A 55877-nucleotide genomic window follows, 5' to 3' on the forward strand; every position below is an offset into this window, starting at 1 on the left:
GCTTCAAGCATTGGTATCAATAATGGTAGTTTTGGTGCTAAAGCAAACTATCCCGATTGTTTTTTATTTACGTTTTGTATAGGATTTGTCCCCATTATTGATTGTTTGTATCGATCAATTTGATCTTAACGATCTGCTAAATCCATTAATTGTTCATTGAACTCGCTCCTTTATTCGCTTGTTTTATGCCGAATATAGGTCTCTCACTACATTTATGGGATTTTAAAATAAAATGTTCTTCAATAAAATCAATAAGAAAGTCGTGTTTTTCTCTTTGTTACTGTGTGTTGGTACACAGCAAGCAGTAGCTGCACAGGATCAGAATACACATGCAAACATGGAAGTTACTCTGGAAGTGCTTAAGTCTTGTTCATTTACTGCGGACAAAATGGATTTTGGTCAGCATAAATCCGATGAAGGCAACAGCCTTCAAGCTTCCAGTAACCTAAATATTGTCTGTACCAAAAATACCCCGTTCAGTATCACGACTGCGAGCAGCGATCTGTCAATGGAGCCAGTCAGTGGTGAGGGTGAGAAGGTAAACTTTGAACTCTATACCGACAATAACAACAGTTCACCTGTCAGCAACAGCGCTGCGCTGTCTGGGACCGGTACTGGTGAAGCACAGACCCTGACTCTCTGGGGTAAAGTCCCCGCAACAGAATTAGCAAAAGCTTCAGCTGGTAAGTATCACGGGAATGTTACCCTGAACATGCTCTACTAATCCTTCATCGCTGATTTTTTATCCGGTTTTCCGGGATATGCCGATGACACTTATTATTAAGGCGTCGCCCTTAGTCTGCATACGGCGCTTTTTTATGGATAACACACACGGTCATGAACAATACGATGAAGTGCCTTTACGGGCTCTTGACGCTTGTCGCTTCTGTTTCTTCCTTTTCTTTATTTGCTGCCAGTCTTCAGGTCACGCCCGTTAACCTGTTTTTTGAAAAAAATGAAAACGCGAAAGCTGTTTACCTGAGTAACTCCGGTTCACATGACGTGCGGGCGCAGCTCCGGCTGTACCTCTGGGAGCAGGAAAACGGTAAGGATGTCCTGACCGACGCACGCGACCTTGTTGCCAGTCCACCAATGACACAAATCCCTCCGAGCAAAACACAGATGGTGCGAATGCTGATGGTCCAAACACCCCCCGGCAGCAGGGAAAGAAGCTGGCGTCTAATTGTTGATGAGTTACCTCCGGCCATTGATTCCACTGCATCCTCAGACAATCAGGTTAATTTCCTTTTACGGTATTCCGTTCCCGTCTTTGCTGGCGGGGATACCTCACCAGATATCAGCAGGATCCATGTCCGGCTGGAAGGGAATCGGTTGTGGGTCAGAAACGATAATCCCGTTCATATCAAACTGAGTAACGTCAGGCTGCTGAAAGGAAAACAGACGGTAACAGTAACTGCAGGCCTGATGGGTTATGTGCTGAGCGGAAAACAGATGGTATGGCCCGTTGGGGCGGCTAGTCCGGGCATGCAAAAGGTGGAGTTTTCGCTGAATGACAGTCCGGCTCTTAAAAGCCTTCCGCTCCAGTCACCTTAGTTTGTGTCTGTTGTTCATTTCCTGTATCAACCGCACCGATGCGGCGTCGGTCCTGCCTGAAGGAGCACTACCCCAATATCTGGCTGTCAGTGTTAACCAGCAGGCGATCCCGGGATTTGTGGAAATGTGGCAGGATGGTAATGATTTCTGGCTTAAAGTGGAGGACGCCCGAAAGCTTCAGATTGATATTTCAGATCTGGAACAGAAGGAAGGGCTTGTCCGTCTGCGTACTGGAGATTACCTGAAACTGGAATATGACGCGCTGAATCAGTCGTTACTTCTGCTCGTATCTGGTGATGAGCTGACAGGCAAAACTGTACTGGACGGAACGTCACAAAACCCTCTTCAGAATGATGCCCTGACGCCATCAGTGAGTGGCCTGACTCTGAATTACAGCCTGTATGGTCAGAAAGGCTCCGGATATGAAACACTTAGCGCTTTAACCGAATTACGATCAACAGGCGGTGAGTTCGGGGTGTTCAGCAGCGGGTTGAATTCCCGGTTATTTAACTCAGAAGGTCGCTCTTCCGTTGATACGGAGCGGCTTGATACCCGCTGGACATACAGCAACCCTGAAAAACGAATCAGCGTTATCGCTGGTGACGGTTATACCGATGCGCTGTCGTGGGGACGGCGCGTCCGTTACGGGGGGCTAACCATCACGCGGGATTATTCGTTACAACCTTCTGTTAATACAGGCTCCCGCTCAGTGCTGACGGACAGTGTGACCTTACCTTCGACGGTTGATCTGTATGTCAACGGGATTAAAAACAGCAGCCAGCAGGTCTCTCCCGGCCAGTTCGCGTTGAGTACCACCCCGACATTTACGGGCGGGGGGATGGCTGAAGTGGTGATCACTGATATCAATGGTCGGAAACGGATGGTCAGTCTTGATGTTTATGGTACAAAGAACATGCTGGCTGGCGGGTATCATACAGAGTCGTTCAGCCTGGGATGGTTGAGGGAGAACTATGCAGAGACCTCTTTTGACTACAACAGCCATCTGCTTCTCAGCGGGGCGTGGCGTTATGGCGTCAACAATAATCTGACGTTGGAGGCGCATACACAAATGGCTCAGGGACGGTTGATGCTGGGGGGCGCAGGGCTGTCATGGCTGACATCACCGTGGACAGGCATTATCAGTCTGAATGCTGCTGGCAGTCAGTACGAAGGGGCCCACGGGCAGCAGTCTGGTTTTGGCTGGCAGTGGAATCGCGGGGGTGTGGGATTCTCCGTCAGCCATCAGCAGTACAGCGGAAATTATTGCGATCTGGCGTGTCTTGCCGGTAGTCAGCAGCAAAAAAAGAGTGACAGTATATGGCTGACAACCGGCACAGACAGTGCCGGTAATTTCGGCCTCGGTGTGGTGGAGCAGCAGTATCCCTCAACAGGGCGTTCCCGTTACGGCAGTATATCATGGACGAAGGAGCTTGATGGTGGTCTGACCCTGTCAGTCTCTGCATCCAGAATGATCTCCGGGGATGAGCGACAAACCCTGTTCTATTCCGGTCTGAGTATCCCTCTGGGTACTCGCTACCGGGTATCCCTTCAGGCTGACAGGCAAAACGGAACCACAGGCACACAATGGCAGTTAACATCACTGGCCGATCGTACACAACCAGACTGGGGCTGGCAGATTTCCAGTCAGCAGGGGAAAAGTAATCTCTTCCATGCGGAGGTAAACCGGACTGCAATGACCCATGAATGGCAGGCAGGAACGGATGTTCAGAGGGGAGAGAAGGGTTTCTACGCCTCACTGGACGGTACGCTTGGCTGGCTGGGAAATCATTTATATGCCATGCGCAATGTGCCGGATGCGTTTGCTGTTGTGGACACCAACGGTGTGCCGGATATTCCGGTTAAGTTGCATAACAACCCCGCAGGGCGAACAGATGAGCAGGGTTATCTGCTGCTGACGGACCTGAATGGGTGGCTGCCTAACCAGATTGCGATAGATCCCTTGTCTCTTCCGGGTGATTACCGGGCACCGGAGACGGTAGCGACGGTTGTTCCCCGTGCTGGGAGTGGTGTCAGTGCGCATTTTAATGTCTATCGTGCCCGTGCTGTAGTGTTGAAACTGAAAAATACGTCCGGGGCAGATATTGAGGTCGGAAGTGCTGTTACCGTGTTGACGAAAGATGGAACCTCGGTTGCATCGCACCCGGCAGGAAATATTGTGGGGTATAACGGGGATGTGTATCTGGAGAGCCCTCCGGAAGGTGGACAGGTTGAGGTCCATACGCCATCAGGTCAGTGTGTGGCAGATATTCCGGATATGTCAAGTCACACAAAAACGATTGAACAGGCAGAGGTGGTATGTCATTAGTCAACAGAGCATCGTCAGTCTATATCATTCTGGTCGTGACTATGATGTCATGTCTGAGTCTGTCATCATTCTCTGCCCGGGCAGATAATACCTGCTGGGCTTCAGGGCAGGGGGTGTTTTCGTTTGGCACGGTCAGTGCCGGGGCAAGCGCAACAACCAGTATGAATGTGACGGCAACGTGTCAGGGAAGCTACGGAAAGTCAGTCTGGTTCCGGGTCTGTTTACAACCCGCTACTGAAATACTGACCATGAGCACAAATACCTCCCCAGCCTACAGCTTTAATTTTCAGGTGTTCACCGCATCAGATATGACGCGGGCGCTGGATACGAGCAATGCGGCAGAACTGACGATGATAGCAGGAGATAATGAATCGGTTTCAGGTCAGTTCCGATTGGTGGGAAGGACAATGTCAGGACAGACGGGACTGCCGGCACAGGAATACTTTAATTATTACGTTCCCCTCACCATGAAATGGACGAGTGCAGAGCGGGAGGAGATGCTCCCGGCCTGTCAGGTGGGAACGGTGGTGGCGCCTTACCCGGCCAGTGCCACGGCGACGGTGAAGAATACCTGTGCCATCAGCGGCGTATCGGTACTGAATTTTGGCGCTCTTATGGGGGGGCAGACCCCACAACTGAGGGGAACCGCACAAAATAGTATCTCCATACAGTGTCCGGTTGGTACTGCGTATTCGGTAGGGCTGGGTGATGGTCAGCATTTTAACGGCTCGCAACGGCAACTTTGTTCAGTTGAAGGTGAATGTGTGACTTACGGAATCTGGAAGGATGCTGCGGCAACGAAAGCATGGGGCAACGTTCCGGGAGCAACAGCACTGGATGTCTCATCGTCATCAGGTGAAATCAGCCGTTACGTCGTATATGGGGTATTACCAGCGCAGTCATGGCCTTCTCCGGGAACTTATACCGATACGGTTATTATCACGCTCCGGTACTGATAAAAGTACTGCAGTGCAAGACCATAAGTTCAGTCTGTGGACCTTTCTTCGCAGATAATCTCTGCGGTGGTACGAAGTATGAGTCAGATGGACCGGAAAGAACCAAAAATTAAAACTACTTTTCTCCAGCAGTGCGAGAGCGTTAGAAATTCCGTGTCATTCCAGTAATATATAATCAAAAAGGAATGACAAATGTTCCAGCCATTTGATTTCGACAAAGCCCTGAAAGCGCTACAGTCCGGTCAGTCCCTGACCGGCAAAGATGGCATCTTAACGCCGTTAATCAAACAGTTAACTGAAGCAGCCTTGTCCGCCGAACTTGACTCCCATCTAGCTTCAGATGTGCAAGCCAACCGTAAAAACGGCTCCGGTAAAAAACCATTAAAGCCCCGACCTGCAGCTTCGAACTGACGACTCCGCGCGATCGTAATGGCTCTTTTGAGCCTCAACTGGTGAAGAAGCACCAGACCACGCTGTCGGACGAGATTGAGCAGAAGATTATCTGCCGCCTGTTTACTCTCGGTATGAGCTACGCCGATACCTCTATTAAGTAACCAGATTTACAGATGGTTAGATCAAGTTGAAGATTGTGAACGCATATCACATTTTTTCGTTTATTCATTGCGCAATTGCAATGTTTTTGATCTATAAATGTAATATCGATCTATTATAGTGATTAATATTATAAAATTAATTTTTTTAATTTATATGCAGTGATATAAGCAGAGTTAGCAGCATCCTGAGTTCAGAAGGTCATCAGTAGCACTGGGATTTTCGTTGATATGAGGAGTGCAAGCCTATGTTTTTGTTTAATAACGGAAATGTAAGGACAGCCTGTTTGGCTATGCTATTCGTTCTGTTGCCTCTAGATGTGTTGGCTGCAAGTGTTTCGTCTTCTACTGCAGTGGTGGGGGTCTCACTGGAGATTCATAAATCTTGTTCAAGCCAGACAGAGAAGAAAGGAGGAAGTTCAAGTGGGGTGTTGAGTGTGTATTGCTCAGATACCGCATCCTATCGGGTTAGTCGAGAAAACAGCGATATCATTTATCATCCAGTTGCTCTGAAAGGAAACACGGAGGTATATGTCTTACATATGAATAAATCAATTATAAGTCGATCTGAAAGACATGTTATCTACTTTTAAAAGGTAATGGTCACAACTTATTGATAGTGTTTTATGTTCAGATAATGCCCGATGACTTTGTCATGCAGCTCCACCGATTTTGAGAACGACAGCGACTTCCGTCCCAGCCTTGCCAGATGCTGCCTCAGATTCAGGTTACGCCGCTCAATTCGCTGCGTATATCGCTTACTGATAACGTGCAGTTTTCCCTTCAGGCGGGATTCATACAGCGGCCAGCCATCCGTCATCCATATCACCACGCCATAGTGCGTTCACCGAATACGTGCGCAACAACTGTCTTCCGGAGCCTGTCATACGCGTAAAACAGCCAGCGCTGGCGTGATTTAGCCCCGACGTAGCCCCCACTGCTCGTCCATTTCCGCGCAGACGATGACGTCACTGCCCGGCTGTATGCGCGAGGTTACCGACTGCGGCCTGAGTTTTTTAAGTGACGTAAAATCGTGTTGAGGCCAACGCCCATAATGCGGGCAGTTGCCCGGCATCCAACGCCATTCATGGCCATATCAATGATTTTCTGGTGCGTACCGGGTTGAGAAGCGGTGTAAGTGAACTGCAGTTGCCATGTTTTACGGCAGTGAGAGCAGAGATAGCGCTGATGTCCGGCGGTGCTTTTGCCGTTACGCACCACCCCGTCAGTAGCTGAACAGGAGGGACAGCTGATAGAAACAGAAGCCACTGGAGCACCTCAAAAACACCATCATACACTAAATCAGTAAGTTGGCAGCATCACCCCCGTAATCATCAGTGCCGCTCAATGTGGCAGTTACTGAAAAAGGTCCGCCATTTTATGGAAACCGCCAGCCCATTCCCCGGAGGAAAACATGGTCAGGCAAAAGTGTAGCGGTATTAGGCGCAGCTATTTAGTTAATTTCGTTGCGTTTAAATTCTGCACTATTATCTGCTATTCATCTTGCTTCAGGCTAAAAAAGGTTGGGTAGGTGTAAGATTTACCACTGAACTTTAAATATGCTATCTCTGACCCTAATAGATTTTGATGCTTGTCGTGAGTTCAACTCCTCAGCATCAGCACAATCGATGATTTTAACGCTGAAAAACGATACGACTTTGCTCATAGTGTTTCTTTGGTCCCTTTATTGAACCCTAAATTAAAAACCATAACAAAATAACGATAAAAATCAATTTATTATAAGTACAATTACAGGGACCCCAGCCTTTTGATAGGACTGCAACCGGACAGCGGCAATAAAAACAGCCACTTACGGACACTGACCAGACAGCAGGCAGACCGAGAAAAGACAAAAATATGCACATGAAATTCACGTGCACTCTAAAAGAACCCCAGATCTCACGGTCTGGGGTTTTTCTATTTGTAAATAAGGGTAACAAAAAAACACATACCTTTCCTCTCCGTACTCTTCTTGACACTGTTTATTTTTACAGTGAAAATACTGTGTGCAACCACAGTGCTTTCCGCAGTCTTTTATGTTCGTTGAACTGGTTTATGACAAACGAAACGTAGAGGGACTTGAAAGGGCCAGAGATATCATTCTGGCGGAGCTGACGAAGCGAGCGCACTATATTTTCCTTATGCCGAAGTGAAGGTGGAGCCGATGCAGGCGAACGGCTCAAATAGCGATGCCAGCAAGAGTGATCAGGAAAAACTGAATCGCATGTTGGAAGATATGTTTGAAGAGGCCGATATGGGGCTGGCTGCGGGTTAAATCCTGAAAGCCCCAGAGAGTTATGTTGAATGCTAGAGACCGCATCCTATCGGAAGTGGTTGCTGTAATTGTTCTCTTCTGTATAGGTCATATTGCGTTATCATATCAAGTGTAACGACTACGGGATCGTACCTTCCATTAAGTATAAGTCGTACAACTACACATGTCGGCATGAATAAAAATAGTGGGGCTTAAATATGGGTGTTAAGCAAGATGATGAAGGCAAGTATGTTACCAGTGACAGGCCTTTTACACAGTATGATCATAAATGGCAGGCAGACAATGCAGAGAGCTGGCAAAGTGCATGTGATGCCAGCAAATCAGTTAGTCAGCCGAGCCAGTCTTACCAGACGCCACAGTTTACAGCAGTTGGCGGTCAATCTGGGTTAAGCACTCTTTTTGGCTATGCCACGATAATATTAATATTCTGGGCTATTCTTAATTTTTTTATTCTCATACCCGGCATGAGGGCAAGCTTTTTATTACAAAGCGCGGGGGGCTTTTTTGCAATACCTGGGGCATGTATAGGGGTTATACTTAGAGTTGTCCATTTAATACTTTTCGCCCCTTATGTTTTTATATACCCTTGGAGTGATGGTGACATTGCCAGACAATTTTGTTATCAGATGGGTGTGATTGCCGTAACTTCAATTCCAGCCCTAATCCTGTGGAAAAAAATTAAGAAATCCATACTTTATTTTACAGGAGCACTTGCGATATTATCCTATATCTCCGTAGGTTTGTTGGCACTTAACAATGACTTATGGGCTTCTTTTAAAGTTTATCCATTTTTAAACTAGCCCGGCAATTTCATGCCGTTCAGCTTACCCGATTCCCGCCCGTTGTGCGGGAATCTTTGTAGAAACCAGACACGCCCACGATGTAACTGACGACAATATCACCGTCCTCGGGATGGAGGCTGAAATCAATGAGAAGATATGAACCATCGAGGATACCGGCATTGATCATTGAATCTCCTGCGACGCGAAATGTATATGTCGATGAGAGGTGGGGAATAAGATGCGACACAGATCGATGCCGCTCTCGATATGGCACTGTTGCAAAGTTAGCGATGAGGCAGCCTTTTGTCTTATTCAAAGGCCTTACATTTCAAAAACTCTGCTTACCAGGCGCATTTCGCCCAGGGGATCACCATAATAAAATGCTGAGGCCTGGCCTTTGCGTAGTGCACGCATCACCTCAATACCTTTGATGGTGGCGTAAGCCGTCTTCATGGATTTAAATCCCAGCGTGGCGCCGATTATCCGTTTCAGTTTGCCATGATCGCATTCAATCACGTTGTTCCGGTACTTAATCTGTCGGTGTTCAACGTCAGACGGGCACCGGCCTTCGCGTTTGAGCAGAGCAAGCGCGCGACCATAGGCGGGCGCTTTATCCGTGTTGATGAATCGCGGGATCTGCCACTTCTTCACGTTGTTGAGGATTTTACCCAGAAACCGGTATGCAGCTTTGCTGTTACGACGGGAGGAGAGATAAAAATCGACAGTGCGGCCCCGGCTGTCGACGGCCCGGTACAGATACGCCCAGCGGCCATTGACCTTCACGTAGGTTTCATCCATGTGCCACGGGCAAAGATCGGAAGGGTTACGCCAGTACCAGCGCAGCCGTTTTTCCATTTCAGGCGCATAACGCTGAACCCAGCGGTAAATCGTGGAGTGATCGACATTCACTCCGCGTTCAGCCAGCATCTCCTGCAGCTCACGGTAACTGATGCCGTATTTGCAGTACCAGCGTACGGCCCACAGAATGATGTCACGCTGAAAATGCCGGCCTTTGAATGGGTTCATGTGCAGCTCCATCAGCAAAAGGGGATGATAAGTTTATCACCACCGACTATTTGCAACAGTGCCAGAAAACGCTCACCATAAGTCTCAACGGAAGCCTTAAGCTCCTGAATTATTTTAAAGGCATGCTCCCTTGCGTTATTAATGGAAAATTCAGGGTAACTTCCTACGGAAACGTAAACATTCTTTCCGCGAATACTTTTGCGGACAATAAACTTAATGCGTCCGGATGAGTGGAATATAGCCTTAAGCCCGGTACATTTTGTATCGCTGGCTTCGATAGTCCGGCCAGTTTGTATTGCACGGGTTTTACACTCATCAAAAAAAGCTTTAGTGAATGCCTCTCTTTGATTCTTTGGGCTGCGATGTCGGGCCATTGGTTCAACACAGCAATCATCAACGTCAACGCTGGTTTTGATGTTTTGCGCTGACTTACAAAAGCGACCATCCACAGAATCAACATCATTCTGTTTCATTGTCAGCGTTATTAGGTTTAAAGAACTATCGGGTTTCATAATGCATACATCTCGCTCAATTAATACAAATTAAGGGTATTGAGTTAGATGCTGGCCAGCACATGAAGCGAATAGTATTGGCAGAAATACTGAAGTGCAAATCACCGACTCTGACATTTTGGTGAGAAAAGCACGCGTTAAAGAGGCCTGTTTGCCCCCTTAATCTCCTGAAAGTGCCACTCCCCCACTTTCAGGCCTGAACGTCGTTTCTCCCCATAAATAATATCGATTATGGGGTGCTGCTTGTTTTTTGAACTATTTAAGGCGTTTTGTGATTGAGAAAATAAGTAAGAAAATCAATAGCAATTGTGCGCAAGCGTTCTCTCATTTTCAGTTAAAACAGCTCATGCTAATTTTCTTACAAAATGCTGCAAATCGGAAAAAAACGGGATTTAACGCCAGCCCACCACTAAATTTAAGGACATAATCCAAAATAAGCAAACAACGTAAAAAAAATGTAACTAAAAGTCATTTGAAAACATATTATCAATATGAATCAATTACTTATGGAGATAATCATGTTTAAACTCACGACCCCCACCAGTCTTCCCCTTCTCAACCTGCCCGCCTCCGCACTGGCGTCCCTCAGCAATGAAATTCTTGGACCCGTCGATGATATCGACCTGTTTACCGCCTTCTGGAACGAAACGGGAACCCTGCTCTGGCATCTCAACCACGATGACACACTCCCCGAAGACCCGCTGCTGGCAGTGGCACTGGCTAACCCGGAATACGTCACCGCACTTGATGATGGCTGGTATCTGCTTCTCGGTATCGTCTGTGATAACGGACAGGGTATCTATCTGGTATTCAGGCCAGTGACCAATGGCGATGGCGCGTTTTCGTCCATGATAAAGGTAGCGTAGCAAAAACTTTTTACGACCTTCTCTTCTGCTGACCAGACACTTGAGGCCGGAAATCTCGGTGTCGCTGTATTCGGCATCGGTACTGCGTGCATCGGATGTGTTAGGGGGCAGGGATTTAATGAGCTGATTAGTAAAACGGAAGCGTTTGGGGGTGGACATATAACCTCCTGTGACTGGTGTAAAGAACGTCAGGGTTGACCCATCCCCGGCACGGCGCTGTTAATGTCTGAGTTGATTTTCTTGTGTGGCGAACGGAATGCTGGTGCCACATGGGATGAATGAAGACGGGAAATGCAGAAAGAGCAGGCTTTACGGTCTGCTTCTGGTCTTAAGGAGAAAGATTGCCGTTGGGGAAGAGTTCACAGAAATAATATGTGCTTCAGCCGGGTACAATTACATGCCATAAGGACCCGTAGCATTGCCTGTTCGTTGTACTTAGTGTTTTCAGGATAGAATACATGAACATGACACCATGATAGTCATGGCAACATTTGGTACTATTTCCTTACTTTTATAAGGGAAGAGGATTTTTTGATTGGTCCTGGGACTAACAATAGCGGTAGGTGTTCTTGTTGTTTTATTCGTGATTATGACTACGATGCATATTTTATTGAAGAAAAAACATGCAATCGATCTTTTACGTTATAGCAAGATTGTTGATCTTGAAGAAGAAGCACGAAAAATGAAAAAGGCTATGGATGATGAAGAAAAGTCCAGCCGCAATGCTATTGATAAAGAAGTGAAAGACAAGCGTACTGAGATAGATAAAGAGGTTAAAGATAAATATGCAGATATACAGAGGCGTGAAAAAATAGCGAGAGAGCTCATTGCTTCTCAAGAACAAGAGCTAACCGACTTAAAAAAATCGTATAATGAGAAACGCCAGCTCCTGTTGGATCTCTCTGCAAAATTAGCAGAAGTTAGTGATTCTGTTGATATGATTGATTATGGTATGTATAAACCGCGTTTCGACTATCATGATTCCAAAGCTTTCCAGGAAGCCATTAGTTACAATAAAGAAAGGCAGAAAAGTCTAATTCGACAAGATGCTGCTTGTGACTTTAATACCAGCTGGGAGGTGAATGGTAGTAAGTCGGAAGGTAAAAAAAATGATCAAGCGGTATGTGAAATTGCTAGTCAGAGCATTCAATAGCGAGTGTGACGCCGCAATAGGAAAAATAAAGGCAGGAAATGTTGAACAACTAAAAAAACGTATTGAAAGTGCTTTTGATGCACTCAATAAATTTGGACAATCAATGAATATAAGTATCACTTATGATTATCTGAATTTACGGCTGGAAGAATTACTGCTTTGCCACGAAAAAGAACTTAAAATTCAGGATGAGAAAGATATTCTTCGAGAAGAACGTGAATTGCAACGAGAAGAAGAGAAAGCGCAGCGTGAATATGAGAAAGCTATTCGCGATGAGCAAAAGGCAGAGAAAGACTTCCAGAAGGCAATGGAAAGAGCAAGAAAAGAGCTTGAAAAGGCAAATGCTGAAGAAAAATCCCGTATCGAAGCCAAAATTGCTGATCTCGAACTTCAGGTTGAAGAGGCAAGGGCCTTGTCTGAACGCGCTAAATCTCAGGCTCAGTTAACCCGAAGCGGCCATGTCTATGTAATTTCTAATATTGGAGCGTTTGGAGAGAATGTCTATAAAATTGGTTTAACAAGACGACTTGAACCTGAAGAACGTGTTAATGAACTGGGTTCTGCATCAGTGCCATTTAAATTTGATATCCATGCTTTAATTTACTCTGATGATGCTCCAGCACTTGAAACTAGCTTGCATAATGAATTTTCTTCGCACCGAATAAATATGGTTAACAATCGAAAGGAATTCTTTAAGATTAAACTATCAGATATTGAGGGTAAGGTTAAATCACTTGGTTTTGATGCGTCATTTACAGAGTATGCACTTGCTCCTGAATATCGTAGTACACTCTCTATTTTGAATGAAAAAGACAAAGCAAAATCAATTGCAGATACAGTAGAGGATAAGGTTGGAGAATTGTTCCCGGAAATGGCTTAAAGGATTTTTAAATTCATATTAAAGGCTAGGCAAACCCGTTTCGGCGAGTTTGTCTAGGTAATTTAGTTTATGCGGTTATATATAGCATTTATATAATAACTCTGATTAAATCTGATGATTTCAAGTCTCATCGAGCCAGCAGCTGCATCGCGCTCACGTTATTTCTTCTTTTGAATGTAAGCATCCAGTTTAACCAAACCATTCGCTTATATAGAATATCCAGAGAACGGTTCAAGTATGATCTAAGGTCAATGTCGGCTCATCGCTCAGAGTGGACACTCAAATTTAGCAGTCCAATATGTTTAACTCAATTATCCTTCTACTGGTAAATCAGCCTACTATGACGTGGAAAGCGGGGGATTTTGCTGATGCGAAGAATCATAAGGGGAAAAACAGGAATATTACAGGTGGAGTAGATGGTGGAAACACCCGACTGACAAGGGGAGTTGATGACGCTGAGTTTTTCCCCCTTACCTGAAGAGGAGTCTCCCCGGTCTTCCCCCGGGGGGAGGGACAGGTAATTTGTTGTTAAATAAAGTAAATCATGGAATCCCCCATTTCCCCCGTATTCTCTGCTTCATTATGAATAATCTTAGAGAAAGGAACCGTAGAGGACCGTAGAAAGACCGTAGCAGTGGGGTAAGGAAGAGGCACATCAGAGGGTGTTGAGGTGTCTAAAAGTAACGAACATCTGCGAAAATGGCGAGAAATCCAGCAAAAAAATAACGTGTTGCAACGACCAGAAATCTACCGTAGCCAAGAAAGGAAAAAGCCCCGCTTTGCAGCGAGGCCTTATGAATATTGGTGCCCGGACTCGGAATCGAACCAAGGACACGGGGATTTTCAATCCCCTGCTCTACCGACTGAGCTATCCGGGCAACGGGGCGCATTAAACCCGATCTGCCCGTTGCCGTCAACGAAAAATGTTGTTTTCGTTACAGACTGCGCAATCTCTCGCCATTTCGCCGCATCCTTAAGCGAAAAAGTGCGTCCAGAGCGCGGAGAGCGGCATGGCGAGCAGCAGCGCGGGCAGCATATTCACCACGGCAAACATTTTGATCCCGCAGATGCGCAACCCGGTCGCCAGCAGCAGCAGGCCGCCGACGGCGGTAAAGTCTGCCATCATCGCCGGCGTGGTCAGCGGGAGAATCAACGTGGCGCAGGTGGCGAGCGCGAGCTGAATCAGTAGCATCGGCACGCAAATCGCGGCAACGGCAATGCCGAGCGTGGTGGCGAAAATGGTGGCGGTGAAGAAATCAAGAAACGCTTTCGCAATCAATATGCTCGGGTCGCCCGTCATCCCTTCCTGCATCGAACCGAAAATCCCGGTGCCGCTGGCGCAGAACAGAATGATGATGGCAACGTAGTTTTGAATAAACGACTCGTGCGTGCCGTGCTTCGCCTTGCCCGGCCGGGCGATCAGGTTTTTGGCTTTACCTACCGCGCTATTGATGCCTTTTTCCAGATAGCAAAACTCGCCAATCAGCGCGCCGAGCAGGGTGGCCAGCACCATCACGGGCAGGTTGGCGCATTTGATAACCAAAAGGATGCCGATACCTAACGATGCCAGGCCGAATATAGAGGGCATGGATGAGCGAATACGCTCCGGCAGCCGCTGACTCAACACTGCGCCCAGTACGCCGCCCAGTAATACGGCTCCGGCGTTAATAAATGGCCCGATAACCACGGTGAACTCCTGTTATTTACTCATTGATATTGCATTATTATGGCACGTCAAGGCTGCGCGGGGCTTAGCTTTGGGTGGTTTCGTGCATACTGATTCCTTCTTGCACCTCAAAATAAAAGGTGACATTATTGCGCGAATTTTCTCCTCCCTGTCTCACCGTTCGGTGAGGGTAACTGCGTCTATGAAAACCATGAAAATTGCCGTCAGCCGCGAGCTGCTCTCCATTGTCTCTACGCACCGCGAAAAGGTGACGCTGGACAGCACTGATTTTACCGATGTGGCGGCAGTCGTCATCACAATAGCCGAAAGTCGCAGCGGTATTCTTACGTTGCTAAAGCGTACGGGCTTTCATTTGCCGGTGTTTATTTTCTCTCAGGATCCAGCGGATGTGCCTGACGGTGCCACCGCGGTTATCTCGGGCAAAGCTCAGGAGTTCCTCGAACTGGAGAGCGCCGCCTGCCGTTACGAAGAGGATCTGCTGCCGCCTTTTTTCGACACCCTGAGCCAGTATGTGGAGATGGGCAACAGCACCTTCGCCTGTCCGGGCCACCAGCACGGGGCATTTTTCAAAAAACACCCGGCAGGGCGACAGTTCTATGATTTCTTTGGTGAGAACGTGTTTCGCGCCGACATGTGCAATGCCGACGTTAAGCTGGGCGATCTGCTGATCCACGAAGGCTCCGCCAAGCACGCGCAAAAGTTCGCGGCGAAAGTGTTCAACGCGGACAAAACCTACTTTGTGCTGAACGGCACGTCGGCGGCCAACAAGGTGGTGACCAACGCGCTGCTGACGCGCGGCGACCTGGTGCTGTTCGACCGCAACAACCATAAATCTAACCACCACGGGGCGCTGATCCAGGCAGGCGCCACCCCGGTTTATCTTGAAGCGGCGCGTAACCCGTTTGGCTTTATCGGCGGGATCGACGAGCACTGCTTTGACGATGCGTATCTGCGCGAACTGATCCGCGAGGTGGCGCCGGAAAAGACCGACGAGGCGCGACCGTTCCGCCTGGCGATCATTCAGCTTGGCACCTACGACGGGACGATCTACAACGCCCGCCAGGTGATCGACAAGATCGGCCATCTGTGTGACTACATCCTCTTTGACTCCGCCTGGGTGGGCTACGAGCAGTTTATCCCGATGATGGCGGAAACGTCCCCGCTCTTGCTGGAGCTGAACGAGAACGATCCGGGTATTTTCGTGACCCAGTCGGTGCACAAACAGCAGGCCGGGTTCTCGCAAACCTCGCAGATCCATAAAAAGGATAATCACATCCGCGGCCAGGCGCGTTTCTGCCCGCACAAGCGGCTGAACAACGCGTTTATGCTGCACGCCTCCACCAGCCCGTTTTATCCGCTGTTCGCGGCGCTGGACGTGAACGCCAAGATCCACGAAGGGGAGAGCGGACGCAGGCTGTGGGCGGAGTGCGTCGAGCTGGGCATTGAGGCGCGTAAGGCAATCATTGCCAACTGTCATATGATCAAACCGTTTATCCCACCAGTGGTGGCGGGGCGGCCGTGGCAGGATCATCCGACGCACGCCATTGCCAGCGAGCTTCGCTTCTTCAGCTTCGAGCCGGGGGCCAAATGGCACGGGTTTGAGGGCTATGCCCGCGAGCAGTATTTTGTCGACCCGTGCAAGCTGCTGCTGACCACGCCGGGCATCGATGCTGAAACGGGGGAGTACACGGATTTCGGCATCCCGGCGACGATTCTGGCGCACTACCTGCGCGAAAACGGCATCGTGCCGGAGAAATGTGACCTCAATTCGATCCTGTTCCTGCTGACGCCTGCCGAAAGTAGTGAGAAGCTGGCGCAGCTGGTGGCGATGCTGGGGCAGTTTGAGCAGCATATTGAAGACGATACGCCGCTGGCCGACGTGCTGCCGACCATCTACCAGAAATACCCGGTACGCTATCGTGATTATACGATTCGCCAGCTGTGTCAGGAGATGCACGATCTCTACGTCAGCTTTAACGTGAAGGATTTACAGAAGGCGATGTTCCGTCAGGAGAGTCTGCCTGCCGTGGTGATGAACCCGCAGGATGCCAACCAGGAGTACATTCGCGGGAACGTCGAACTGGTGCGTATTCGTGACGCCGAAGGACGCATTGCCGCCGAAGGTGCGCTGCCATACCCGCCGGGCGTGCTGTGCGTGGTGCCCGGGGAAGTCTGGGGTGGAGCAGTACAGCGCTATTTCCTGGCGCTGGAAGAGGGCATTAATATGCTGCCGGGCTTCTCGCCGGAATTGCAGGGCGTGTACAGTGAAAAGGATGCCGACGGGATTAAGCGGCTGTATGGGTATGTGTTGAAGTAGTGTGGGTCGTTGCCCCTCACCCCGGCCCTCTCCCCTCCGGGGAGAGGGTTAGGGTGAGGGGGAGAATTACATCAAACCGCACTACGCTTGTACATCCTCCTCGGATGCCCAATCTTGCCGTACAGCATCTCCACCGTCAGAAAACCCGCCTCTACGCAGTGTTCCAGATAGCGCCGGGTGGTGGTTTTACTCAATCCCGTTTCGCTCACCACTTCATCCACGGTGAAGCAGTGCGTCGCCTTGTCGTTGAACAGCGTCTGCACCCGCGCCAGCGTATTCTCCTCAATGCCTTTGCTGCCGTTATCCTGGCGGTAATTTTTTGCCTGCAGTAGATAAAGGGAATCTACGTTCTGCTGGTCGACAATCTTCCAGACCCGCTGCTGTTCGGCAAACTGCACGAACCGCTCCAGCGACTGGCTGAGCCGCTTCCAGGAGACCGGCTTGAGGATATAGTCAAACGCACCGTTACGGATCGCCTGGCTGCAGGTGTCCATATCGCTGGCGGCGGTGATGAAAATCACCGAGCAGTTGGCGCGGGTCAGCATCGGGTTGCTGATAAGGGTGATGCCTTTGCCGTCCGGCAGATAGTTGTCCAGCAGCATCAGCTGCGGCTGTTTACTCTCAAGCTGAACCTGCGCGTCAGCCAGCGACGAGGCAATCCCGACCAGCCGCAGGCGCGGATGTTTGCTTATCAGCTCCGCGTGCAGCTGTGCCAGTTCGTTCTCGTCTTCAACAATCAGTACGTCGATAAGTTCATGTTGCATAGTCGGTATCTTCCAGTTGCCGGACGGTTCCTGAGGCCGGGATAAACAGTGAGAAAATGGCTCCGTGCGGCGTGTTATCGGCAACTTCTATTGTGCCGCCAGCCTGCGTAACGTAGCTTTCGATCAGATACAGGCCGATCCCGTGATCGCCGCGCGTTTTGGTGGTGATGCCGCGTTCAAAGATCCGGTCACGGATCGCCGGTGTAATGCCAACGCCCTGGTCGGCCACCTCAATAATCAGCTCCTGTTCGCTGAGTTTTATCAGCACTTCTACCGGCGCATGGGGAAGCGGTGACCGCTGTGTCGCTTCGATGGCGTTATCCAGCAGGTTGCCAATTATTGAAATCAGCTCTTGCTCCCCCAGCGCCAGGAACGGTTTGTCCAGCCGACAGGCCGGGTCGAAACTCAGCTCGACGCCTTTCTCCCGCGCGCGGGCGGCTTTCCCGAGCAGCAGGCCGCACAGGGTCGGGGAGCTGAAGCGGGAGGAGATAAAGTCCAGCAGCTCCTGAGCATGCTCCGACTGCGCCTGAATGTAGCGAATGGCCTCTTCATAGCGGCCCATATGCAGCAGGCCAGACAGCGTCGTCATCCGGTTCAACTGCTCGTGGCGCATGATGCGCAGGTTATCGACATAGCGCTTAACCTGGCTGAGCTGAGCGCTGAGCGAGTCGATCTCGTTGCGATCGCGGAAGGTGATCACCCAGCCCTGGAGCGAATTTTCCAGCATGATCCGCACCCGGCTGGCAATTACGGTGAGGTCGTTAAAGCGGCAGATCTCATCGTGGGTATCTTTCGCCAGCATGGTCTGGGGAGTGAAGAACGGCACCGGATCGATCACCTGGCTTATCAGCTGCCCCCGAAGTTCGCGAGCAGGCTGGCTTAATCCCAATAATTTACGCGCCGCCTGGTTGATCACCTCAATGCGCAGATCGTCGTCGATGGCGATCACCCCTTCGTAGATGGACTCCATCATCGCCTTCTGCTGGCGCACCAGCAGGCCGATCTCGCGCGGTTCCAGAGAGAAGATCTGCTTCTTAATACTGCGGGTGAAGAACCAGGAGAAGATAAACAGGGCGATCAGCAGCAGCACGGCGGCAATCAGGATATTGACCACTTTACTGACGGTAATGGTGTCCAGGTAGCTGGTGAGATAGCCCACTGAAACAATGCCAACCACCTGCCCGGCATCGTTGAAAATGGGCGCTTTGCTGCGCAGCGAAATGCCTAAGCCGCCCTTGCGGATAGTGGTGGTACTTTTTCCGTGCAGGACCTCTTCGTTATCTCCCCCGACCAGCGTCGTGCCCACCCTGTCGGCAAAGACGGAGTGAAAAAGATGCCGTCCCGTATTATCGCCAATGACAATAAAGCTGGCGTCGCTGTGCGCGGCCATTTTCTGCATAAAATCGTGAATGGCGTTGATATCTTTTTGTTCAACTTCAGTGCGCAATGACGGAATAAGCGCAATCTCTTCCGCCTGTATTTTGGCGCGCGCGCTCATTTCCTGATATAGCTGTTTTCCGACATCGGCATAATAATATCCGCCCAGCAGCGCAAAAAGCACTGAGAAAAAGGCAACCAGCGAAATAAACAGCTTAATCTGGAAAGAGACTTTCATAACTATCACGCAAAGTAGCGGCAAAGATCGTCAATATATCATCTTTTTTCATGCGGATGTCCGCTTTGCGGGAAACTTGTGATCCCTTGCACAGCAGGGGCTGTAAATGATTTGTCCTGAAGGCTTGCGTACTTCATGCCGCTAAGTTAAATGTTATTTGCTTGTTCAATTCAGAAAAGAAACCATAAAAACCACGATAATAAATAAGGCGTAAATCACATTAAATAAAAGAAACCATTAAAACCATAGCTGCCATTAAAACTTCGCTTTTAATATGCCATCCCTCACATAAAGTAAGCCTTTGTGACTCTAAGCTGAACGCACAAAATAACTAAGGGGCTTATTATGAGCACAACTGACGATTCTTTCTCTGTTACCCACGACCCGATTGAAATTCAGCGGCCTTCGCTCAAAGAGCGCTGGTGGCATATTATGGATACCTGGAAAATCGGGATTATTCCTCTGCCGCTGTTCGTACTGGCGGGCGCGCTGATTGCGATTGATTGCCTGGGCGGAAAACTGCCGAGCGATATCGTGGTGATGGTGGCCACGCTGGCCTTCTTCGGCTTTGCCTGCGGCGAGTTTGGCAAACGCCTGCCGGTTGTCGGCAAGCTCGGCGCGGCGGCGATTTGCGCCACCTTTATCCCTTCCGCGCTGGTCTATTATGGACTGCTGCCGGACGTGGTGGTCGAGTCCACCACTAAGTTCTACAAATCCACCAACATTCTCTACCTCTATATCTGCTGCATTATCGTCGGCAGCATCATGAGCATGAACCGCACGGTGCTGATTCAGGGCTTCCTGCGCATCTTCTTCCCGATGCTGTGCGGTGAAATCGTCGGCATGCTGGTGGGGATGGGCGTCGGCCTGGCGCTGGGTCTTGAGCCGTTCCAGATCTTCTTCTTTATCATTCTGCCGATCATGGCGGGCGGCGTCGGGGAAGGGGCAATTCCGCTTTCCATCGGCTATGCCACCCTGCTGCACATGGATCAGGGCGTGGCGCTCGGCCGCGTGCTGCCGATGGTGATGCTCGGCGGTCTGACGGCAATCATCATCTCCGGCTGCCTGAACCAGATTGGTAAACGCTACCCGCACCTGACCGGTGAAGGCCAGCTGATGCCTAACCGCGCGAATGCCGATGCCACCGTCTCTCAGCCTGCGTTTTCCGGTAAAGCGGACGTCACCACCATCGCCTCCGGCGCGCTGCTGGCGGTGCTGCTCTACATGCTGGGCATGCTCGGCCACAAGCTGATTGGCCTGCCTGCCCCGGTCGGCATGCTGTTTATGGCGGTGCTGGTGAAGCTCTGCAACGGCGCCTCTCCGCGCCTGCTGGAAGGCTCGCAGGTAGTGTACAAATTCTTCCAGACCTCCGTGACCTACCCGATTCTCTTCGCCGTTGGCGTGGCCATCACCCCGTGGCATGAACTCGTGGCGGCGTTCACCGTCAGTAACCTGCTGGTGATCGTCAGCACCGTCTCCGCGCTGGTGGCGACCGGCTTCTTCGTCGGCAAAAAGATTGGTATGCACCCGATTGACGTCGCCATCGTCTCCTGCTGCCAGAGCGGGCAGGGCGGTACCGGCGACGTGGCGATCCTGACCGCAGGCAACCGCATGAGCCTGATGCCGTTCGCCCAGATTGCAACCCGAATCGGCGGGGCGATTAACGTCTCTATTTCACTGCTGATTCTGGGCAACTTCCTCGTTTAAGTATTCAGGAAAGAACAATGAAACTCGCAAGCTTTTTATACCAGGGAAAACGCAGCTACGGCATCGTCCAGGCCGACGGCGTAATTGATTTAGGCCGCCGTCTGGGCGACCGCTACGGCGACCTCAAGGCGTTGCTGCAGGGCAACGGGCTGGCGCTGGCCACCCGTTACCTGAACGACGCGGTGGACGTGCCGATGAGCGCCATCACCTTCTTACCGGTGATTGTACAGCCGGAAAAAATCCTCTGCGTGGGCATGAACTATGCCGACAAGCGCAAGGAGTTTGACCAGCACAACCCGGCCCCGACGCTGTTTGTCCGCTTCCCGGATTCACAGACTGGCCACAACGAGCCGGTGCTGAAGCCGCGCCATTCCAGCGAATTCGACTACGAAGGCGAGCTGGCGGTGATCATCGGCAAAGGCGGGGAGAACATCAGCCGCGACGATGCCCTGCGCCACGTGGCGGGTTACAGCTGTTACATGGATGGCTCCGCCCGCGACTGGCAGCACACCTGGTTCACCGCCGGGAAAAACTGGCGCCAGACCGGCGCGTTCGGCCCGTGGATGGCGACGGCGGATGAAATTCCTGACCCGCACCAGCTGGCGATCCGCACCTGGCTGAACGGCCGCATGGTGCAGGAAGACAACACCAGCAGCATGATCCATAAGGTCGCGGAGCTGATCGAGTACATCAGCACCTTCACCCGCTTAAGCCCGGGCGACGTGATCATCACCGGATCCCCGGGCGGCGTGGGTAAAAAGCGTAACCCGCCGCTGTTTATGAAAGAGGGGGATCGCATTGAGGTGGAGATCGAGCATATCGGTCATCTGAGCAACGTGATTGTGGAAGCGCCAGCCGTCGGGCTTGCGGCAGCACACTGAGAAAGGCGGCATGAACAGTCAACCCATCGATTTTCGCCACACGCTGGTGGCGAAACATCCGGAACGCTTAAGCCAGATCCGCTACCTGCTGGCAGACAGCGGCCTCGGCCTGGACAACGACATCACGCTGTTTGTCGAAGCCTGGTCCGGTGCGCAGCTGGTGGGTTGCGCAGGGCTTGCCGCCAACGTCATCAAGTGCGTGGCGGTCAACGAGCAGCTTCGCGGCGAGAACCTCAGCGCGCGGCTGCTGGCGGAGGTAGAAAATGCGGCGCTGGAGCGCGGCCATTTTCACCTCTTCCTCTGCACCCGGCCGTGCAACCGGGAGCGCTTTGCCCGCAGCGGCTTCTGGCCGATTGCCCAGAGCGGCAACAACGCGGTGCTGATGGAAAACACCCCGCAGGGGATCGAGCGCTACTGCCGCTCCCTGCGCGCGAAGCAAAAGTGCGGGGAGAACATTGGTGCGATAGTGATGAACGCCAATCCGTTCACCCTTGGACACCGCCATCTGGTGGAGCAGGCGGCGCAGCGGTGCGATGCCCTTCATCTGTTCGTGGTGCGTGAAGACGCGTCCTTCTTCCCGTTCAGCGCGCGTCTTGAGATGGTGCGCGCGGGCGTGGCGCATCTGCCGAACGTGGTGGTGCATGAAGGCTCGCAGTACATCATCTCCCGCGCCACCTTTCCGGCCTACTTCCTGAAGGAGACCGGGAAAGTGCAGCATGCGTGGAGCGAGATCGACGTGCTGATCTTCCGGGACTTCATTGCCCCGGCACTCGGCATCACGCACCGCTTCATCGGCTCGGAGCCGTTCTGCGACATCACACGCCAGTACAACCAGACGCTGCACGACCTGCTGGCCTCGCATATCGAGGTGGTGGAAATGCCGCGCATCAAGGCCACCGGCAACGCCATATCCGCGTCGGAAGTGCGCCGCTTACTGAAGACACAGCAGTTTTCCCGGATCAGGGAAATTGTCCCGGACTCCACCTTCGCGCACCTCGAAACGCATTACCGTGCGAGTGCGGAAGTCGCATAACTATCAGGAATTTATCATGAAAATTGTAAGGGAGGCGCTGGCCGGAACGCAGGAGTCCAGCGACCTGATGGTGAAAATCGCCCCCGCTCACAATGAGCTGGAGATTGTCATCCACAGTGAAGTGATTAAGCAGTTTGGCGAGCAGATTCGCCAGGTGGTCAACGACACGCTGCGCGCCATGAACGTGCACCAGGGACTTATCATTATTGAAGACAAAGGCGCGCTGGACTGTGTGATCCGCGCCCGCCTGCAGAGCGCGCTTCTGCGCGCTGCCGATGAACAGGCCATTAACTGGGGGGCGCTGAAATGAGCAAACTCCGCCGCAGTATGTTGTTCCTGCCGGGCGCCAACGCCGCCATGCTTTCAACCGCGTTTATCTACCGTCCAGACTCCATCATGTTTGACCTTGAGGACGCCGTCGCCCTGCGCGAGAAGGATACCGCGCGCATGCTGGTGTTCCACGCGCTGCAGCATCCGATGTATCAGGATATCGAAACCGTGGTGCGCATTAACCCGCTCAGCACGCCGTTTGGCCTGCTGGATCTGGAAGCCGCCGTGCGCGCGGGCGTGGATGTGATCCGCCTGCCGAAAACCGACACCCCCGACGACATCTACGAGCTGGAAGGCCACCTTGAGCGTATCGAGCAGGCGTGCGGCCGGGAGGTCGGCTCCACCCGCGTGATGGCGGCGATTGAGTCGGCCATCGGCGTCATCAACGCCGTGGCGATTGCCCGCAGCTCTGTGCGCCTCATCGGCATTGCGCTGGCCGCCTTTGACTACGTGATGGACATGCAGACCGAGCGCGGCGACGGCACCGAGCTGTTCTACGCCCGCTGCGCCGTGCTACACGCCGCCCGCGCGGCGGGCATCGACGCCTTCGACGTGGTGTGGTCAGACGTTAACGACGAGGCCGGGTTCCTGCGCGAGGTCGATCTGATCCGCAAGATGGGCTTCAACGGCAAATCGCTGATTAACCCGCGCCAGATTGACCTGCTGCACAACGCCTACGCCCCGACGCAGGATGAGGTGGATCACGCCAAAAGGGTCATTGAAGCGGCAGAAGAGGGTGAGCGCAACGGCCTGGGCGTGGTGTCGCTCAACGGCAAAATGGTGGATGCACCGATTATTAACCACGCGCAGGTGGTGCTGGAGCGCGCGGCGGCCTCCGGCGTGCGTCGGTAAGGATGACAGAATGAATCAGACAGAACTTCTCCACGTGAATTTTCCCCATCTGCGGGACCTGAAGCCCTTTGATACCGCCCACAGCGCCACGCCGTGGCTGGCGGACAGCGAAGCGAAGCACAGCCGCAAACTGTGCGCTTCTATTGAAGAAGCGGTTAAGCGCTGCGGCCTGCAGGACGGGATGACCATCTCCTTCCATCATGCGTTTCGCGAAGGCGACCGGGTGATCAACACCGTCGTGGCGCTGCTGGCGCGGATGGGCTTCAAAAATCTGACCCTGGCCTCCAGCTCGCTGATGACCTGCAACGACGCGCTGATCGAGCATATTGAAAGCGGCGTCATCACCCGGATTTACACCTCGGGCATGCGCGGCAGGCTGGCGGACGCCATCTCCCACGGGCTGATGGACGAGCCGGTGCAAATTCACTCCCACGGCGGGCGCGTGAAGCTGCTCCAGGACGGCGAGCTGAATATCGACGTGGCGTTTCTCGGCGTGCCGTGCAGCGATGAGTTTGGCAACGCCAACGGCACGCACGGCAAATCGTGCTGCGGTTCCCTGGGTTACGCGATGGTGGACGCGCACTTTGCCCGCAAGGTGGTGCTGCTGACCGAAGAGCTGGTGCCGTTCCCCAATATGCCCGCCAGCCTGGTGCAGGACCAGGTGGACTATATCGTGCAGGTTGAAAGCGTGGGCGACCCGGCGAAAATAAGCGTCGGCGCGGCGCGCGTCACCAGCAACCCGCGCGAGCTGATGATTGCCCGCTATGCGGCGGACGTGATTGAACACTCCGGCTACTTCAAACCGGGTTTCTCGATGCAGACCGGCTCCGGCGCGGCGGCCACCGCCTGTACCCGCTTTATGGAAGAGAAGATGGAGCGCAGCGGCGTGACGGCGCGCTTTGCGCTCGGCGGCATCACCGGCAGCCTGGTGGATCTGCACGAGAAAGGGCTCATCGAAAAGCTGCTCGACACCCAGTGCTTTGACGGTCAGGCGGCGGCCTCTCTGGCGCGCAACCCGAACCACGTGGAGATCTCCACCAACGTCTATGCCAACCCCGGCAGCAAGGCGGCAAGCTGCGACCAGCTCGACGTGGTGATCCTCAGCGCGCTGGAAATCGACATCGATTTCAACGTTAACGTCATTACCGGCTCCGATGGGGTGATGCGCGGCGCGTCCGGCGGGCACTGCGACGTGGCCGCCGCGGCGAACCTGACCATCGTCGTTGCGCCGCTGCTGCGCAGCCGCATTCCAACGGTGGTGAAACGCGTTACCACGCGCCTTACGCCGGGCGAAAGCATCGACGTGCTGGTCACCGACCACGGCATTGCGGTCAACCCGGCGCGCCCGGAGATCCGCGAGCGGCTGCAGGATGCCGGGCTAAAGGTTGTGGACATCAACGCGCTTTACGAGCGGGCAATTTCCTTGACCGGCGTACCGAAACCGATTGAATTTACCGACAAAATCGTCGGGGTGATCCGCTACCGCGACGGCAGCGTGATCGACACTGTTCGACAGGTAAAGGAGTGAATATGACCATTGCGACACCCGTGCGGGTGGGTGTCAGCCTGGACGCGCTGCTGGCGGCGAAAGAGCGCCGAGCAGCGCGCCAGGCTGACATGCTCACGCACTATCAACAACCGGTGATCTCCCTCACGCTGGTCACGCCCGGGGAAATTAAGGACAGCCTGCGCTATCGCAATACCATGGGCGTGGCGCTGCAGATGTGCGACCAGCTGCTGTGGGAAAAACGCTGGCAGGTGCTGGACCGTCAGGTGCTGTGGCTGCCCACCGGTCCAGAGGCCATCTGGTGCGTAGCCCATCCTGCGGCGGAAATCAAAGCGCACTGTGCGGATCTGGAGCAGACGCACCCGCTCGGCAGACTGTGGGATTTGGACGTCATCTGTCCGCAGCACGGCCACGTCGGGCGCGAGTCGCTGGGGGCGAATCTCAGGCGCTGCCTGATCTGCGACGAGCCCGCCCACGCCTGTTCGCGTTCGCGCAATCATCCCGTTGAGCAGGTGGTTTCCCGCGTGGAGAAGATGATCGATGACTGGTTTGCTCGCGACTAAACCGCGTCCGATTGATGTGCCCGCGCTTGCCGAAGCGGCGCTGTGGCAGGAGCTGGAGCTGACGCCCAAGCCGGGGCTGGTGGACACGCTTAACAGCGGTTCCCATCGCGATATGGACCACGCGCTGTTTGTCCGCAGCATCGCGGCGATTACGCCCTGGTTTTCGCGCTTTGCCGAGTTAGGCAACGCGCATGCGGATAAACCTGTTGGCGAGCAGCTACGGATTATCCGCCCGATGGGGATGGCCTGCGAGCAGGCGATGTACGCCGCGACGAACGGCGTGAACACGCACAAGGGCGGGATTTTTGCTCTGGGTTTACTGTGCTTCGCCGCCGGGCGTGTGAAAAACGTCTCGGCAGACAGTCTCTGCTGTGAAGTGAGTAACATCTGCCGCGGGCTGGTGTCGCGGGAGCTGGCCGCGCGCAGCGGGCAGGCAACGGCGGGCGAGCGGCAGTTTCAGCTGTACGGTCTCACTGGCGCGCGCGGCGAGGCGGAGAGCGGCTTCGCGACGGTGCGTAAGGCGCTGGCGCAGTGGAACGGGCATTCGCTTCACGGCCTGCTGTTGCGCCTGATGGCGGTCAATCAGGACAGTAATCTGGTGTCGCGCGGCGGCATTGAAGGGCTGCGCTACGTTCAGGACTACGCGCGGGAGCTGCTGGCTAACGGCTGGGATCGCGAGGCGTTGCTTAAGATGGATAAGGCATTGATTGAACGCAACCTGAGCCCGGGCGGCAGCGCGGATTTGCTGTCGGTGGGGTGGGTGCTGTCTGGAATAAAATAGCCGGGTGGCGCTAACGCTTACCCGGCCTGCTCTCGTGCTTTTGTAGGCCCGGTAAGGCGAAGCCGCCACCGGGCACAACAATTAATGCGCTATCGGCTGCGTACCGTGCGCGGTGCGAACATGCTTGTACTTGAACAGTACGATAAACGCGAAGAACAGCACCAGCGAGTATGCGGCGAAGATCAGCCACACCGGCTGCCAGTTGGTGATGCCGTTGGTGGTGTACATCTCAACCACTTTACCGCTCACCACGCCGCCCAGGATACAGCCGAAGCCGTTGGTCATCATCAGGAACATACCCTGCGCGCTGGCGCGGATTTCAGGCTTCACCTCTTTTTCTACAAACACCGAACCGGAGATGTTGAAGAAGTCGAAGGCGCAGCCGTAAACAATCATCGACAGCACCAGCAGCACGGTGCCGAACGCGCTCGGGTCGCCGTAGGCGAACAGGCCGAAGCGCAGCATCCAGGCGGCGATACTGATCAGCATGACGTTCTTGATACCGTAGCGGCTCAGGAAGAACGGGATGGTCAGGATGAACAGCGTCTCGGAGATCTGCGAGATGGACATCATCACCGACGCGTGCTCAACGATAAAGCTGCCGGCAAACAGCGGATCGTTATCGAAGCTGTGCAGGAAGGTGTTGCCGAACATGTTGGTGATTTGCAGTTCCGCGCCCAGCAGCATGGAGAAGATAAAGAAGATCGCCATGCGCTTGTTTTTGAACAGCGCGAACGCGTCCAGGCCGAGCATGGTGCTCCAGCTCTGGTTTTTCTGCTGGTTAGACACCGGAATGGTTGGCAGCGTCAGGGTGAACAGCGCCAGCAGTACGGAGAGCGCCGCGCCGATGTACAGCTGCATATGGCTCAGTTCGAAGCCCGCGAAGCTCACGCCCCACATCGCCATGATAAAGCCGATGGTGCCCCAGATGCGGATAGGCGGGAAATCGGTGACGATATCCAGTCCGGCAGATTTCAGGCGGTAGTAGGAGATGGTGTTGATCAGCCCAAGCGTTGGCATATAGGCCAGCGAGTTAAGCAGGATCACCATAAACATCGCCCCCGGCGTGGTCACTTCGGCCGCCATAAACAGCGTCCCCGCACCCACCAGATGGCAAAGCATGTACAGCCATTTCGCGCTTAACCACTTATCCGCCACGATACCGAGCAGCGTTGGCATAAAGACAGCCGCAATACCCAGCGAGCTGTAGACGGCACCGATTGACGCACCATCGAACTTGAGCGTCACAAACATATAGGAGCCGAGTGTAGTCAGCCAGCTACCCCACAGGCAGAACTGCAGAAACGACAATATTTTAAGCTGCAGCTTAAGGTTCATGTTACTTTCCTCACAAGTGAGCGGGAGATATGTTGTTTTTGGAACATTCAGGGTTGTTATTTGATGCAATTCTATCAGTTGGCAACGATATGTTTTGTTACCTCCCGCAAAAAAATGCAATCCACATTAATTTGCAGTTTGGATTGTGATGCAAATAACATTTTCGTATGGGTGGGGTGAGTGAGTGCGGCCTGATGCCCTCACCCTGACCCTCTCCCACGGGGAGAGGGAAAGCAGAACACCTTCTCCTTACAGGAGAAGGTGTGTTGATTATCGACGACGATAGTTTTTCTGCGCCGTATTCACCTTATACAGGTACCGGCGGGATTCCGCAGACGGGTGGCGGGTGGTGAGGGTTGAGTAGACATCCCCCGGCGCCATGCTGTTGATGATGTTCGCTGCCTGCACTTTGTCACTCGAGAACACGCGCAGCACGCTGCCCGCGCCGCCGTTATAGGCAGTGATTACCGCGTAGCGGCGTGAGGTCGGGTTATCAATCCCACCGAGATAGACATTGTTCAGCATCGCCAGATAGGCGGTACCGGTATCAATGTTGCTCTGCGGGTCGAACAGGTAGCTGCGGCTCGGCGTGCCGGATTTCCCCTGTGAGCGGAACACGTCCTTACCGGCGCTGTGCTGGACAACCTGCATCAGCCCCAGCGCGTCAGAACGGCTAACCGCGTACGGGTTAAACGAGGATTCGGTCTGCATAATCGCCAGGATCAGCGACTCATCCACGCCATACTTACGCGAGGCCTGACGCACCATGCCGAGGTACTTATGCGCACGCTTGTCGAGGTGGTTCGGCACAAGGTTAATGGTGACGCTGTAGATAATTTTCAGGCCATTAGAGCGGCTTTTCAGGCGCGTCTGCAGCAGGTAGTCGGCAAATTTCGTGGCGCGACCTTCCCAGCGGATCGGCTGTCCGGTCTGGTCGACAACCTGACCGTACAGGAACGGCTCTTTTGAGATGGTGATGTCGTCCGCATCGGAGTAGAGATCGATAGATCCCGGATCGTCACCCATCAGCAAGGTTTTGATAATCGCCTGACGCAGTCGTGCCGCAGGGTCGGTGCCTGCGATGGTCTCAATGGTGATCGTACCCTCATCAAAGTTGATGTGGCTACGGGTCAGATAGGCGTCGGTGTACTTAACGTAGTCCTTCGGTCCGGCAATAAGAACTTCGTTAAATCCCCATATGTTCTCGATGTTGTGGGCAAACTGCCCCATCAAAATGTCAAAACCGTTGGTGTCCTTAACCCAGGCTTCGTTGTAATCATCGCCTTTTTTGGAAGAACAAGAGACCAGCAACGGCGCAACAAGGGCTAGCGCTAAAAGTTTTTTCATCATTCCGGGAGTGCGTGTTGTGTTTGCTTTAACGGCGGGGTTTCCCCCGCACGCTGTTATTTTTCCGGCGGCGTATAGCCTTCGATGTGCACGTCTTTACCTTCGAACAGGAAGCTCACCATCTCCTGCTCCAGCAGCTTGCGGTGTTCCGGGTTCATCATGCTGAGTTTTTTCTCGTTGATCAGCATGGTCTGCTTTTTCTGCCACTGTCCCCAGGCTTCTTTGGAGATCTCGTTGTAGATACGCTTACCCAGCTCGCCCGGATAAAGCTGGAAATCCTGGCCTTCAGCGTCGCGCTGCAGGAAAGTACAAAAAATGGTTCTGGCCATACTCATTCCTCTTTGTGTTGCCGATGCTAAACCATTGCACCGACACGTAATTGCTGTAACAGGCGCTCCACGGGAGCCGCCAGCCCGACTGATGGCGGTTGCGCTAAGTTATACCAGAGAGCGGTGCCTTCATCCATGCACGAGGTGAATGAGGACACGGGAAGCCACATCGGCACAATATCCAGGTGGAAATGGCTGAAGGTGTGGCGGAACGCGTTGAGTTGCGTCAGGGTATCTGCCGCTATGCCGCGCTGTTCAAGCCATTCCCGAAGCGAGGCTTCATCTTCAAACTGTGGGAAGCAGTATAGACCACCCCACAGGCCGCTCGGCGGACGCTGGGCAAGGAACACCTCGTCGCCGTGCTGCATCAGCAGCATATAGCCGGTACGCTCCGGCAGTGTCTGTTTGGGTTTTTTACCCGGATACTGCGCCCACGAATGGTTGGCATACGCCACGCAGAGGTTGTTAACCGGGCAGAGTTCGCATTTCGGTTTGGAACGCGTGCAGACCATCGCGCCGAGATCCATCATCGCCTGGTTGAAACGCTCGACGCCTTTCGCCGGGGTGACCGCTTCACTTATTTCCCAAAGACGTTTCTCAACGTCCTTCTTCCCCGGCCAGCCGTCGACGGCATAGCAGCGCGCGAGCACGCGCTTCACGTTGCCGTCGAGGATCGGGAAATGTTTGCCCAAAGAAAGGGAGAGAATGGCGCCTGCGGTTGAACGCCCGACGCCGGGTAAGTCCGCCACTTCGTCAAAGGTTTCCGGGAATTTACCGTTGTGGCGCGTCGCGACCTGCTGTGCAGCCTTGTGGAGGTTACGCGCACGGGCGTAGTAGCCGAGACCGGTCCACAGGTGCAGCACCTCATCTAACGGCGCGTTGGCCAGATCGGTCACCGTCGGGAACCGCGCCATAAAACGCTCAAAGTAAGGGATCACCGTGGCGACCTGCGTTTGTTGCAACATCACCTCGGAGAGCCATACTTTGTACGGCGTTTTTTCAATTTGCCAGGGCAGGGTTTTACGCCCGTATTTGTCGTACCAGTCCAGCACCTGGGCTGAAAATTGAGAGGCTTGCATGGTCATCGATTCGCATAATCAGGGACGCAGATTGCAGCACAGCGTCAATCTGCTGTAAACCGGATCTTTCCCATGCTTGCATAGAAGCCTTAACTTTGGATAATGCCCGTTTCCCGAACACTCTCACAAGCAGACAACTCTTTTATGAAAAACGACGTCATTTCACCGGAATTTGATGAAAACGGCCGCCCGCTGCGCCGTATTCGCAGCTTTGTCCGCCGTCAGGGCCGCCTGACAAAAGGGCAGCAACACGCGCTGGACAACTACTGGCCGGTGATGGGCGTTGAGTTTAGCGAGCAGCCTCTGGACTTTACTGAGCTGTTTGGCCGTGACGCGCCCGTCACGCTGGAGATCGGTTTTGGTATGGGCACCTCGCTGGTGACCATGGCAAAAGCCCGCCCGGAGCAGAACTTCCTCGGCATTGAAGTGCACTCGCCGGGCGTGGGGGCCTGTCTCGCAACGGCTCATGAAGAGGGCGTTGAGAACCTGCGCGTGATGTGTCACGACGCGGTGGAAGTGCTGCACAAAATGATTCCTGACAATTCTTTGAACATGGTTCAGCTCTTTTTCCCTGACCCGTGGCACAAAGCACGTCATAATAAACGCCGTATCGTTCAGGCGCCGTTTGCCGAGCTGGTGAAAAGTAAGCTGAAGCTGGGCGGCGTCTTCCACATGGCGACCGACTGGGAACCGTATGCGGAACATATGCTGGAAGTGATGTCGTCGCTGGACGGGTACAAAAACCAGTCTGCGAGCAACGACTATGTACCGCGTCCGGAATCGCGTCCGGTAACGAAATTTGAACAGCGTGGCCATCGTCTTGGTCACGGTGTATGGGACTTAATGTTCGAGAGGGTGAAATAATGGCAAAGAATCGTAGCCGTCGTCTGCGTAAAAAGATGCACATCGAAGAATTCCAGGAAGTGGGCTTCTCCGTCGCGTGGCGTTTCCCGGAAGGCACCAGTGTAGAACAGATCGATCAGGACGTGGATGCGTTCATCAACGAGGTGATCGAGCCAAACAAGCTGGCCTTCGACGGTAGCGGCTACCTGGCATGGGAAGGTCTGATCTGCACCCAGGAAGTCGGTAAGTGCACCGAAGAACATCAGGCGCTGGTTCGCAAATGGCTTGAGGACCACAAGCTGGAAGATGTCCGCGTCAGCGAACTTTTCGACGTTTGGTGGGACTAATAAAGCAGTAAGCGGGCCAGCATTAGCTGGCCCATTTTGTCTGAGGGAGTGTTAAAGATGCGCAAAACGTTGCTGGCTGTTGCCTTGATGGCAACCGGATTCACCGCCCATGCGGATTATCAATGTAGCGTCACCCCGCGTGATGACGTGGTGTTAAGCCCGCAAACCGTGCAGGTCAAAGGCGAGAACGGCAATCTGGTGATTACGCCGGAAGGGAACGTCACCTTTAACGGTAAACCACAGAACCTGACCGCCGCCCAGCGCGAGCAGGCGAAAGACTATCAGGCCGATTTGCGTACCGCGCTGCCGTGGATTAACGACGGCGCGCTGACGCGTGTCGAAAAGAGCCGCGTCGCGCTGGATAAGATCATCACTAAAGAGGTGGGTGAGAGCAGCAACATGCGCACCCGCCTGACCAGGCTCGACAAACAGCTTAAAGAGCAGATGAACCGCATTATCGAGACCCGCTCCGACGGCCTGACGTTCCACTACAAGGCGATTGATCAGGTTCGTGCTGACGGACAGCAGCTGGTGAATCAGGCGATGGGCGGTATTCTGCAGGACAGCATCAACGAGATGGGGGCCAAAGCCGTGCTGAAAGGCGGCGGTAACCCGCTGCAGGGCGTGCTGGGCAGTCTGGGCGGCCTGCAGACCTCCATTCAGAACGAGTGGAAGAACCAGGAAGATGATTTCCAGCAGTTCGGCAAAGACGTGTGTAAACGCGTGGTGTCGCTGGAAGATAGCCGGAAGGCGCTGGTGGGGACGCTGAAGTAAGTTCTCTGCGCGCTGGGCCCCTCACCCCAGCCCTCTCCCCAGGGGAGAGGGTGTAATTGTTCCCTCTCCCTGTGGGAGAGGGTTAGGGTGAGGGCATCAAGCAGCGCAGTCGTTGCCTGATAGCCATTAACACCTCCTCCTCGTTTGTCCTGAATTCGTTATTCCAGAACCGTAGTATTTCCCAGCCGTTCGCATTCAAAAATTCAGTACGACGTGAATCATAGGTTTCGTTATTCTGATGTTGGCCACCGTCCAGCTCGATAATCAGCTTTGCCTTAAAACAGGCAAAATCCACGATATATGCACCAATCGGCATCTGGCGGCGAAACTTATAGCCAAAGAAGCGGCGTCCCCTGAGTAAATACCAGAGGCGTAACTCTTCGGGCGTCATTTGTTTACGGAGTTGTTTTGTTTTTTCCATCCTCACACTCTGCCAGCCTTTCCCTCAGCCGGCAGAACGGGATGCAAAATCCTGAATCAGGCTTCAGGAATCTTCGGCGAGGAACAGCTCAAGAAGGGAGTTTAAGAACAGTTTGCCGTGCTCGGTGATCTGCCAGTACTCATCACATTCCGTGAGATACCCCTGCGCCAGCGCCTCGTCAATCTGCGGACGAATCACCGATTCCGCCAGGCCGGTGTACAGCGCAAACTCCGCGCGCGGCGCGGCTTCCAGCAGACGGAAGCGGTTCATAAAGAACTCAAACGGCTTATCTGCCGCCTCAACGTCGTGCTGACGCTCCAGGTAGCGGCCTTCCATATACCCGCGCGGGTGCCGGGTTTTGGCCGTGCGAAGGATACGCCCGTCCGGGAAGGTCACTTTGCCGTGCGCGCCGCAGCCGATGCCCAGATAGTCGCCAAAGCGCCAGTAGTTCAGGTTGTGCTGGCACTGGTAGCCTGGCTTCGCATAGGCCGAAGTTTCATACTGCTGATAGCCCGCGGCAGTTAACAGCTGATGGCCCTGCTCGAAGATATCCCACAGCGCGTCGTCGTCCGGCAGCACCGGCGGGCGCGAGCCGAACAGGGTGTTGGGCTCAATGGTGAGCTGGTACCACGACAGGTGCGGCGGGTTCAGCGCAATCGCCTGGCGCAGATCGTCCAGCGCCTCTTCCAGCGACTGGTCCGGTAGGCCGTGCATCAAATCCAGGTTAAAGCTGCGCAGCCCAAGCCCCGTTGCCAGGTTCGCCGCCCGCTTCGCCTCTTCCGGGCCGTGAATGCGCCCCAGTCGTTTCAGCTTCGGCTCGCTAAAGCTCTGCACGCCGATGGAGATACGGTTCACGCCCGCACGCTGATAGTCGACAAAACGGTCGGCTTCAACGGTGCCGGGGTTGGCTTCCATTGTAATTTCAGCATCCGCCGCCAGGTTCAGGCGCGCACGCACGCCGTCCAGCAGCGTTTGCATCGCCGGGCCGGACAGCAGGCTCGGCGTACCGCCACCAATGAAAATGGTCTTAACTTCACGTCCCTGTGCGTAAGGTGCATCGGCGTCCAGGTCGGCCAGCAGATGCGCAACGTAGTCATCGTGCGGCACTTCGCCCTTTAGTGCGTGCGAGTTGAAATCGCAGTACGGGCATTTCTGCACGCACCACGGGATGTGAATATACAGACTCAGAGGCGGCAAATTAGCCATTACGCAGTGCTTCCAGTAACAGTTTCAGCGCGCGTCCACGGTGGGATATCGCGCTTTTCTCTTCGCGGGTCAGTTCCGCAGCGGTTTTGCCCTCGGTCGGGACAAAGAAAATCGGATCGTAGCCAAAGCCGCCGTTGCCCGCCGCTTCACGGGTAATTACGCCCGGCCAGCTGCCGTGGCAGACGATCGGCGTCGGGTCTTCCGCGTGACGCATATAAACCAGCACGCAGTGGAACTGCGCGGTGCGCTGTTCATCCGGTACATCTTTCAGAGCGACAAGCAGCTTTTCCAGATTCTGCTGGTCGGTAGCGTCCACGCCGGAGTAGCGCGCGGAGTAAATCCCCGGCGCACCGCCGAGAAAATCCACGGCCAGGCCGGAGTCATCGGCAATCGCTGGCAGGCCGGTAATCTGCGCAGCGTGGCGCGCTTTCAGGATCGCGTTTTCGATAAACGTCAGCCCCGTCTCTTCGGCGGACTCCACGCCAAGATCGGTCTGAGCCACCACGTCCAGCCCAAAATCATTTAATAGCGAGGCCAGCTCGCGCACTTTACCGGCGTTACCGGTCGCGAGAACAACTTTCTGCATGGTTTAGTCCTGTTCTGTCAGAGCCGCGACTTCCGTCGGGATAGATTGCGGATTAAGGATTTTTACCTGTTTATGCCGCCCAAGTTCACCTTTTTCAATAATGACCTGGCTTTTGGCGACGCGAAACTGTTTTGCCAGATATTTGGTCAGATGCGCGTTCGCCTGACCATCGACCGGCGGGGCGGTGATGGCGACTTTTAGCTCGTCGCCATGCAGCCCAACAATACTGTCACGGCTGGCTTTCGGCTGAATATACAGCCGTAAAACCAGCCCGTCGGCGCAGATGCTTACTGCACTCATAGCGCCATCCACAGCCCCGGCAGCAGCATATCGCCCGTAGACTGTAACAGCTCAGCGATCCCCATGTTGACCACATAAAGCAGCAGCACCAGGATCATCGGGGAGAAGTCGATGCCGCCCATGGACGGAAGCAGGTTACGGATCGGACGCAGCAGCGGCTCGGCCAGCTGAATCAAGGCGTACTCCACCGGGCTACGTCCCTGGCTCACCCAGCTCATGATCGCCATAACCAGCAGCACCCAGAAGATCAGCAAACCGACGGTTTTGATCAGAATCAGGATGGCGGCAATCCAGATAATCGGCTGGAAGGTGATAACCATAAACAGCACGATGGCTTTGAGCACGCTCAGAATAAACGCCACCAGCAGCGAAGCGCTGTCGATGGGGCCCATGGCCGGGATAATACGGCGCAGCGGTCCGACAACAGGCTGCGTGATTTTCACGACAAACTGCGAGAACGGATTGTAAAAGTCACAGCGGGCCCACTGCATCCAGACGCGCAGCAAAAGCGCCATCGTATACAGTTCAAGCACTGTTGAGAGCAGGAAAGTCAACGTCTTCATGGCGTTCCTCAGGTTTCCTTATTATTTTGAGTAGTCGCGCGCACCGAAAATGGCGGTACCGATGCGCACCATAGTGCTGCCTGCCGCGATGGCGGCTTCCATATCATCCGACATGCCCAGTGAAAGCGTGTCTACCGTTTCATAGCGCGCTTTAAGCGCCTCAAATGCTACAGCCATTTGCTGTGCCACGGCAAACTGCCTTTCATAACTTGACTCAGGCGCCGGAATGGCCATCAGCCCGCGCAGGGTTAAGCGCGGCAGGGCGGCCACCTCTGCGGCCAGCGCATCCAGTTCGCTCAGCGCAATGCCGGACTTGCTGTTTTCATCGCTGATGTTGACCTGGATAAGCACGTTAAGCGCTGGCATTTCAGCCGGACGCTGGTCATTCAGACGGGAAGCAATACGCAGACGGTCGATGGTATGGCACCAGTCGAAGTGCTCTGCCACCAGACGGCTTTTGTTCGACTGCAGCGGGCCAATAAAGTGCCATTGCAGATCGGACGTCCCCTGTTCCTGGAAGTCGCGAATTTTATCCACGCCTTCCTGCACGTAGTTTTCACCAAACGCCCGCTGGCCTGCAGCAATGGCTTCTGCGATGGCGCTCGCAGGCTTGGTTTTACTGACTGCAAGCAATGTAATTTCTTCTGAAGCACGGCCGCAACGTGTTGCAGCGGCTGAGATTTTGTCCCGGACCTGTGCCAGGTTATGCGCAATGTCGTTCATTTTCCGAGGAGTAGTCTATGGATGTGGAAGAAATTGTGGCCCTTAGTGTAAAGCATAACGTCTCCGATCTACACCTGTGCAGTGATTCACCACCTCGCTGGCGCAGGCTAGGCCGCCTTGAACCGGCCCCGTTTCCGCCGCCTGACGTCGGGGCGTTGCTAAAAGCGTGGCTGAACGACGAGCAGCAGGGAGCCTGGTGGGCAAACGGGCAGGTCGATTTTGCCGTGACGGTCGCAGGAAACCAGCGTCTGCGCGGCAGTGCGTTTAAGCAGATGAAGGGCGTCTCCGTTACCCTGCGCCTGTTGCCGCGTTCCTGTCCGCAGCTCGCTTCGCTGGGTGTGCCGCGGGCGCTTCCCGAACTGTTATCCAGTGACAACGGGTTGATTCTGGTGACGGGGGCCACCGGCAGTGGTAAATCCACCACGCTGGCTGCGATGGTCGATTTTCTCAACCGCCAGACTGACGGCCATATCCTCACGCTCGAAGATCCGGTGGAGTTTATGTACCAGAGTGAACGTTGCCTGATTCAGCAGCGCGAGATTGGGCAACACAGCCCGTCCTTTGCCGAGGCGCTGCGCGGCGCATTACGCGAGGATCCGGACGTTATTTTGCTGGGAGAGCTGCGCGACAGCGAAACGATCCGCCTGGCGCTGACGGCGGCGGAGACCGGGCATCTGGTGCTGGCGACGCTGCACACGCGTGGGGCAGCGCAGGCAATTGAACGGCTGGTCGATACGTTCCCGGCGCAGGAGAAAGAGCCGGTGCGTAACCAGCTGGCCGGCAGCCTGAGGGCGGTGCTGGCGCAAAAGCTGCTTCCCGATCTCCAGGGCGGGCGCGTCGCGCTATATGAACTGCTGGTGAACACCGCTGCGGCGGCGAATCTGATTCGTGAAGGGAAGACGTGGCAACTGCCCGGCATCATTCAAACCGGCCAGCAGGCGGGCATGCAGAACTTTGACCAGAGCCTGGCGGAGAGACGGGCGCAGGGGCGGCTGTAGGCCCCTGCGTTTAAAAGCCCTGTTCGAAATAGCTTTCGAGGATGATGACGGCTGAAGCGGAGTCCACGCTGCCCTTGTTGAGCGCCCGGAACCCGCCGTGCTCGAACAGGCCCGCACGCGCTTCGACGGTGCTGAGACGCTCGTCGTGAAGCTTCACGGAGACGCCAAAACGTCCATGGATTTTATTGGCGAACTTACGCGCCCGGGCAGTAAGCGGCTGTTCCGTGCCGTCCATGTTCAGCGGCAGCCCAACGATAACGTCATCCGGCTGCCACTCTTTGAGCAAGCGCTCAATAAGGTTCCAGTCTGGCGTGCCGTCGTTGGCCTTCAGGGCCGTGAGCGGACGCGCGGTACCGGTGATGCGCTGGCCCACGGCGACGCCGATGCTTTTGGTGCCAAAATCGAAGGCCAGCAGTGTTCCGCTCATCAGGCGTGCCCCGCTACGCCAGGCATTGTCAGGATATCGATGCCAATCAGCTTTGCCGCGTCACGCCAGCGATCGGCAATCGGGGTTTTAAACAGAATATTCATGTCCGCAGGTGCGGTAAGCCAGGCATTATCGAGGATCTCTTGCTCAAGCTGGCCTTTCTCCCACGACGAATAGCCCAGCGCCACCAGCACTTCCGAAGGCTGCTCAGCGGTGCCCAGCGTTTCCAGCACGTCGCGCGAGGTGGTGATCACGGTGTTGTCGGAGATGCGAATACTGGAAGAGAATACCGGCGGGGTATGCAGGATAAAGCCGCGATCTTCGGCAAGAGGTCCACCCAGCATCACCGGTTTATCAAGCCGGATTTCCGGCAGGCGCGCTTCAGCCGGGATTTTCAGCTTGTCCAGAATCCCTTCAACCTGCAGGTTTTCCAGCGGTTTGTTGATGATAATACCCATCGCGCCGTCTTCATTGTATTCACAAATATAAACCACGGCGCGGCGAAAAATCGGATCCTGGAGAGCAGGCATGGCAATAAGAAAGTGATGCTGTAAATTCATTGTCAGAGGTACTGTTTCCTGGTTTAAAAAGCGACAGCGCCCAGTATGGAGATAAACACAGGCGCTGTCACAGGTTATTTCTGTAAACGTTTTTCGATAGCGTCCATCAGCATTCCGGTGATCGAGATCGGGAACTCCGCCTCAATTTCGCGAATGCAGGTTGGGCTGGTGACGTTCACTTCAGTCAGGCGATCGCCGATGATATCCAGGCCAACGAAGATCAAGCCTTTGGCTTTCAGCGTTGGGCCGACGCGGCGGGCAATTTCCCAGTCGCTTTCGGTCAGCGGACGCGGTTCACCACGGCCACCGGCCGCCAGGTTACCGCGCGTTTCGCCACCCTGCGGAATACGCGCCAGGCAGTAAGGAACCGGCTCGCCATCCACGACCAGCACGCGTTTGTCGCCGTCTTTGATCGCCGGAATATAGTTCTGCGCCATGCAGTAGCGCGTGCCCAGCTCGGTCAGCGTTTCGGCGATCACGCCAATGTTCGGGTCGCCCTCTTTCACGCGGAAAATAGACGCACCGCCCATGCCGTCCAGCGGCTTCATGATGATATCGCCGTGCTTCTGCCAGAATTCTTTCAGCTGCGCTTTGCTGCGGGTCACCAGCGTTTCCGGCGTCAGGTCAGAGAACCAGGCGGTGTAGAGCTTCTCGTTACAGTCGCGCAGGCTCTGCGGCTTGTTGACGATCAGCGTCCCTTTCTCTTCTGCACGTTCAAGGATATAGGTGCTATAGATGTATTCGGTGTCGAACGGCGGGTCTTTACGCATCAGGATAACGTTGAGGTCGGCCAGGGCAATGTCCTGCTCGGTGCCGAATTCGTACCATTTGTCGTAGTTCTGCTCGACGTTAACGATGCGGGTGCGTGCGCGGGCTTCACCGTTGATCAGGTAAAGATCGTTCATCTCCATATAGTGGAGTTCATAACCGCGACGCTGCGCTTCCAGCAGCATGGCGAAGCTGGAATCTTTCTTGATGTTAATGTTTGCGATGGGATCCATCACGATGCCGAGCTTTATCATGTTCTTCTCCGTTTATACTTCAACCCAGATCGCCAAACCGTACCTGTAGCGCGGTAATGGCCGTGAGTGCCGTTGTCTCAGTGCGCAGAACGCGAGGTCCCAACAGAATATCAGTAAACTGGTAACGCGCCGTCATGGCAATTTCGTCAGCCGACAGGCCGCCTTCCGGCCCAATCAGCAGGCGTACGCGCTCAACGGGCAGCGGCAGCGTATTGATGCTGGCGCTGGCGCGCGGATGAAGATTGAGCTTCAGCCCGCTATCCTCTTCTGCACACCAGTCCTCCAGCTCCATCGCCGGGCGGATCTCCGGAATACGGTTGCGGCCGCTCTGCTCGCAGGCCGCAATGGCGATTTTCTGCCACTGCTGGATCTTTTTGTTCAGACGTTCCGCATCCAGTTTAACGCCACAGCGCTCGGAAAAAAGTGGCGTAATGAGGCTTACACCCAGCTCTATGGATTTTTGAATGGTGAACTCCATCTTTTCCCCGCGCGACATCACCTGCCCAAGGTGGATATGCAGCGGCGATTCACGGTCGTCCACTTCACCGCGCAATACATTTACATGCACGCTTTTTTTATCCGCCCGCGTGATTTCCGCGTCGAAAACCTGATTAGAGCCGTCGAACAGCTGGATGGCCTGGCCTGCGCCCATGCGCAGCACGCGGCCAACGTGGTTAGCGGCATCGTCAGACAGGGCGATTTCGCGGCCTGCGGTAATCAGTTCAGGATGGTAAATGCGGGGAATGCGCATAGTCAGAAATTCCATGTGTCATGCGATATAAGCGAATGGCCGTAGTGTAGGTTAGCTCTTTTGCGCCTGGCAAGCCCGCTGGACGTAAGGGTTATGATTCCCCTGGACTCTGGCGATACGTTCGTCGCGCTGGCATTCCCATTCCGTTACCGGATACTGCTTATCCCAGGCATTGAACAGCTGCGTCTGCTGGCGTGAAAGGTTGAGGTCATAACGGTCACGCATGTAGAAGTAGGTGCGGGCGATGCTGCCGCGCGCGCGGGCAGGGGGCTCGGCGACTTTCTCTTTGAAATCCACCTTCATGCCGCACTGGCCGTACTGGCCTTCGCCACCGTTCCACTGGCTGTACATGAAATTGCCGCGGTCGCCGTTCACTTCACCAACCGCAGGCTGCAGGTTATGCATGTCGCTTTCCATCTGGCGATAAACCGGATCTTTGGCGCAGTTTTTACGTCCGCCGTCCTGCCAGCACTGGCGCTGGTGACCAAACTGCCACGCCGGGACCACATGTTCCCACTCGATGCGGCTGGCGCGGTTCTCGTTTTTACGCACCTTATAGCCGCAGGATTCGAGGTCAACGACCCCTTTTTTGCCCTGCCAGTTAATTTTACAGCCGCAGTAGAAATCGCCAGGTGCATCGGCGTTCACCTTCACGCCAGCGGCTTTAGCCTGAGAGAAACTGTTGATACCGTCGGCCAGAGCGTGGCCGGAGAGCGCCGTTGCCAGGAAGGCAACCGCGAGAGAAACATTACGGGACATCTTACACTCCGTGTGAAACGAGCCCGCAACGTAACGAATGTTGTTCCCGTATGCAATCAGTCAGATCAGGAAAGTTCCTGAAAGTTCAGCTGATTATTCCGCGACCAGCGGCTCGCCGCATTTCACGCAGCGGTAGGTGGCCTCGCCGCGCACCACGCGGTTATGGCGACGGACGGTCAACTGGTGCTGCTGGCACTGGCAGCGGTAGGGGAAGGTGTTACGGCGCACCGATTCCAGCTCAAACTGATGCGTGCGGCGGGCCGGCACCCCGAGCACTGCCTCCATCATCCACTTCCACTCTTTTCCGTGCGGCGCGACGCGGCCAAAGTGCTTCCACACCAGAAGGTGCGCCAGCTCGTGCGGTACGACCTCTTCAATAAATGCCTGCTGATTTTCCAGCATCAGCACCGGGTTCAGTCGGATCTCATACGATTCCAGCCAGGCGGTGCCCGCCGCGGTGCCGCGCTGCTGATAGACCAGCTTCGGTTCAGGATAGCTGCGGCCGAGCTTCAGGTTGGCCTGGGCGAGTTTTTCCCGCAGGCTGCGCATAACGGCTTGCTGAATGGCAATGGGGAGACGGGGAGCTTTCATTTATGCATCATAAAACAGTGATCTAACTTTCGCAATTTACATACATTTAGATTTATCATCTTTATCTTCATCAGCTAAAGGTACTGTAAATGAAAAATAATGGAAGAGATTATGAAGAGTTTGTTAAAAAAATTCATGTTATTTTGCTAAATTATGATGGTGAAAATTCAATAAGAAATATAAATATCGAGAAAAACAAAAAAATAGTTGATAGATGTGGTGTTGAAAGAGAATTTGATTTGTATTGGGAGTTTTCTTTGGGGGGTATCTATACAAAACAGTCATAGAATGTAAAGATTATAGCTCGTCCATATCGATTGATAAAATTGATTCTTTTATTGGTAAATTACATGACATCCCAAATTTAAGAGGTATTTATGCAACCAAAACAGGTTATCAAAAAGGAGCAGAAGTAAAAGCTAAACAACATAATATAGATTTATTGGTGATCCGCGAAACAAATGATAGTGATTGGGTTGATGAAGATGGCGAACCATTTTTAAAAACAATCGTTTTTAAAATGAAAGCTATTACGCAGCCATCCGCAAGATCTTTTAATGTAATGATCGATAAAACTTGGTTTGATAGTCAAACAGACATTGATGAAGCACAGATAAAACATTCATTATCTAGAATTCAAAATAATGAAGTTATTATACAAAATGATGACGAAAATAAGAACTACACCTTACAACATATTGGAGGGAGGATTATTGCTGCAAACCCAGAATTGCCTTATGGAAAGGGACAGTTCATTGAAAAGTTTGAAAATGGTTTTTTAATAGTTCCGAAGGATAATTTTAAAGTAAAAATAAAAGCTCTTATCGTGGATTATGTATTCACGAAACCAATTGAAAGTACTTTTGAAATTGACTTCGCTGAGCAAATTCTAGGTATTGTAATGAATTACCAAGATGGTACAAAAAAAACCATTTTAAAAAATGGAATGATTAAATAATAACGCCGATGAAGGTTCTTTACGGATCTTCATCGGCGTTCAGTTAGTCGTGGGCGCCGATTTCGCGCAGCGGACGACCTTTCATCAGGTTACGTTCAATATGTTCCAGCGAAACGTGCTTGGTTTCCGGAACCAGCCAGATGGTCAGCACAATAAAGAAGATATTCAGACCGGCGTAGACCCAGAAGGTGTTCGCGTTGCCCAGGGTATTGAGCATGGTCAGGAACGTTGCGCCGACGATCATGTTGGCAATCCAGTTGGTTGCGGTAGAGCAGGTGATACCAAAATCACGCCCTTTCAGCGGCTGGATCTCAGAGCACAGTACCCAAATCAGCGGACCGGCGCTCATCGCGAACCCGACGATAAACATCAGCAGCATACCCACCGCGAAGTACTGGGCGGTTGGCGAGTGGATGCCCACATGCATCATCGTACCGAGAACGCCCATGCCCGCCGCCATCACCAGGAAGCCCAGCGTCAGGGTTGGCTTACGGCCCCAACGGTCCACCAGACCGATGGCGATAAAGGTCGCCAGTACGTTAGTCAGACCGACGATAACGGTCCCCCACATCTGTTCGGTGGTGTTGGTGTAGCCCGCCAGTTCGAAGATTTTTGGCGCGTAGTACATGATGACGTTCATCCCGGTGAACTGCTGCATCACCTGCAGCAGCACGCCGAGGAACACCGCGCGGCGGAAGTTGCTGTTCTCTTTAAACAGCGCCCAGCCGGACTGTTTTACCTTCAGGCTTTCGCGGATCTCATCCAGCTCGTTTTTTGCCTCCGCGCTGGTATCACGCAGGCGGAGCAGAACGCGTTCGGCGTCATGGAAGCGGCGCTTCGCGGCAAACCAGCGCGGGCTGTCCGGCAGGAAGAAGACACCAATCAGCAGCAGAATGGCCGGGATGATGATCACGCCGAGCATCCAGCGCCATGCGCCGCTGTAGCTGAAGGCGGTATCAGACAGGTACGCGCCGAGAATACCGATGGTGATCATCAGCTGGTACATGGAAATCATGCTGCCGCGGATTTTCTCCGGTGCAATTTCAGAGAGGTAGAGCGGGGCGGTGTATGACGCCACGCCCACTGCAAGGCCCAGCAGCACGCGGGAAAGGATCAGCACTTCAACGTTAGGTGCAGCAGCAGAGAAGAGTGAACCGGCGACGAAGAGGATCGCGCCAATCATCAGGCTCTTTTTGCGTCCGAGCTTGAAGGAGAGCCAGCCGCTGCCGACGGCCCCAACGGCCGCACCGAACATCATGGAGCTGACCACCCATTCCTGGGTATGCGCGTTAATCTGGAATTCGTCTGCGATAAAGGGAAGGGCACCGGCAATAACGCCGATATCCAGGCCAAAGAGTAATCCTGCCAGGGCGGCGAGGAAGCAGACGAAGAATGTCATCGCCTTGTTGGACGTACGCCCCTGTTTTTTATTGTCAGGCATTATGCCCTCCAGTTGGGTTATCAGTTTTATTGATGTAAAGGGTAGGTGAGCGACCCGTAAAAATATGTGAGATTAATCACAATGGTGTAATCGGTTACACTAACGTGAAACCGTAAAAATTATTAAAGCTTTGAAAATATAGAGGTAAACGAGGTGATGCGCATCGCGTTTGTTTGAATTTCAGACTTAACTGAAAGGAAATGTAACAGCAGAAGAAAGGCGATCATGCAAAGAGAATATTCTGAAAGCGGGATATATCCGGCGCGGTGTAATCGGTTTCAAACATTGCCGGGTGGTGGCACCCCGTAGGTCGGTTAAGGCGCAGCCGCCACCCGACACAAAAAAGGCCAGCCTGAAGGCTGGCCTTTTATAAAGCAGCTGTCAGTCGATTACTTCAGACCGGCAGCTTCACGCAGCAGAGCGGCTTTGTCGGTTTTTTCCCATGGGAAATGTTCACGACCAAAGTGACCGTATGCAGCGGTTTCTTTGTAGATTGGGTGCAGCAGATCCAGCATCTGAATCAGGCCGTATGGGCGCAGGTCGAAGAACTCACGTACCAGCAGGGTCAGCTGTTCTGAAGGCACTTTCTCGGTACCGAAGGTTTCCACCATGATAGAGGTTGGCTCAGCCACGCCGATAGCGTAGGAAACCTGAATCTCACAGCGGTCAGCCAGGCCGGCAGCAACGATGTTTTTCGCCACATAACGTGCAGCGTACGCGGCAGAACGGTCAACTTTAGACGGATCTTTACCGGAGAACGCGCCGCCACCGTGACGCGCCATGCCGCCGTAGGTATCAACGATGATTTTACGACCGGTCAGGCCGCAGTCGCCCATTGGGCCGCCGATAACAAAGCGTCCGGTTGGGTTGATGAAGAATTTGGTCGCAGAGCTAAGCCATTCGGTCGGCAGAACCGGCTTGATGATCTCTTCCATCACTGCTTCCTGCAGGGATTTCTGATCGATCTCTTCGGAGTGCTGGGTAGACAGCACCACTGCATCAATGCCGACGATTTTGCCGTCGTCGTACTGGAAGGTCACCTGGCTTTTCGCATCCGGGCGCAGCCACGGCAGGGTGCCATTTTTACGCACTTCAGCCTGACGCTGCACCAGACGGTGTGCGTAGGTAACCGGGGCTGGCATCAGCACGTCGGTTTCATTGGTTGCATAGCCGAACATCAGGCCTTGGTCGCCCGCGCCCTGTTCCAGCGGATCGGCACGGTCAACGCCCTGGTTAATGTCAGGAGACTGTTTGCCAATCGCGCTCAGTACCGCGCAGGAGTTGGCATCAAAGCCCATATCAGAATGCACATAGCCGATCTCACGCACCGTGTTACGGGTGATCTCTTCGATATCAACCCATGCGCTGGTGGTGATCTCACCGCCAACCAGAACCATGCCGGTTTTGACATAGGTTTCACACGCTACGCGTGCTTTAGGATCCTGCGCCAGGATCGCATCCAGCACCGCATCGGAGATTTGGTCAGCAATTTTATCAGGATGTCCTTCTGATACGGACTCGGACGTAAACAGGTGTTTTGCCATGTTTTATTTCACCTAAGAGGAATTTGGTTAGCTCAAGCTGCTGTGTGGAATAGCCAAAGGAGATAATTCTACCAAGGCCTGCAGGTTTTTGACACTGGCAGTATGAGTGTTAATCAGTATAGATGGATTAACATCTGGATGGCTATTTTAGGTCACTTCTTCGCCCGATTTCCAGTTTTTTTTGATTCATCTCTCACTGCGTTGAAATGGCTGCTGGAAATTTTTCCTGACGCTGCTGGCAACACGCGCATTTTTGTTTTGCTTTTTAGCCCCCTTCTCGGTATAAAACGCGGCGCGCGGCTCATACAAAAAAAGCGCTCGATGAACTCATCGTGTCGCCACTTCCAGCCGGGTTAAGCAGTGAACTGTTAGCTTTGGCTTGAGGTCCGTTTCAGCAGAGGCGGCCGTGGAGGTGATACGAGATAATGAACCATCGTTTTCCGCTAATTCAGCGCAGCCGTTCTGGCACGCATTTGATTCCCGCAACCCGCATTTCTAGTCTGCAAACCTGCCGATGTTATACCCATCTCGGCGCTTCTCAGGATTCAAGGGCCGGTTACGCTCTGTGAAAACTGAACAAGGGCGCTCTTGTTAATACAAGAGTTTTCTCGTGGTTTCGCCGAACCTTGTCATACAGAGTTCGGATACGTGTTTTACAATGATATGAATAAGAAACCGGTCGCACGGTCTGGATTTCAGCATACTCTGCTGGGAAACGGAGCCGTTAATGGGTTGTTATCGCCGTATAACGCTGCGATAGTAGTCAACTGTTTTACACTTAATACAAAGAGTTGAGGTTCGCTATGTCTGACGACATGTCTTCTTTTTCGCCTTCGTCAGCGGGCGAACAGGGTGTACTACGTTCTATGCAGGAGGTTGCGATGAGCTCCCAGGAAGCCAGCAAGATGCTGCGCACTTACAATATTGCCTGGTGGGGCAATAACTACTACGACGTCAACGAGCTGGGCCACATCAGCGTCTGCCCGGATCCGGACGTCCCTGAAGCGCGCGTGGATCTCGCTAAGCTGGTGAAAGCCCGTGAAGCACAGGGCCAGCGTCTGCCTGCACTGTTCTGCTTCCCGCAGATCCTGCAACATCGCTTGCGTTCCATTAACGCCGCGTTCAAGCGCGCGCGTGAATCGTATGGTTATAACGGCGACTATTTCCTGGTTTATCCGATCAAGGTGAACCAGCACCGCCGCGTGATTGAATCCCTGATCCACTCCGGCGAACCGCTGGGTCTGGAAGCGGGCTCGAAAGCGGAGCTGATGGCGGTCCTGGCCCATGCGGGCATGACCCGCTCGGTGATCGTCTGTAACGGCTATAAAGATCGCGAATACATTCGTCTGGCGCTGATTGGCGAGAAGATGGGTCACAAGGTCTATCTGGTTATCGAGAAGATGACCGAAATCGCGATCGTGCTGGAAGAGGCCGAGCGTCTGAACGTTATCCCGCGCCTTGGCGTGCGTGCGCGTCTGGCATCGCAGGGTTCCGGGAAATGGCAGTCCTCCGGCGGTGAAAAATCCAAGTTCGGCCTCGCGGCGAACCAGGTGCTGCAATTGGTGGAAATTCTGCGCGAACGCGGTCGTCTGGACAGCATTCAGCTGTTGCACTTCCACCTCGGCTCGCAGATGGCGAATATTCGCGACATCGCCACCGGCGTGCGCGAATCGGCGCGTTTCTATGTTGAGCTGCACAAGCTTGGCGTGAACATCCAGTGCTTTGACGTGGGCGGCGGCCTGGGCGTGGACTACGAAGGGACCCGCTCGCAGTCCGACTGCTCGGTGAACTACGGCCTGAACGAATATGCCAACAACATCATCTGGGCGATTGGCGATGCCTGTGAAGAGCACGGCCTGCCGCACCCGACGGTGATCACCGAATCCGGCCGCGCGGTAACCGCGCACCATACGGTGCTGGTCTCTAACATCATCGGCGTCGAGCGTAGCGAAATTACCGAAGCGACGCCTCCGGCAGACGATGCCCCACGTTCCCTGCAAAGCATGTGGGAAACCTGGCAGGAGATGCACGAGCCGGGTACGCGCCGTTCCCTGCGCGAATGGCTGCACGACAGTCAGATGGATCTGCACGATATTCACGTTGGCTACTCTTCAGGCACCTTTAGCCTGCAGGAGCGCGCGTGGGCGGAGCAGCTCTATCTGAACATGTGCCATGAAGTGCAGAAACAGCTCGACCCGAGCAACCGCGCGCACCGTCCGATTATCGACGAGCTGCAGGAGCGTATGGCGGATAAGATCTACGTCAACTTCTCGCTGTTCCAGTCGATGCCGGACGCCTGGGGTATCGACCAGCTGTTCCCTGTTCTGCCGCTGGAAGGGCTGAACCACGCGCCGGAACGCCGTGCGGTGCTGCTGGACATCACCTGTGACTCCGACGGCGCTATCGACCACTACGTTGACGGGGACGGTATCGCCACCACCATGCCAATGCCGGAATACGACCCGGAGAACCCGCCGATGCTGGGCTTCTTTATGGTGGGGGCGTATCAGGAGATCCTCGGCAACATGCACAACCTGTTCGGCGATACCGAAGCGGTTGACGTGTTCGTGTTCCCTGACGGCAGTGTGGAAGTGGAGCTGTCAGATGAAGGGGACACCGTGGCGGACATGCTGGAATACGTGCAGTTGGATCCGAAAAAACTGCTCACCCAGTTCCGCGACCAGGTGAAAAACACCGGTCTGGACGATGCGCTGCAGCAGCAGTTCCTCGAAGAGTTTGAAGCGGGTCTGTACGGATATACCTATCTGGAAGACGAGTAGGCATTCTTCCCTCTCCCATAGGGGAGAGGGTGAGGGTAAAGACAGCGTAATGCCCTATACTCACTTGAACCCGTATGCCTTACCGGCGATAATTCGTCTCAATAAGCGCTTTACGAATCGATCCCTTCCTCGTCGGGCTTAACGACGCGGAAGGGATTTTTTTTACAGTTTTCAACCCATCGACTTTCAATGAGGTCAGGACATGAGCACTTTAGGTCATCAGTACGATAACTCTCTGGTATCTAACGCGTTTGGTTTTTTACGCCTTCCGATGAACTTCCAGCCGTACGACAGCGACGCGGACTGGGTAATCACCGGCGTACCGTTCGATATGGCGACCTCTGGCCGCGCGGGCGGTCGTCACGGTCCGGCCGCGATCCGTCAGGTTTCCACCAACCTGGCCTGGGAGCACAACCGCTTCCCGTGGAACTTCGACATGCGCGAGCGTCTGAATGTGGTGGACTGCGGTGACCTGGTGTACGCCTTCGGCGACGCGCGCGAGATGAGTGAAAAGCTGCAGGCCCACGCGGAGAAGCTGCTGGCGGCCGGCAAGCGCATGCTCTCCTTCGGCGGTGACCACTTCGTGACCCTGCCGCTGCTGCGCGCTCACGCCAAACACTTCGGTAAAATGGCGCTGGTACACTTTGATGCGCATACCGACACCTACGCGAACGGCTGCGAGTTCGACCATGGCACCATGTTCTACACCGCGCCGAACGAAGGTCTGATCGACCCGAACCACTCCGTGCAGATCGGTATTCGCACCGAGTTCGACAAAGACAACGGCTTCACCGTGCTGGACGCATGCCAGGTCAACGATCGTGGCGTGGACGACATCATCGCGCAGGTTAAGCAGATCGTCGGCGATATGCCTGTCTATCTGACCTTTGATATCGACTGCCTGGATCCGGCTTTTGCGCCGGGTACCGGTACGCCGGTGATCGGCGGCCTGACGTCCGATCGCGCCATCAAGCTGGTGCGCGGTCTGAAGGATCTGAACATCGTGGGTATGGACGTGGTGGAAGTGGCGCCGGCCTATGACCAGTCTGAGATCACTGCGCTGGCCGCAGCGAGCCTGGCGCTGGAAATGCTCTACATTCAGGCTGCCAAAAAAGGCGAGTAAGCCTCGCCTGGTGTGAAAAAAACCTCTCACTTGAGAGGTTTTTTATTGCCTTCAGAACACGTTGAACGGGTACTCTACGTAAGCGCGGATCTCGTCCCCGCCCACGTTATAGTCGCTGGCGTTGCTGGAGACGCGCAGTACGGAATAGCGCAGTTTCAGTTTCAGATCCTTCGCCGGACCGTCCTGCACCTGGTACTGGATCTGGTTAAACCACTCGTGTTCTTTGCCGTTGCTGGTTTCAGACGTCTTAATGTTGTCGCCGCGCACGTAGGCCGTGGTCCAGCTCAGGCCCGGCAGGCCGAGGCCGCCAAAGTCCAGGCCGTACGACGCCTGCCAGGAACGTTCATCTTCGCCGTTAAAATCAGACCAGTAAGAGTTCGCCAGCCAGATGGTGTTGCCGCCGTCACCCACGCCGCCCTTGTCGCGATAGCCGCCGTAGTTGTAGCCAGTGCTGCCGCTGCTCTGCTGGTATGCCACTTTGAACGTGTGAATATCCCAGATGTAGCTCGCCGCCAGGCTCCAGATGGAGTTACTGCGGCCCGTGTCGAGGCTGTCCGCGTAACCCTGATCCAGACGCGAGTTATAACCGTTGAAGTCGAGTACCAGCTGCTGCCCCGTGCTGAACGGTTGTTTGAAGTTCAGACCCAGATACTGTTTGTTCATCACCTCTTCGTTATGAGAGGCGTATAGCGCGCCGCTGAACTGGTCGTTGAACTGGTAGCTTGCGCCGCCGAAGGTCAGGCTTTTCAGGCCGCTGTCGTGGCGGTCGTCGCTTTTACGCTGCTCGTCGGTGAAATAACCGGCGTTCACTTCCAGCCCGTCGATCTCCTTCGAGGTCAGCATAGTACCGGTGTAGCTTTCAAACAGCAGGCGGGAGCTGTCGGCATTGACAATTGGCAGCTCAGGACGCTGATTGCCATAGCTCAGTACGGTATTAGAGATGCGCATTTTGGCCGTCGCGCCAAACTTTGCCAGATCGGATTTGGCCCGGCCATCATCGTCCTGTTTAAAGAAGTCGATGCCGCCCGCACCGCTCTTGCCGCGACCGCCATCCAGGCGCACGCCGTACTGTGCGATGCCGTCTACGCCAAAGCCCACCAGACCTTCGGTATAACCGGATTCAAAGGTGGCGATGATGCCCTGGCCCCATTCGGCTTTATCCTGCTGGCCCTGATGGTAATCACGGCTGATATACGCATTGCGTAAAAACAGGTCTAAATGACTGTCGTCGATAAAACCTTTGCTGTCAGATTGCTGGCTGGCAGCGGCAGGTAATGCGGTGAATAAACTTAAAGCAATTAATGATAATTCTTTTTTCACGGAGGGAACGTCTCTGTCTTAATATATTAAATTGAATTACTGCGCGTTTGATAATTACCGGAATGGTTAACGATTGCAATAAATATGTGACCAGACATTTCAATAGGGAAGGGCTGATTTAACGCGGTGTTCAGGAGGATTACCGATACGTGCGATTAAGTTGGCAATTCATGCGAAATAAAAAGGAGGCAAAATTGCCTCCTTCCAATATTATTTAATTCCGTCAGCGGCCATACGGTCGCGAATATGCTGCGCGCGCGCTTCTGAGGCCGGGTGATCGTCAAACATGGAGCTTTGGCGTCCCGCTTCCAGTTTGGCCAGTTTTTCAAAGCTGGTGGCTAAACCCGATGGGTTAATGCCACGTTTGCGCAACAGATCGTAGGAGTAGTCGTCCGCTTCGGATTCCTGACGCTGTGAGAACTGGGAGTTAACCAGCTTTTCGCCTACGTCACCCAGCTGTGACTGGGACAGGCTGCCAACGATACCGCCCGCAGAAGCCGCCGCCGCGCGGATGGCGTTAGTGCCTAAGGCAACCTGCATCCCTTTCTTGACGTGGCCGAGCGCAACGTGGCCCATTTCGTGGCCGATCACCGCTTCGACTTCGTTGTCGGTCATCATGTCCATCAGGCCGCTATAGACGCGGATGCAGCCGTTGGCCATCGCGAAGGCGTTGACGTCTTTCGCCATGTAAACCTTGTAGTTAACCGGCTGGCCGTTGATGTTATCGCCAAGCGCGGAAGCAATCTTATTCAGACGCTGTGTGTAGGTACTGTCAGCCGGGGCAAGCGTGGCTTTTCCGTCCATATCTTTACAGGCCTGGTCGCTCAGCGCTTTCACCTGCGCGTCGCTCAGGGAATAGGCCTGAAAGGCTTCTGCGCCTGACGTCATCAGACCGTTAGAATCCATACTCTGACAGCCGCTCAGCAGGAGCGTCGTACCCAGGGCCAGCACTATTGCACGCATTTTCATGAGGTTGCTTCCGTACTCGTTAATCTGAATAAAATCCGAAAAGTGCACCGTCAGCGAAGCCGGTGTCGGGCTAAGTATAAGGAATATCTACAGGGGCGGGCGAGCAGATTGCGCAACATGCGAGCATGATCCAGAGATTTCTTATCCTGCAAAAGAATGCTCCATGTACATGCCCTGCGGCTTGGGTTACATTGTTGGCACTTTTTTCCGGCGTAGCCCAAAACGCGCTGTCGTCAAGGGCATGGCCTTTAACAGTCCGATCTGGAGTTAAAATGTCCTCACGTAAAGAGCTTGCTAATGCTATTCGTGCGCTGAGCATGGACGCAGTACAGAAAGCCAAATCCGGCCACCCGGGTGCCCCTATGGGTATGGCTGATATCGCCGAAGTCCTGTGGCGTGATTTCCTTAACCACAACCCTCAGAACCCGGCATGGGCTGACCGCGACCGTTTCGTGCTGTCTAACGGCCACGGCTCTATGCTGATCTACAGCCTGCTGCACCTCACCGGCTACGATCTGCCTATCGAAGAGCTGAAAAACTTCCGTCAGCTGCACTCCAAAACTCCAGGTCACCCGGAAGTGGGTTACACCGCTGGCGTAGAAACCACCACCGGCCCGCTGGGTCAGGGTATTGCTAACGCAGTGGGTATGGCGATTGCCGAGAAGACCCTGGCTGCGCAGTTCAACCGTCCTGGCCACGACATCGTTGACCACTTCACTTACGCATTCCTGGGCGACGGCTGCATGATGGAAGGCATTTCTCACGAAGTGTGCTCCCTGGCCGGTACCCTGAAGCTGGGCAAACTGGTTGCGTTCTATGACGACAACGGTATCTCCATCGACGGTCATGTTGAAGGCTGGTTCACTGACGACACCGCAGCACGTTTCGAAGCCTACGGCTGGCACGTTGTGCGTGGCGTTGATGGCCACGATGCTGACTCGATTAAACGTGCAGTAGAAGAAGCGCGTGCTGTGACCGACAAACCGTCCCTGCTGATGTGCAAAACCATCATCGGCTTCGGTTCTCCGAACAAAGCGGGCACCCATGACTCCCACGGCGCACCGCTGGGCGATGCGGAAATCGCACTGACCCGTGAAGCGCTGGGCTGGAAACACCCTGCATTCGAAATCCCGTCTGAAATCTATGCTCAGTGGGATGCAAAAGAAGTGGGCCAGGCGAAAGAAGCGGCCTGGAACGAGAAGTTCGCTGCTTATGCGAAAGCGTTCCCTCAGGAAGCGGCTGAATTCACCCGTCGTATGAAAGGTGACATGCCGTCTGACTTCGACGCGAAAGCGAACGAGTTCATCGCTAAGCTGCAGGCGAACCCGTCTAAAATCGCGAGCCGTAAAGCGTCTCAGAATGCGATTGAAGCGTTTGGTCCGCTGCTGCCAGAATTCCTGGGCGGCTCCGCTGACCTGGCACCGTCTAACCTGACCCTGTGGTCTGGCTCTAAGCCAATCAACGAAGATACTGCCGGTAACTACATCCATTACGGTGTACGTGAATTCGGTATGACCGCGATTGCCAACGGTATCTCTCTGCACGGCGGTTTCCTGCCGTACACCTCCACCTTCCTGATGTTCGTGGAATATGCACGTAACGCCGTGCGTATGGCTGCGCTGATGAAACAGCGTCAGGTGATGGTCTACACCCATGACTCCATTGGTCTGGGCGAAGATGGCCCAACTCACCAGCCGGTAGAGCAGGTGGCTTCCCTGCGCGTGACCCCGAACATGAGCACATGGCGCCCATGTGACCAGGTTGAATCCGCGGTAGCGTGGAAGTACGGCGTTGAACGTCAGGATGGCCCGACCGCGCTGATCCTTTCCCGTCAGAACCTGGCGCAGCAGGAGCGTACTCCAGAGCAGCTGGCGAACATCGCGCGCGGTGGTTACGTGCTGAAAGATTGCGCGGGCCAGCCTGAGCTGATCTTCATCGCCACCGGTTCAGAAGTTGAACTGGCTGTAGCAGCATGGGAAAAACTGACTGCCGAAGGCGTGAAGGCGCGTGTGGTTTCCATGCCGTCTACCGATGCGTTCGACAAGCAGGATGCGGCTTACCGTGAATCCGTACTGCCTAAAGCAGTTTCCGCTCGCGTGGCAGTGGAAGCGGGTATTGCTGACTACTGGTTCAAATACGTGGGTCTGAACGGTGCTATCGTCGGTATGACCACCTTCGGTGAATCTGCTCCTGCAGAACTGCTGTTCGAAGAGTTCGGCTTCACCGTTGAGAACGTTGTCGCTAAGGCGAAAGAACTGCTGTAATTGTTTGTCCGGTGCGGGCTGATGCCCTCACCCTGGCTCTCTCCCACGGGGAGAGGGAGAATAAAGTAGGCCGGGTAAGCGCTAACGCGCCACCCGGCTTTTTTGTAAGCATTATTCCACCCAAAATGTGACGCAAGTCATATAGCGCGCTTATTCATCTGGACAGACATTCCTTTTATTCCTCGATTCGCTTATTCTTGCTGAAGCGTTTCAGTCGATTAAATGTTCGACAATTGACCAATCAATCGCAGTTTGTGATAGCAAAGATTCCCCTTCGGGCGTAGCTGGATTACTCTTTCAGCCACCTCAAACTCAGGGATAGCTTTGCAGGAGATCTATGACCGTACGCGTAGCGATTAATGGCTTCGGTCGCATCGGGCGCAACGTGGTTCGTGCTTTATATGAATCCGGGCGTCGTGCGGAAATTACCGTGGTAGCAATCAACGAACTGGCGGATGCTGCGGGCATGGCGCATTTGTTGAAATATGACACCAGCCACGGACGCTTTGCCTGGGACGTTCGCCAGGAAAGAGATCAGCTGTTTGTCGGCGACGATGCCATCCGCGTACTGCATGAGAGCAGCATTGCAGGGCTACCGTGGCGTGAACTGGGTGTAGATGTGGTACTGGACTGTACCGGCGTTTATGGCAGCCGCGAACATGGCGAAGCACATCTGGCTGCTGGTGCAAAAAAAGTCCTCTTTTCTCATCCCGGCAGTAACGACCTCGACGCAACCGTCGTGTTTGGCGTCAACCAGCATGAGCTGCAGGCCGAACACCGTATTGTCTCCAACGCCTCCTGCACCACCAACTGCATTATTCCGGTCATCAAACTGTTAGACGATGCGTATGGCATAGAATCCGGCACCGTGACCACGATTCACTCCGCCATGCACGATCAGCAGGTTATCGACGCCTATCACCCGGATTTGCGACGCACTCGCGCGGCGAGCCAGTCTATCATCCCGGTGGACACAAAGCTGGCTGCCGGGATCACCCGCATTTTCCCGCAGTTTAACGACCGTTTTGAAGCGATTGCCGTGCGTGTTCCCACGATAAACGTCACCGCAATTGATCTCAGCGTGACGGTGAAAAAACCGGTAAAAGCCTGTGAAGTCAACCTGTTGCTGCAAAAAGCGGCACAGGGGGCATTTCATGGTATAGTTGACTATACGGAATTACCGTTGGTCTCAGTAGATTTTAACCACGACCCGCACAGCGCCATCGTAGATGGCACGCAAACGCGAGTCAGTGGTGCACACCTTATCAAGACGCTGGTCTGGTGTGATAACGAATGGGGCTTTGCTAACCGAATGCTCGACACCACGTTAGCAATGGCCGCTCAAGGTTTCAGGTAAGACGCATCGTGCGTCTGCAAAACTTTAAGAATCAACGAGAGGATTCACCATGTCTGTAATTAAGATGACCGATCTGGATCTGGCTGGTAAACGCGTTTTCATCCGTGCCGATCTGAACGTACCGGTTAAAGATGGCAAAGTGACCAGCGACGCGCGTATCCGCGCATCTCTGCCAACCATCGAACTGGCTCTGAAGCAGGGCGCGAAAGTGATGGTCACCTCCCACCTGGGCCGTCCAA

The 55877-nt window shown here is 54.0% G+C and carries 57 protein-coding genes, 1 tRNA gene and 5 pseudogenes (1 of these 63 running past the window's edge); 34 read left to right on the top strand and 29 right to left on the bottom strand.

Going from position 1 to position 55877, the window contains the following annotated elements:
• Positions 1 to 232 precede the first annotated feature (232 nt).
• From D5066_RS20445 to D5066_RS20465, 5 genes and pseudogenes are all read left to right on the top strand, one after another.
• Entirely contained in the window at positions 233 to 724 is a 492-nt protein-coding gene (locus D5066_RS20445) for a Csu type fimbrial protein (RefSeq protein WP_119917064.1), read from the top strand.
• Positions 725 to 837: 113 nt separating this feature from the next.
• A complete protein-coding gene (locus D5066_RS20450; RefSeq protein WP_119917065.1) occupies positions 838 to 1554 on the top strand; it encodes a fimbrial biogenesis chaperone in 717 nt (238 codons plus the stop codon).
• Positions 1511 to 3880, top strand: coding sequence for a fimbria/pilus outer membrane usher protein (locus D5066_RS20455; RefSeq protein ID WP_119917066.1), 2370 nt, complete (start codon positions 1511 to 1513; stop codon positions 3878 to 3880). Before D5066_RS20450 ends, D5066_RS20455 begins: the two co-directional genes overlap by 44 nt.
• Positions 3881 to 4128: 248 nt before the next feature.
• A complete protein-coding gene (locus tag D5066_RS20460) occupies positions 4129 to 4836 on the top strand; it encodes a Csu type fimbrial protein (protein ID WP_244288161.1) in 708 nt (235 codons plus the stop codon).
• 192 nt (positions 4837 to 5028) lie between these two features.
• Positions 5029 to 5375 (top strand): annotated as a pseudogene (locus tag D5066_RS20465) (transposase); the annotation flags it as partial.
• 622 nt (positions 5376 to 5997) lie between these two features.
• On the opposite strand, the pseudogene D5066_RS20470 reads toward D5066_RS20465, so the two are convergent.
• A pseudogene (locus D5066_RS20470) lies at positions 5998 to 6656 on the bottom strand (IS1 family transposase).
• A 57-nt stretch (positions 6657 to 6713) separates the two neighbouring features.
• Here D5066_RS20470 and D5066_RS20475 point away from each other — a divergent pair.
• The 3 genes and pseudogenes from D5066_RS20475 to D5066_RS20485 form a co-directional block, all read left to right on the top strand.
• Positions 6714 to 6821 (top strand): annotated as a pseudogene (locus D5066_RS20475) (IS630 family transposase); the annotation flags it as partial.
• Between the two features lie 602 nt (positions 6822 to 7423).
• Positions 7424 to 7662: pseudogene (locus tag D5066_RS20480) on the top strand (DinI-like family protein).
• A gap of 197 nt (positions 7663 to 7859) precedes the next feature.
• Positions 7860 to 8462: a hypothetical protein gene (locus tag D5066_RS20485; RefSeq protein ID WP_119917068.1), complete on the top strand. Its 603-nt coding sequence runs from the start codon at positions 7860 to 7862 to the stop codon at positions 8460 to 8462.
• Between the two features lie 19 nt (positions 8463 to 8481).
• Here the strand turns inward: D5066_RS20485 and D5066_RS23180 are convergent, their stop codons facing one another.
• The 3 genes from D5066_RS23180 to D5066_RS22935 form a co-directional block, all read right to left on the bottom strand.
• Complete coding sequence (locus tag D5066_RS23180; protein WP_244288162.1) at positions 8482 to 8631, bottom strand: LexA family protein; 150 nt, start codon at positions 8629 to 8631, stop codon at positions 8482 to 8484.
• 134 nt (positions 8632 to 8765) lie between these two features.
• A complete protein-coding gene (locus tag D5066_RS20495) occupies positions 8766 to 9470 on the bottom strand; it encodes an IS6-like element IS26 family transposase (RefSeq protein WP_001067855.1) in 705 nt (234 codons plus the stop codon).
• An 11-nt stretch (positions 9471 to 9481) separates the two neighbouring features.
• Positions 9482 to 9982, bottom strand: coding sequence for an Arm DNA-binding domain-containing protein (locus D5066_RS22935; RefSeq protein ID WP_165853361.1), 501 nt, complete (start codon positions 9980 to 9982; stop codon positions 9482 to 9484).
• A gap of 518 nt (positions 9983 to 10500) precedes the next feature.
• Between D5066_RS22935 and D5066_RS20505 the strand changes: the two genes are divergently transcribed.
• Positions 10501 to 10848 (top strand): hypothetical protein, encoded by a 348-nt coding sequence (locus D5066_RS20505; protein ID WP_119917112.1) that lies wholly within the window; start codon positions 10501 to 10503, stop codon positions 10846 to 10848.
• On the opposite strand, the pseudogene D5066_RS23185 reads toward D5066_RS20505, so the two are convergent.
• Positions 10741 to 11007, bottom strand: a pseudogene (locus tag D5066_RS23185) (integrase); the annotation flags it as partial. The gene D5066_RS20505 and the pseudogene D5066_RS23185 sit on opposite strands and share 108 nt — an antisense overlap.
• A 376-nt stretch (positions 11008 to 11383) precedes the next feature.
• Here D5066_RS23185 and D5066_RS23190 point away from each other — a divergent pair.
• Both D5066_RS23190 and D5066_RS23195 read left to right on the top strand, forming a co-directional pair.
• Positions 11384 to 12001, top strand: coding sequence for an SNIPE associated domain-containing protein (locus D5066_RS23190; RefSeq protein ID WP_244288163.1), 618 nt, complete (start codon positions 11384 to 11386; stop codon positions 11999 to 12001).
• Positions 11958 to 12881 (top strand): SNIPE associated domain-containing protein, encoded by a 924-nt coding sequence (locus D5066_RS23195; protein WP_244288164.1) that lies wholly within the window; start codon positions 11958 to 11960, stop codon positions 12879 to 12881. Before D5066_RS23190 ends, D5066_RS23195 begins: the two co-directional genes overlap by 44 nt.
• Positions 12882 to 13683: 802 nt before the next feature.
• Here the strand turns inward: D5066_RS23195 and D5066_RS20525 are convergent.
• Together D5066_RS20525 and D5066_RS20530 are read right to left on the bottom strand one after the other, a co-directional pair.
• Positions 13684 to 13759 (bottom strand) — tRNA-Phe (locus D5066_RS20525).
• A gap of 95 nt (positions 13760 to 13854) precedes the next feature.
• Positions 13855 to 14568, bottom strand: a complete 714-nt coding sequence (locus D5066_RS20530; RefSeq protein ID WP_045260780.1) for a DUF554 domain-containing protein — start codon at positions 14566 to 14568, stop codon at positions 13855 to 13857.
• Between the two features lie 181 nt (positions 14569 to 14749).
• Here D5066_RS20530 and D5066_RS20535 point away from each other — a divergent pair, with 181 nt between their 5' ends.
• The gene (locus D5066_RS20535; RefSeq protein ID WP_119917070.1) at positions 14750 to 16885 is read left to right on the top strand and encodes an ornithine decarboxylase; all 2136 of its coding nucleotides are present in this window, start codon (positions 14750 to 14752) and stop codon (positions 16883 to 16885) included.
• A 71-nt stretch (positions 16886 to 16956) separates the two neighbouring features.
• On the opposite strand, the gene D5066_RS20540 is transcribed toward D5066_RS20535, so the two are convergent.
• Positions 16957 to 17649, bottom strand: coding sequence for a response regulator (locus D5066_RS20540; RefSeq protein ID WP_119917071.1), 693 nt, complete (start codon positions 17647 to 17649; stop codon positions 16957 to 16959).
• On the bottom strand, positions 17639 to 19264 hold the full coding sequence (locus D5066_RS20545) for an ATP-binding protein (RefSeq protein ID WP_119917072.1): 1626 nt from the start codon (positions 19262 to 19264) through the stop codon (positions 17639 to 17641). The genes D5066_RS20540 and D5066_RS20545 overlap by 11 nt, the downstream gene beginning before the upstream one ends.
• 345 nt (positions 19265 to 19609) lie before the next feature.
• Between D5066_RS20545 and D5066_RS20550 the strand changes: the two genes are divergently transcribed.
• The 8 genes from D5066_RS20550 to citG are packed head-to-tail and all read left to right on the top strand — an operon-like array spanning position 19610 to position 26918.
• A complete protein-coding gene (locus D5066_RS20550; protein ID WP_119917073.1) occupies positions 19610 to 20971 on the top strand; it encodes a 2-hydroxycarboxylate transporter family protein in 1362 nt (453 codons plus the stop codon).
• A gap of 17 nt (positions 20972 to 20988) precedes the next feature.
• Positions 20989 to 21852 carry a fumarylacetoacetate hydrolase family protein gene (locus tag D5066_RS20555; RefSeq protein ID WP_061097091.1) on the top strand — a complete coding sequence of 288 codons (864 nt, stop codon included), beginning with the start codon at positions 20989 to 20991 and terminating at the stop codon, positions 21850 to 21852.
• Between the two features lie 10 nt (positions 21853 to 21862).
• On the top strand, positions 21863 to 22885 hold the full coding sequence (gene citC / locus D5066_RS20560; RefSeq protein ID WP_119917074.1) for a [citrate (pro-3S)-lyase] ligase: 1023 nt from the start codon (positions 21863 to 21865) through the stop codon (positions 22883 to 22885).
• A 16-nt stretch (positions 22886 to 22901) separates the two neighbouring features.
• Positions 22902 to 23195, top strand: coding sequence for a citrate lyase acyl carrier protein (gene citD / locus D5066_RS20565; RefSeq protein WP_080330031.1), 294 nt, complete (start codon positions 22902 to 22904; stop codon positions 23193 to 23195).
• Positions 23192 to 24067 carry a citrate (pro-3S)-lyase subunit beta gene (citE, locus tag D5066_RS20570; RefSeq protein ID WP_080330032.1) on the top strand — a complete coding sequence of 292 codons (876 nt, stop codon included), beginning with the start codon at positions 23192 to 23194 and terminating at the stop codon, positions 24065 to 24067. The genes citD and citE overlap by 4 nt, the downstream gene beginning before the upstream one ends.
• Positions 24068 to 24077: 10 nt before the next feature.
• Positions 24078 to 25595 (top strand): citrate lyase subunit alpha, encoded by a 1518-nt coding sequence (gene citF, locus D5066_RS20575; protein ID WP_119917075.1) that lies wholly within the window; start codon positions 24078 to 24080, stop codon positions 25593 to 25595.
• Positions 25596 to 25597: 2 nt separating this feature from the next.
• Positions 25598 to 26137, top strand: a complete 540-nt coding sequence (citX, locus tag D5066_RS20580) for a citrate lyase holo-[acyl-carrier protein] synthase (protein WP_119917076.1) — start codon at positions 25598 to 25600, stop codon at positions 26135 to 26137.
• On the top strand, positions 26115 to 26918 hold the full coding sequence (citG, locus tag D5066_RS20585; protein WP_119917077.1) for a triphosphoribosyl-dephospho-CoA synthase CitG: 804 nt from the start codon (positions 26115 to 26117) through the stop codon (positions 26916 to 26918). Before citX ends, citG begins: the two co-directional genes overlap by 23 nt.
• An 81-nt stretch (positions 26919 to 26999) precedes the next feature.
• Here the strand turns inward: citG and D5066_RS20590 are convergent, their stop codons facing one another.
• The 4 genes from D5066_RS20590 to mutY form a co-directional block, all read right to left on the bottom strand.
• Entirely contained in the window at positions 27000 to 28256 is a 1257-nt protein-coding gene (locus tag D5066_RS20590; protein ID WP_080330036.1) for a nucleoside permease, read from the bottom strand.
• 270 nt (positions 28257 to 28526) lie between these two features.
• Positions 28527 to 29603, bottom strand: coding sequence for a membrane-bound lytic murein transglycosylase MltC (mltC, locus tag D5066_RS20595; RefSeq protein ID WP_119917078.1), 1077 nt, complete (start codon positions 29601 to 29603; stop codon positions 28527 to 28529).
• A gap of 56 nt (positions 29604 to 29659) precedes the next feature.
• Positions 29660 to 29932, bottom strand: coding sequence for an oxidative damage protection protein (locus D5066_RS20600; protein ID WP_008499765.1), 273 nt, complete (start codon positions 29930 to 29932; stop codon positions 29660 to 29662).
• A 26-nt stretch (positions 29933 to 29958) separates the two neighbouring features.
• Complete coding sequence (gene mutY, locus D5066_RS20605; protein ID WP_208861693.1) at positions 29959 to 31011, bottom strand: A/G-specific adenine glycosylase; 1053 nt, start codon at positions 31009 to 31011, stop codon at positions 29959 to 29961.
• A gap of 144 nt (positions 31012 to 31155) precedes the next feature.
• On the opposite strand from mutY, the gene trmB reads away from it, so the two are divergent.
• Genes trmB through D5066_RS20620 form a run of 3 tightly spaced genes read left to right on the top strand, consistent with a single transcriptional unit; the run spans position 31156 to position 32975 of the window.
• On the top strand, positions 31156 to 31875 hold the full coding sequence (gene trmB, locus D5066_RS20610; protein ID WP_080330039.1) for a tRNA (guanosine(46)-N7)-methyltransferase TrmB: 720 nt from the start codon (positions 31156 to 31158) through the stop codon (positions 31873 to 31875).
• Positions 31875 to 32201: a YggL family protein gene (locus D5066_RS20615; protein WP_003862421.1), complete on the top strand. Its 327-nt coding sequence runs from the start codon at positions 31875 to 31877 to the stop codon at positions 32199 to 32201. The genes trmB and D5066_RS20615 overlap by 1 nt, the downstream gene beginning before the upstream one ends.
• A gap of 57 nt (positions 32202 to 32258) precedes the next feature.
• Entirely contained in the window at positions 32259 to 32975 is a 717-nt protein-coding gene (locus D5066_RS20620; RefSeq protein WP_080330040.1) for a YggN family protein, read from the top strand.
• 82 nt (positions 32976 to 33057) lie between these two features.
• On the opposite strand, the gene D5066_RS20625 is transcribed toward D5066_RS20620, so the two are convergent.
• From D5066_RS20625 to D5066_RS20650, 6 genes are all read right to left on the bottom strand, one after another.
• On the bottom strand, positions 33058 to 33396 hold the full coding sequence (locus D5066_RS20625; protein WP_119917080.1) for an endonuclease domain-containing protein: 339 nt from the start codon (positions 33394 to 33396) through the stop codon (positions 33058 to 33060).
• 63 nt (positions 33397 to 33459) lie between these two features.
• On the bottom strand, positions 33460 to 34602 hold the full coding sequence (hemW, locus tag D5066_RS20630) for a radical SAM family heme chaperone HemW (RefSeq protein WP_119917081.1): 1143 nt from the start codon (positions 34600 to 34602) through the stop codon (positions 33460 to 33462).
• Complete coding sequence (locus D5066_RS20635) at positions 34595 to 35188, bottom strand: XTP/dITP diphosphatase (RefSeq protein ID WP_048979374.1); 594 nt, start codon at positions 35186 to 35188, stop codon at positions 34595 to 34597. The genes hemW and D5066_RS20635 overlap by 8 nt, the downstream gene beginning before the upstream one ends.
• Before the next feature lie 3 nt (positions 35189 to 35191).
• Positions 35192 to 35488, bottom strand: coding sequence for a DUF167 family protein YggU (gene yggU, locus D5066_RS20640; protein WP_119917082.1), 297 nt, complete (start codon positions 35486 to 35488; stop codon positions 35192 to 35194).
• The gene (locus D5066_RS20645) at positions 35485 to 36051 is read right to left on the bottom strand and encodes a YggT family protein (RefSeq protein ID WP_080330042.1); all 567 of its coding nucleotides are present in this window, start codon (positions 36049 to 36051) and stop codon (positions 35485 to 35487) included. The genes yggU and D5066_RS20645 overlap by 4 nt, the downstream gene beginning before the upstream one ends.
• 21 nt (positions 36052 to 36072) lie before the next feature.
• The gene (locus D5066_RS20650; protein WP_080330043.1) at positions 36073 to 36774 is read right to left on the bottom strand and encodes a YggS family pyridoxal phosphate-dependent enzyme; all 702 of its coding nucleotides are present in this window, start codon (positions 36772 to 36774) and stop codon (positions 36073 to 36075) included.
• Positions 36775 to 36791: 17 nt separating this feature from the next.
• Between D5066_RS20650 and D5066_RS20655 the strand changes: the two genes are divergently transcribed.
• The gene (locus tag D5066_RS20655) at positions 36792 to 37772 is read left to right on the top strand and encodes a type IV pilus twitching motility protein PilT (protein ID WP_119917083.1); all 981 of its coding nucleotides are present in this window, start codon (positions 36792 to 36794) and stop codon (positions 37770 to 37772) included.
• A gap of 10 nt (positions 37773 to 37782) precedes the next feature.
• Here D5066_RS20655 and ruvX read toward each other — a convergent pair whose 3' ends face one another.
• From ruvX to D5066_RS20685, 6 genes are all read right to left on the bottom strand, one after another.
• The gene (gene ruvX / locus D5066_RS20660) at positions 37783 to 38199 is read right to left on the bottom strand and encodes a Holliday junction resolvase RuvX (protein ID WP_021242076.1); all 417 of its coding nucleotides are present in this window, start codon (positions 38197 to 38199) and stop codon (positions 37783 to 37785) included.
• Entirely contained in the window at positions 38199 to 38759 is a 561-nt protein-coding gene (locus D5066_RS20665; protein ID WP_008499752.1) for a YqgE/AlgH family protein, read from the bottom strand. Before D5066_RS20665 ends, ruvX begins: the two co-directional genes overlap by 1 nt.
• A gap of 74 nt (positions 38760 to 38833) precedes the next feature.
• Positions 38834 to 39781, bottom strand: a complete 948-nt coding sequence (gene gshB, locus D5066_RS20670) for a glutathione synthase (protein ID WP_033146605.1) — start codon at positions 39779 to 39781, stop codon at positions 38834 to 38836.
• Between the two features lie 19 nt (positions 39782 to 39800).
• Positions 39801 to 40532 (bottom strand): 16S rRNA (uracil(1498)-N(3))-methyltransferase, encoded by a 732-nt coding sequence (gene rsmE / locus D5066_RS20675; RefSeq protein ID WP_119917084.1) that lies wholly within the window; start codon positions 40530 to 40532, stop codon positions 39801 to 39803.
• A gap of 51 nt (positions 40533 to 40583) precedes the next feature.
• On the bottom strand, positions 40584 to 41291 hold the full coding sequence (gene endA, locus D5066_RS20680) for a deoxyribonuclease I (protein WP_119917085.1): 708 nt from the start codon (positions 41289 to 41291) through the stop codon (positions 40584 to 40586).
• A 93-nt stretch (positions 41292 to 41384) separates the two neighbouring features.
• Entirely contained in the window at positions 41385 to 41882 is a 498-nt protein-coding gene (locus D5066_RS20685; RefSeq protein ID WP_119917086.1) for a SprT family zinc-dependent metalloprotease, read from the bottom strand.
• Positions 41883 to 41971: 89 nt separating this feature from the next.
• Here D5066_RS20685 and D5066_RS22855 point away from each other — a divergent pair, with 89 nt between their 5' ends.
• Together D5066_RS22855 and D5066_RS20690 are read left to right on the top strand one after the other, a co-directional pair.
• Positions 41972 to 42169: a hypothetical protein gene (locus D5066_RS22855; protein WP_133300921.1), complete on the top strand. Its 198-nt coding sequence runs from the start codon at positions 41972 to 41974 to the stop codon at positions 42167 to 42169.
• Positions 42127 to 42840, top strand: coding sequence for a restriction endonuclease (locus D5066_RS20690; RefSeq protein WP_119917087.1), 714 nt, complete (start codon positions 42127 to 42129; stop codon positions 42838 to 42840). Before D5066_RS22855 ends, D5066_RS20690 begins: the two co-directional genes overlap by 43 nt.
• A 43-nt stretch (positions 42841 to 42883) precedes the next feature.
• Here the strand turns inward: D5066_RS20690 and galP are convergent, their stop codons facing one another.
• Both galP and metK read right to left on the bottom strand, forming a co-directional pair.
• Complete coding sequence (gene galP / locus D5066_RS20695) at positions 42884 to 44281, bottom strand: galactose/proton symporter (RefSeq protein ID WP_119917088.1); 1398 nt, start codon at positions 44279 to 44281, stop codon at positions 42884 to 42886.
• 389 nt (positions 44282 to 44670) lie between these two features.
• Positions 44671 to 45825, bottom strand: a complete 1155-nt coding sequence (gene metK, locus D5066_RS20700) for a methionine adenosyltransferase (protein ID WP_014885184.1) — start codon at positions 45823 to 45825, stop codon at positions 44671 to 44673.
• Positions 45826 to 45963: 138 nt separating this feature from the next.
• Between metK and D5066_RS20705 the strand changes: the two genes are divergently transcribed.
• The 5 genes from D5066_RS20705 to speB all read left to right on the top strand — a co-directional run bounded on the left by D5066_RS20705 (position 45964) and on the right by speB (position 49728).
• Positions 45964 to 46182 (top strand): hypothetical protein, encoded by a 219-nt coding sequence (locus tag D5066_RS20705; RefSeq protein WP_139784218.1) that lies wholly within the window; start codon positions 45964 to 45966, stop codon positions 46180 to 46182.
• A 68-nt stretch (positions 46183 to 46250) separates the two neighbouring features.
• Positions 46251 to 46394, top strand: a complete 144-nt coding sequence (gene yqgG / locus D5066_RS23365; protein ID WP_419179132.1) for a small protein YqgG — start codon at positions 46251 to 46253, stop codon at positions 46392 to 46394.
• 94 nt (positions 46395 to 46488) lie between these two features.
• Positions 46489 to 46620 (top strand): acid stress response protein YqgB, encoded by a 132-nt coding sequence (gene yqgB, locus D5066_RS20710; protein ID WP_057979949.1) that lies wholly within the window; start codon positions 46489 to 46491, stop codon positions 46618 to 46620.
• An 8-nt stretch (positions 46621 to 46628) separates the two neighbouring features.
• Positions 46629 to 48605, top strand: coding sequence for a biosynthetic arginine decarboxylase (gene speA / locus D5066_RS20715; RefSeq protein ID WP_080330050.1), 1977 nt, complete (start codon positions 46629 to 46631; stop codon positions 48603 to 48605).
• Between the two features lie 202 nt (positions 48606 to 48807).
• Entirely contained in the window at positions 48808 to 49728 is a 921-nt protein-coding gene (gene speB / locus D5066_RS20720) for an agmatinase (RefSeq protein ID WP_119917090.1), read from the top strand.
• A gap of 51 nt (positions 49729 to 49779) precedes the next feature.
• On the opposite strand, the gene D5066_RS20725 is transcribed toward speB, so the two are convergent.
• Both D5066_RS20725 and loiP read right to left on the bottom strand, forming a co-directional pair.
• Entirely contained in the window at positions 49780 to 51048 is a 1269-nt protein-coding gene (locus D5066_RS20725; RefSeq protein WP_119917091.1) for an OprD family outer membrane porin, read from the bottom strand.
• Positions 51049 to 51258: 210 nt separating this feature from the next.
• A complete protein-coding gene (gene loiP, locus D5066_RS20730; protein ID WP_080330052.1) occupies positions 51259 to 52017 on the bottom strand; it encodes a metalloprotease LoiP in 759 nt (252 codons plus the stop codon).
• A 272-nt stretch (positions 52018 to 52289) separates the two neighbouring features.
• Here loiP and tkt point away from each other — a divergent pair, with 272 nt between their 5' ends.
• The 3 genes from tkt to pgk all read left to right on the top strand — a co-directional run.
• A complete protein-coding gene (tkt, locus tag D5066_RS20735) occupies positions 52290 to 54281 on the top strand; it encodes a transketolase (protein ID WP_119917092.1) in 1992 nt (663 codons plus the stop codon).
• A 337-nt stretch (positions 54282 to 54618) separates the two neighbouring features.
• Complete coding sequence (epd, locus tag D5066_RS20740; RefSeq protein WP_080330054.1) at positions 54619 to 55638, top strand: erythrose-4-phosphate dehydrogenase; 1020 nt, start codon at positions 54619 to 54621, stop codon at positions 55636 to 55638.
• Positions 55639 to 55687: 49 nt separating this feature from the next.
• On the top strand, positions 55688 to 55877 hold the start of the coding sequence (pgk, locus tag D5066_RS20745; protein WP_023309116.1) for a phosphoglycerate kinase. 974 nt of this gene lie beyond the right edge of the window; only the first 190 of its 1164 coding nucleotides appear in the window; it begins with the start codon at positions 55688 to 55690; its stop codon lies off the right edge, out of view.

The organism is Enterobacter chuandaensis (assembly GCF_003594915.1).
Classification (GTDB): domain Bacteria; phylum Pseudomonadota; class Gammaproteobacteria; order Enterobacterales; family Enterobacteriaceae; genus Enterobacter; species Enterobacter chuandaensis.

What these genes read in the sequence shown, in the direction of transcription:
- D5066_RS20540 (WP_119917071.1), bottom strand. Translation starts at nt 17,649, where the DNA reads ATGCAACATGAACTTATCGACGTACTGATTGTTGAAGACGAGAACGAA.
- yqgB (WP_057979949.1), top strand. Translation starts at nt 46,489, where the DNA reads ATGAATAAGAAACCGGTCGCACGGTCTGGATTTCAGCATACTCTGCTG.
- galP (WP_119917088.1), bottom strand. Translation starts at nt 44,281, where the DNA reads ATGCCTGACAATAAAAAACAGGGGCGTACGTCCAACAAGGCGATGACA.
- D5066_RS20450 (WP_119917065.1), top strand. Translation starts at nt 838, where the DNA reads ATGAACAATACGATGAAGTGCCTTTACGGGCTCTTGACGCTTGTCGCT.
- D5066_RS20460 (WP_244288161.1), top strand. Translation starts at nt 4,129, where the DNA reads ATGAGCACAAATACCTCCCCAGCCTACAGCTTTAATTTTCAGGTGTTC.
- D5066_RS23195 (WP_244288164.1), top strand. Translation starts at nt 11,958, where the DNA reads ATGATCAAGCGGTATGTGAAATTGCTAGTCAGAGCATTCAATAGCGAG.
- D5066_RS20705 (WP_139784218.1), top strand. Translation starts at nt 45,964, where the DNA reads ATGGCTATTTTAGGTCACTTCTTCGCCCGATTTCCAGTTTTTTTTGAT.
- D5066_RS20625 (WP_119917080.1), bottom strand. Translation starts at nt 33,396, where the DNA reads ATGGAAAAAACAAAACAACTCCGTAAACAAATGACGCCCGAAGAGTTA.
- metK (WP_014885184.1), bottom strand. Translation starts at nt 45,825, where the DNA reads ATGGCAAAACACCTGTTTACGTCCGAGTCCGTATCAGAAGGACATCCT.
- D5066_RS20600 (WP_008499765.1), bottom strand. Translation starts at nt 29,932, where the DNA reads ATGGCCAGAACCATTTTTTGTACTTTCCTGCAGCGCGACGCTGAAGGC.
- yggU (WP_119917082.1), bottom strand. Translation starts at nt 35,488, where the DNA reads ATGAGTGCAGTAAGCATCTGCGCCGACGGGCTGGTTTTACGGCTGTAT.
- citC (WP_119917074.1), top strand. Translation starts at nt 21,863, where the DNA reads ATGAACAGTCAACCCATCGATTTTCGCCACACGCTGGTGGCGAAACAT.
- loiP (WP_080330052.1), bottom strand. Translation starts at nt 52,017, where the DNA reads ATGAAAATGCGTGCAATAGTGCTGGCCCTGGGTACGACGCTCCTGCTG.
- rsmE (WP_119917084.1), bottom strand. Translation starts at nt 40,532, where the DNA reads ATGCGCATTCCCCGCATTTACCATCCTGAACTGATTACCGCAGGCCGC.
- ruvX (WP_021242076.1), bottom strand. Translation starts at nt 38,199, where the DNA reads ATGAGCGGAACACTGCTGGCCTTCGATTTTGGCACCAAAAGCATCGGC.
- D5066_RS22855 (WP_133300921.1), top strand. Translation starts at nt 41,972, where the DNA reads ATGAAAAATAATGGAAGAGATTATGAAGAGTTTGTTAAAAAAATTCAT.
- D5066_RS20615 (WP_003862421.1), top strand. Translation starts at nt 31,875, where the DNA reads ATGGCAAAGAATCGTAGCCGTCGTCTGCGTAAAAAGATGCACATCGAA.
- citD (WP_080330031.1), top strand. Translation starts at nt 22,902, where the DNA reads ATGAAAATTGTAAGGGAGGCGCTGGCCGGAACGCAGGAGTCCAGCGAC.
- D5066_RS20655 (WP_119917083.1), top strand. Translation starts at nt 36,792, where the DNA reads ATGGATGTGGAAGAAATTGTGGCCCTTAGTGTAAAGCATAACGTCTCC.
- D5066_RS20495 (WP_001067855.1), bottom strand. Translation starts at nt 9,470, where the DNA reads ATGAACCCATTCAAAGGCCGGCATTTTCAGCGTGACATCATTCTGTGG.
- endA (WP_119917085.1), bottom strand. Translation starts at nt 41,291, where the DNA reads ATGTCCCGTAATGTTTCTCTCGCGGTTGCCTTCCTGGCAACGGCGCTC.
- mutY (WP_208861693.1), bottom strand. Translation starts at nt 31,011, where the DNA reads ATGCAAGCCTCTCAATTTTCAGCCCAGGTGCTGGACTGGTACGACAAA.
- citX (WP_119917076.1), top strand. Translation starts at nt 25,598, where the DNA reads ATGACCATTGCGACACCCGTGCGGGTGGGTGTCAGCCTGGACGCGCTG.
- D5066_RS20445 (WP_119917064.1), top strand. Translation starts at nt 233, where the DNA reads ATGTTCTTCAATAAAATCAATAAGAAAGTCGTGTTTTTCTCTTTGTTA.
- mltC (WP_119917078.1), bottom strand. Translation starts at nt 29,603, where the DNA reads ATGAAAAAACTTTTAGCGCTAGCCCTTGTTGCGCCGTTGCTGGTCTCT.
- speA (WP_080330050.1), top strand. Translation starts at nt 46,629, where the DNA reads ATGTCTGACGACATGTCTTCTTTTTCGCCTTCGTCAGCGGGCGAACAG.
- D5066_RS20545 (WP_119917072.1), bottom strand. Translation starts at nt 19,264, where the DNA reads ATGAAAGTCTCTTTCCAGATTAAGCTGTTTATTTCGCTGGTTGCCTTT.
- D5066_RS22935 (WP_165853361.1), bottom strand. Translation starts at nt 9,982, where the DNA reads ATGAAACCCGATAGTTCTTTAAACCTAATAACGCTGACAATGAAACAG.
- D5066_RS20665 (WP_008499752.1), bottom strand. Translation starts at nt 38,759, where the DNA reads ATGAATTTACAGCATCACTTTCTTATTGCCATGCCTGCTCTCCAGGAT.
- tkt (WP_119917092.1), top strand. Translation starts at nt 52,290, where the DNA reads ATGTCCTCACGTAAAGAGCTTGCTAATGCTATTCGTGCGCTGAGCATG.
- citG (WP_119917077.1), top strand. Translation starts at nt 26,115, where the DNA reads ATGACTGGTTTGCTCGCGACTAAACCGCGTCCGATTGATGTGCCCGCG.
- trmB (WP_080330039.1), top strand. Translation starts at nt 31,156, where the DNA reads ATGAAAAACGACGTCATTTCACCGGAATTTGATGAAAACGGCCGCCCG.
- D5066_RS20535 (WP_119917070.1), top strand. Translation starts at nt 14,750, where the DNA reads ATGAAAACCATGAAAATTGCCGTCAGCCGCGAGCTGCTCTCCATTGTC.
- hemW (WP_119917081.1), bottom strand. Translation starts at nt 34,602, where the DNA reads ATGGCTAATTTGCCGCCTCTGAGTCTGTATATTCACATCCCGTGGTGC.
- citE (WP_080330032.1), top strand. Translation starts at nt 23,192, where the DNA reads ATGAGCAAACTCCGCCGCAGTATGTTGTTCCTGCCGGGCGCCAACGCC.
- D5066_RS20455 (WP_119917066.1), top strand. Translation starts at nt 1,511, where the DNA reads ATGACAGTCCGGCTCTTAAAAGCCTTCCGCTCCAGTCACCTTAGTTTG.
- D5066_RS20650 (WP_080330043.1), bottom strand. Translation starts at nt 36,774, where the DNA reads ATGAACGACATTGCGCATAACCTGGCACAGGTCCGGGACAAAATCTCA.
- D5066_RS20505 (WP_119917112.1), top strand. Translation starts at nt 10,501, where the DNA reads ATGTTTAAACTCACGACCCCCACCAGTCTTCCCCTTCTCAACCTGCCC.
- D5066_RS20550 (WP_119917073.1), top strand. Translation starts at nt 19,610, where the DNA reads ATGAGCACAACTGACGATTCTTTCTCTGTTACCCACGACCCGATTGAA.
- D5066_RS20485 (WP_119917068.1), top strand. Translation starts at nt 7,860, where the DNA reads ATGGGTGTTAAGCAAGATGATGAAGGCAAGTATGTTACCAGTGACAGG.
- epd (WP_080330054.1), top strand. Translation starts at nt 54,619, where the DNA reads ATGACCGTACGCGTAGCGATTAATGGCTTCGGTCGCATCGGGCGCAAC.
- yqgG (WP_419179132.1), top strand. Translation starts at nt 46,251, where the DNA reads ATGAACCATCGTTTTCCGCTAATTCAGCGCAGCCGTTCTGGCACGCAT.
- citF (WP_119917075.1), top strand. Translation starts at nt 24,078, where the DNA reads ATGAATCAGACAGAACTTCTCCACGTGAATTTTCCCCATCTGCGGGAC.
- D5066_RS23180 (WP_244288162.1), bottom strand. Translation starts at nt 8,631, where the DNA reads ATGATCAATGCCGGTATCCTCGATGGTTCATATCTTCTCATTGATTTC.
- speB (WP_119917090.1), top strand. Translation starts at nt 48,808, where the DNA reads ATGAGCACTTTAGGTCATCAGTACGATAACTCTCTGGTATCTAACGCG.
- gshB (WP_033146605.1), bottom strand. Translation starts at nt 39,781, where the DNA reads ATGATAAAGCTCGGCATCGTGATGGATCCCATCGCAAACATTAACATC.
- D5066_RS20635 (WP_048979374.1), bottom strand. Translation starts at nt 35,188, where the DNA reads ATGCAGAAAGTTGTTCTCGCGACCGGTAACGCCGGTAAAGTGCGCGAG.
- D5066_RS20590 (WP_080330036.1), bottom strand. Translation starts at nt 28,256, where the DNA reads ATGAACCTTAAGCTGCAGCTTAAAATATTGTCGTTTCTGCAGTTCTGC.
- D5066_RS20645 (WP_080330042.1), bottom strand. Translation starts at nt 36,051, where the DNA reads ATGAAGACGTTGACTTTCCTGCTCTCAACAGTGCTTGAACTGTATACG.
- D5066_RS20555 (WP_061097091.1), top strand. Translation starts at nt 20,989, where the DNA reads ATGAAACTCGCAAGCTTTTTATACCAGGGAAAACGCAGCTACGGCATC.
- D5066_RS20620 (WP_080330040.1), top strand. Translation starts at nt 32,259, where the DNA reads ATGCGCAAAACGTTGCTGGCTGTTGCCTTGATGGCAACCGGATTCACC.
- D5066_RS20685 (WP_119917086.1), bottom strand. Translation starts at nt 41,882, where the DNA reads ATGAAAGCTCCCCGTCTCCCCATTGCCATTCAGCAAGCCGTTATGCGC.